We start from the raw sequence: 57,671 nt of genomic DNA, 5'->3' as shown, positions 1-57,671 counted from the left end.
GCTGCGCCTGCGGCCCGACCTTATGAGCGCCGACCTCATCCACTTCAGCATGAGCGGTCACGCCGTGCTCGCCTCGGACATGGTGCGCACGCTGGCCGGACATGTTCTCGTGTCGCGCTGATCGGACACGTGGCGGAGGCGCCGGCGGTCGGGTGCCTCCACCACATCTCGAAAGGCGGACAACCGAGCGCAATGCGCTGCGGGCGCCGATCGAGGCGAACGACGCGACCGCTCCGTTCCAGGATCACGGCGGTATTCGAGGACGACACGCCCCGTCTCCGGCCAGGCCCTTGCGGGCAGCGACCGAACCCGGGTCCGCCGCGACGGCGGAGCAACCCGCGTTCGATGCCTGCGATCTACCCAGGACAGTGTCATGGTGCCGCGCCGGACCGGCCGTCCGATCCGTACCGTTCGACCAGTTCGGCGCCGAGGCCGGCCAATTCGGCGCGGACCTCGGGCGGGTCGAGGACCTCGATCGAGGCGCCCCAGCCCGCCAGCTGCTGGGCCAGCATCCAGGCGGTGGGAGCGGTGACGCGAACCTGGATGCGGCCGTCGGCAACCGGACCGTCCACAACGCAGTTCCGCCCCTGCTGGTCGCGCAGGATCGGCAACAGACGCTCGGAGATGAACACGGTGGCGGCGAGGGTCGCGCGCCGCTGCTCCATCTCCTCGACCACCTGTTCCCAGGCGCCGGCGAGATCGAAATCCGCTGGGCGATGCGCCGGTTCACCGGTGCAAGACGCCTCGGAGATCCGATCGACGCGAAAAGTCCGCCGGCCCCGCTCGGTTCCGGCTATCAGGTACCAGACACCGTCCTTGTCAGCCAGACCCCAGGGATCGACGAGACGCTCGGACCGCTTCCCGGTCCGGTTCGCATAGCGCAGCCGGACCTTTTCCCGCTGCACGACAGCGCGTTGCAGCAGCGACACCAGCGGGGGCAGCTCGCGATCCGTCGCACCCCAGCGCGCGGGATCGATCACCACCGCATCGGCCGCCGCCTCCGCTTCGCCGCGAAAGGTCTGCGGCAGCGCGCGCACCAGCTTGCGCAGCGCCGACTTGGCTTCCGGCACCGCGCCCGCGGAGGGACCCGCCAAGAGGAACAGCGCCCGCGCCTCGCCCGCCGTCAGCCCCGTCAGATCCGTGCGCGCACCGCCCACCAGCGACCAGCCGCCGCCACGCCCCGGCTGCGGATACACCGGCACCCCTGCGGCCGACAGCGCCTCGAGATCCCGGCGCGCGGTGGCGACCGAGGTCTCGAGCTCCGCCGCGACCTGCGCGGCCGTCACCCGTCCTCGGGTCTGCATCATCAGCAGGATCGCCACCAATCGGTCCGCTCGCATACGCACAATTCTGCCGTCAAAAGTGCTCATTCGGTGCGCACTTTTACTCGGATGATGGATCTACGAGTACGGATGAGAACGATTCGAAGGAGACCACCATGCTGCGCGGAATGGCGACGAGCACTTTCTACGCCGACGACCTCGAGGCCGCCAAGGACTGGTACGCGCGGTTCTTCGGCGCCGAGCCCTACTACCAGGTGCCCAACGGCTACTACGAGTTCCGCATCGGCGACTACCAGCACGAATTCGGCATCGTGAACCGCGCCTACGCGCCCGCCGGAGCGCGCAACGCCCCCGGCGGCGCGATCGTGAACTGGCACGTCGACGACGTGCGGGCAACGTTCGACCGGCTGCTGGAACTCGGCGCGACCGTCTACGATCCCATCACCCCGCGCGGCAACGGCGAGGGCTTCGTCACCGCCGCCGTTGTGGACCCGTTCGGCAACGTCCTCGGCCTCATGTCCAACCCGCACTACCTCGAGATACTCGCCGAGACCGGTCCCGCGTAATGCAGCAGTACGGCGGCGTGCTGCCCGTATCCTCTCGACGGACACCACGCCGCGCACTCCGGGCGATTCTCGCTCGAAACGGACCCGATCGGAAGATCAGGGACGGAACCAGCGCTCCAGGACGGTGGCGACGCCGTCCTCGAGGACATGGCCGGTCACTTCGTCCGCGAGATCGCGAACGTCCGTGGGCGCGTTCGCCATCGCGACCGAGTGCGCCGCCCAGCGCAGCATTTCCCGATCGTTGTAGCCGTCGCCGATGGCCAGCGTCGCTTCGTCCGGGACACCGAGGGCGATGCGGAGCTGTTCCAGCGCCCAACCCTTCGACACGCCCTGACGGCAGACGGTGAGCCACGGGCCGAACTCGCCGTGCACCCAACTCGCGCCGGGCACGCGCAAGGAGCGCAGCGCCAGCAACATCTCCTCCAGCGAACCGTCCGGCAGCCAGCCGTTCAGTCGCGGGGTCGGTTCGCTGCTCAACGCGTGATGGTCGACGAGCAGATACTCGCCGAGCGAGAATTCGCCGGGACTCGCTCCGGTGGCCCAGGTGCCGATGCCGACCTTCTCCACGGCGAAGATCATCGCGGGAAACAGCGCGCGCAGCGCGGTGATCGCGGGCGCCGGGTCGAACGCCTGGATCGCCACCGGTTCGCCCCTGGCCACGTCGATCTGCACGGCGCCGTTCGAGCAGAGGGCATGTCCGTCGCGCAGACCGAGTTCGGTGAGCACCGGACGTGTGGTCAGCAGCGTGCGTCCCGTGGTGATCACGACATGCGCACCCGCCGCCACGGCCGCGCGCACCGCCGCGACCACCCGCGCACTGATCGGTGTTCCCGTATCCAGCAGCGTCCCGTCTACGTCCAGCGCGATCAGCTGGGGACCCCCGGATGCCATCAACCCATTGTGCCTCGCGGCCGCCGCACCCGCCGTCGAATCCGGCGCGACCAGACCCGCACCGCCACTGGGCAATTCGCCGTCCCGGGCTGGGCCGCTATCGACCGCGCCCTCCGCCGCCGACACCGCCCGCACCTCCGGCGCCTCCGGCGCCTCCTCTGGACGACCCGCCTGCCGACCCACCGATCGAGCCGGATCGGCCCGGCGAGCCGCCGAACGACGAAGCGCCCGAGGGGTTCCCACCCGAGTGGCCGCCCGCCGACGACGCGCCGCCCGGCCGCCCGCTCGATGAATTACCGGCCGACGCCCCCGAGCCGTGGGCGGACGAAGTGTCAGCCGAGCCGCCGGAGGACGAGCCATGGTTCGACGGATTACCGGCCGACCCGTCCGACGACGAGTTACCGGCAGGCCCGGCCGAAGACGATCCGTGCGTCGTGGAGTGCCCGGACGACCCTCCCCACGACGATCCACCGGTCGACCCGCCCGGCGAGTCGTCGGAGGATTCGTGCGCGGTGGAATCGTTCGTCGAGCCACCGCTCGACGCGCTCCCGCCGGACGAGGTGGATGTTCCGTCGGTCCCCACGGACGAGGAACTCCCGGGGCTCGCTGTCCCGGAAGAGGACGAATTCGATGCGGAGGGTTCGCCGTGCTCGCCCGTTGCCGTACCGCCGCCCGGTGAGTCCGACCCTCCGGTCGACGGACCGCCCGCAGAACTCCCTGGTGCCGTCCCACTGGGGTCCGCAGGCTTCGAGCCGTTCTGCGATAACGGACCGGTGGAGCCCGGCGTGCCCGACCAGGGAGCGGACGCCTGCCCCGGCGCGGGCGGCTGTCCGGGCAGATCAGACCCGGGGGCCTGCCCCGGCAGCGGCAGACCAGGAGCCGGTCCGGGAACGGGCGGCTGCACGATGTCTCCGGGCACGGGACGAACCACCGGAGCGAACGGCAATGGATTCACGAAATAGGCGGGATCGCCATATCCCCGGTAGCGCAGGCCCCCAGGGGCGCAGCAGTTTCGCGGATCCCGGTGCGAGCCGATCCTGGACTCGGCCACCGACGGACCGTAACCGGTGCTGCGCGGAACAGGTGTGATGAATCGGGTATACGCGGAAGTCGGCTGCGATAGCAGCGAGGGCAGCGCCCGGCCCGAGTTCGACGCGGCGGGCACGGCCATCCGGGACCAGGCGTCGGCGAGGTGCTCGCTTCCGACGTCGACCAGCAGACTATCGGTCGGGAAACTGATTTGGGGAAGATGCTCGAGCATCGGCGCCAGCTCGGGAACCATGGATCCGCCGAAGACGGTCACGGCCGACATGGCCACCGCGGAGACCACCGCGGCACTGGAGAACACCGCCACGCGAGGCGCGGCGGCGCGGCGGTCCGACGCACCGAGCGCCATGGTGCGCGCGGCCATCAGCGCGGCGCCCGCGGCGATCGTGTGCCCCGGATCGGCCGAAATCAGCACGGGCCGGCCGAGTTCGGCGAGCGTGCGCGCTACCTCCGCAGGCCGCGACGCCCCTCCCACCAGCAGCACACGCCCGATATCGGAGAGCGTGATGCCCGCTTCCCGCACACAGTCGCGGACCAATTGGAGCGAGTCCTGCACATGCGCGGTACGCAGTCCGTCGATGTCGACGATCGATGTCATCGACAGTCCGGCGCGCGAGACGTCCGGGGCGTACCGCGCGATCATCGACCCCAGCGGCCTGCCGCCGAAATCGTGGGAGCGCGTCGGCTTCCCGATCATCGGATGGTTGTCCCAGTCGGGCCCCACGCGCACGATGCTCACATCGAGGCTGGTGCCGCCGAGGTCGTAGATCAAGACGAAATCGGTATCCAGCGGGCCGTGCTCGTGTTCCAGCCATTCCGCCGCCGCGACGGGCTCGGGCACCAGCAGCACGTCGCTCGCCCCGGATAGGTCCAGCGCCTGGCGCAACAACGCGACCTGCTTGTCGGAATACACCGCCGGGTAGGTGGTCACGACGCCCGCCTCGGACGCGTCCGGCTCGACCGCCCTGAGCTCGTTGACCACCGCGGCCACGAGATTGGCCGGCGACCAGATGCGGCCGCCGACGATCACGGCCTCCGGATCACGGCTCAGATCGGCGAAATCCGTTACCGCCATGCTGAATTGCGGAATCCCGCCGAGGCGCAGTCCACCCGCGCTGTCGAAGGTCACCGCGGTGCGGCGAGACCGCACCGCCGGTCGTGGCCGATCCGCGCTGACCGAAGCCGTCACGGAATTCACTGCACCGATGCTGAAACCCAGACCTGTAGTCATTCGCTATCCCGTCAACGCACCGTGACCACGTCCATCACATGGCGTTCCCCTGTGGCCGCGGTCGTCTTCCAAACAGCCACCACAGGTTAGCTGTTGCGCGTCGGCGTGGATGCGCAATTGATACGGAATGTTCGACCGATAGCAATAATCGTCCGAATTGCCAGGTAGATACGAGTGGACGCCCGCGTCCAGCCCGCTCGACATCACGAATCAGACTGAGCCCACAGCGTTTCCGCTACCACACAGCGACCTCGATATGAGGAGAAAATCCGACCGATCGCCGGTTTGCCCCACCGAAAGCACACCGCTCGACGGACACTCACCGGTAGGTAACCAAATCCTTGCCAAATCCGTGCATCTCGGCACGCCGCCACGGGACGGCATTCCATTGACACATCAACTAGATGTCCAATTACCGCCAGCACCCTCGTTCGCGTCCGGCTTGACTCGACATCGGGTCACACCACGGAGGTGCGATTCCGAGAGTGGAGAGGAAATCGAACGATGGCAACACGGTTCGCGGAGCAGGTCGTCTTGGTCACCGGCGCGACCTCCGGCGTGGGCAAGGCAGTCGCGCTGCGGGTCGCGGGCGAAGGCGCCGCGGTCGTGCTCGGCGCACGCGGCAAGGACGCGGGTGAGCAGCTGGCCGCCGACATCCGCGCGGCCGGTGGGCGCGCACTGTTCGTGCCGACCGATGTCACGGTGGAACAGGACGTGGCCCGGTTGACCGACGCCGCGGTATCCGAATTCGGCCGCCTGGACGCCGCGTTCAACAACGCGGGCGCGGTGCACGCCTTCGGCCCGGTCGCGGAGATCGACGAGGCGGATTGGCGCGCCGATCTCGAGCTCAATCTCACCAGCGTGTTCTACGGCCTGCGGCATCAGGTTCCCGCGCTGGCGGCTTCCGGCGGCGGCGCGATCCTGAACAACGCGTCGAATCTGGGTGTGGTGGGCATGGGCTCGGTGGCACCGTACGTCGCCGCCAAACACGGAGTGGTCGGCTTGACGCGTGCGGTGGCGCTCGAAGCCGCCGATCAGGGAGTGCGGGTGAACGCACTGGTCTCCGGGGCGGTCGACACCCCGGCGTTCCGTAATTCGATGGGCGCGACGCCCGAAGGAGTGGCTGCCATCGCGGCGCTGCACCCGCTCGGCCGCATCGCGACGCCGGAGGAGATCGCCTCGTTCTGCGCCTATTTGCTCAGCGGTGAAGCCAGTTTCGTCACGGGTGCGGCACTCGCCATCGACGGCGGCTTCACCGCACGGTGACCTCTGGACGTGGGACCGCCTCGGGATACCGGCGCGGCCGGGGTATCCCGAGGCGGGGTTCGTCAGGCGCGCGCCAGCAAGCGGCGGACCCGGCCTGGGCGAGCTTCCACCGCTCCCCCGGCCCGCACCGCGGGCTGCCGCAGCCGCACCAGCCGATCGAGTTCCGCCGCGCCGCCGGCGGGTTCGGTCAGGCGGCCCGCGTTGAAGTCGGCGGCCAACTGCCGCACCGTCTCCTGCGCACAGGACTTGTTGGTCCCGATGAAGCCGGTGGGCCCGCGCTTGATCCAGCCGGTCACGTAGGTGCCGGTGACCACGGCGCCGCCCGGGCGCTCCAGCACCCGGCCGTCCTGGTTCGGGATCACCGCGGCCCGCTCGTCGAACGGCAGGCCCGGCACCGCCACGCCGCGGTAGCCGACCGAGGTGAGCACCAGGCCCGCGTCGAGCCGATCGGTCTGCCCGGTCTCGACGGCACTGATGCGGCCGTCCGGATCGGTGACCAGCTCGGTGCGGCCGATTGCGAGACCGGTCACCCGATCGGTGCCGAGGATCTCCGTGGGCGCGGCCAGATAGCGGAACACGATGCGCTTGCGTTGCCCCACCGGCCGGGTGCGCACACTGTGCAGCAGCCGCAGCTTCTGTTCGACATGGAACGGCAGTTCCGCGCCGAGCTCGGGCAGCTCACCCTCGATCACGATGTCCACGTCGCATCCGAGCAAGCCGACGAACTCCGGCACTGTGAAAGCGGATTCGAGCGGACCGCGCCGCCCGAGCACGACCACCTCCTCGACCTTGCTCTCGCGCAACGCCCGCAATGCGTAGGGCGCGATGTCGGTGCCGGTCAGCGTCGCCGGGTCGCTGGTGAGGACGCGCGCGACGTCGAGCGCGACATTGCCGTTGCCGACGATCACGGCACGCCGGCCGGACAGGTCGAAGGCACGGTCGGCGTAGTCGGGATGACCGTTGTACCAGGCGACGAAGTCGGTGGCCGAGACATTGCCCGCCAGGCCCTCACCCGGGATGCCGAGCTTGCGATCCGACGACGCGCCGACGGCGTAGATCACGGCGTGGAAGTGCTCGAGCAGCTCGGCATGCGAAACGTGCGCGCCCACGTCCACGTTCAAGTACGAACGGAACCCCGGCTGGGCCGCGATGACGTCGAACAGCTCGCCGACCTTGCGGGTCTTCTCGTGGTCCGGTGCGACGCCGTGCCTGGCCAGCCCGTAGGGCACCGGCAACCGGTCGAACACCGTCACCGACACCTCGGGCTGGGTCAGCAGTTCGTCGGCGGCGTACATCGCCGAAGGACCCGACCCCACGATCGCCACCCGCAGCGGCGTGCGCTCGGTGTGGATCCGTGCCGCGGGCACCGGTCGCGCCAGCAGGGGGCGCGGTCGCGCCTGCCGGTAGAAATCGGCGTTGATCTCGATGAACGGCTTCTGCTCAGCGGTCAGCTTCTTCGATGACACGATGGCGTCGACCGGGCACGCGGTGGCGCAGGCGCCGCAGTCCACGCACGCCTGCGGGTCGACGTACAGCATCTCCGCCGTCCGGAAGTCCGGTTCGTCGGGCGTGGGATGGATGCAGTTGACCGGGCAGGCGTACACGCAGGACGCGTCGCTGCAACAGGATTGGGTGACGACGTACGGCATGCGACTCAGGCGACCTTGTTCGCGGCGCGCAGCGGTTCCGATCGGTACCGAGTGCTGGGACCGTCGATGCCGAGCGCCTTCCAGACCGCCTTGGCGACCGGGTTCATCAATCCGATGTCCTTGGCCAGGGCGCGCACGTCACAGAAGTAATCGCTGAAGACCTGCTTGGCCTCCGGCGAGCCGTAGAACAGCTCCTTGCGGACCTTCTCCGGGATGTCGAACTCGGCGAAGAACGACCGCGGCGGCGTGACGATCGAGCGGCCGAGAATCCGCATGACGATCGGCATGGCCAGCGAGAGGATGAACTTCTGCGCCGGCTTCGCTTCCGGCACATGGTTCTTCAGGAACTCGTGCGCGAAGGAGATGTGCCGCGCCTCTTCGGCGACGTGAATGGCCATCACGCCGCGCATGATCGGGTGCACCTCTTCGCCCGAGCGCAAGATCTGCTTCTGGATGTGGTCGATCGGCTCCTCACCGGCCAGCACGGCCATGAAGAACAGATTCGGGAACCAGGCCGCCACGGGCGCGCCCAGGTACTTGAACTTGCTGACCAGCGGGCCCATGCCGGGCACATCCAGGCCGATCCGGTTGACCATCTCCTGGAACATCAGGGTGTGGTTGTGCTCCTCGATCATCTCGTGGGAGCAGTACCGGAACTCCGGCGAGCCGTTGGGCAGGCCGAAGTTGTGGATGACCATGCCGCTGATCAGGATCGACTCGAACTGCAGGCCGACCTTGGCGATGTTCGCCTGCCGGTACTTGCCGACCGCGATCTTCTGCTCGGTCGACAACGCCTGATACCAGGGGTGGCGCGCCACCGTGTCGGCGGACACGGGCAGAATCCAGCGCTCCTCGCCGGCGTCGGCGGCGAAGTCGGGGTTGTCCCAGTCGATGTCTTCGAAGGGATCGAAGTGCTTGTTGACCGATCCCTCGGAGAGCAGCAGCAGCTTCGCGGCGTACTCCTGCGCCTTTTCAAGATCGGGATCGACGGCTGGTGTCACGGCTGCGGACATCGTCGTCACTGCCTCTCCTCGATGGAACCGTTTAACTGTATCCCATAGTTACACTAACGGAGAGTTACGTCAACCCAGCAGTTGCTAGGGCCGTCCGGCGATGCGCGCCCTCATCACGCGCACCGCCGGACGGCCCCTGTTCATCGCGGTCCGTGCCGGGGCCTAACTCACCAGCACCCCGTCACCGACCGCCAGGATCGAAGTCCCGAAACCGAATACGGCCGACATACTCGTGACGACGACCACCCGGCCCAGCCTGCGCCTGGTCCGGCGCGACAGCATCAGGGCCCGCGTGGCGGCACGACGACGGACGCGCCTGCGCCTGACCCGGCGCAGCTCGGCCGCCGCCTCGGCCGCGGCCGCCGCCCTCCGTCCGAGGATCGCGGCGCCGTCGGCGGTGGTCCGCCCGGGATCGGCGGCGACGATCACCGGCCTGGCCAATTCCGCCGCCAAGACCTCGGCCACCTCCGCCGGTCGCGCCGCCCCGCCGACCACCAGCACGCGGTCGACGTCGGCCATGGTGACGTCCGCGACCCGCAAGCAGCGGTAGACGAGTTCCAGCGACTCCCGGACATGCTTGACGCGCAGTTCGCCCGCGATCGTGTCGGCGACCGACTCGGCGACCGAAGACGAGTGCGGGCCCGGCCCGGCTTGCTCGGCGATCAACGCCCCGAACGCGCGTCCGCCGAACTCGGTGGAACGCAGCGAGACCCCGACGATCGGATTGCGCGGACATCCCGCACCCACCCGGACCAGCGTGACGTCGAGCCCGGCACCGCCGAGGTCGTAGACGAGGGCGAGACCCGGCATGAGCGGACCACGGTCGGCCTCCAGCCAGGCCGCCGCCGCGACGGGTTCGGCCACCAGCGCCGCCTGCTTCAGTTCCACGCCGTCCAGCGCCGCGCGCAACGCGTCCACCTGCTCGTCGGCATAGCGGGCCGGATAGGCCACCGCGATGCCGAGCCCGCTTCCGCAGCCGGGATGGTCCTGCCGCACCTCGTCGGTCAGGCACTTCGCCACCGTCGCGACGAGGTCCGCCGGGGCGAGCGCGCGGTTGCCCACCCGCGCCCACGTGCTGGAACGTTGCGTGAGATCGGCGAATTCGGTGACCGCGCGGCCGTGCCGTGGAATCATGCCCACCCTGGCCACGCCGGTGCTGTCGAAGGTCAGCGTGGTGCGGCGCGTGATGGTCTGCGCCCGCTGCGTTTTGCGTCGCCCCGGCGGAGCCTTGGCCGAACCTTCCTCCGCGAGAACGGAAACCGTGTTCACCGTACCGATGCTCAACCCGAGACCAACCGCCATCGCAATCCACCCGATCGCCGTGCCGATTTGCTTCGAACGCCGTTTAGGCAACCACTCCGCGATCTTCGTGCCAAGTCCGGACAACCGATTGTCCGCAAGCCGCCTGTGCCTCGCCGCATCCGAATCCACGGGCTACGACGCCCTCACCAGGCCAACCAGCACTACACATGCCGTCCAGTCGGATTTCCTTGCGACACGCGGGGATAGCTCATGCCCGGTGGATGTTTGCCGGAATCCGGGTTCTTACGCGCACGGCGCCGAGCGACCGCGCTCCACATGGGGAGACTCCCCTTGACGGATCCGTGCCGACAATTCGCCGAATGGACGGGGCGCCGGACCCGGCGACAGTCGTCGATATTCGCATCGCATGCCGGGTCCGGCCCGACGCCGGCTACGACCGCCGCCTAGCGCACACCTCGCTTCCCCGTCGGCAACCGTTCCGCAGCGCAGCCGGATAGCAGTGGACACGGCAACGGGAGAGAGTGTAGCAACTTCTCAGCGCCACACTCCCTATGTCGACGAGTATGCGACCGGTTCGCGAAAACCCTTAGTGCGCGGGCAGTTCCGGGATCCGAGTGGCGCGGACGTACACCGTCTCGCCGTCCGACAGTCGCAGCGCCTCGGCGTCACCGCGGGTGACCTGCGCGGCGAACAGGTCGCCGGTCGCTGCGTTGCGCAGTTCCACGCGCACCTCGAAGCCGAGGTGCACCACGCGCTCGACCGTCGCCCTGGTGACGCCCGCGGAATCGGCGGTGCCCTCGTGCTCGGCGAGCGCCATGCCGGGATCCCGGCCGACGCGAATGTCGTGTGGCCGCACCAGATGTCCGTTGAGCCGGGCCACCGCGCCGAGGAACGACATGACGAACTCGTTGGCCGGCCGGTCGTACACGTCCTCCGGAGTGCCGATCTGCTCGATGCGGCCCTTGTTCATCACCGCGATCCGGTCGGCGACGTCGAGCGCCTCCTCCTGGTCGTGGGTGACCAGCACGGTGGTCACGTGGACCTCCTCGTGCAGCCTGCGCAGCCAGGTCCGCAGGTCGGCGCGGACCTTGGCGTCCAGCGCGCCGAACGGCTCGTCCAGCAGCAGCACCTGCGGATCGACGGCGAGCGCGCGGGCCAGCGCCATACGCTGGCGCTGGCCACCCGACAGCTGGGCCGGGTAGCGGTGCTGGAAGCCGTCCAGTCCCACGATGCCGAGCAATTCGTCGACGCGCTTGCTGATCTCGTGCTTCGGGCGCTTGCGGATCTTCAGGCCGAACGCCACGTTGTCGCGCACGGTCATGTGCTTGAACGCCGCGTAGTGCTGGAACACGAAGCCGATGTCGCGCTTCTGCGGCGGCACCCGGGTGACGTCGCGCCCCGCGATGCTGACCACGCCGGTGTCCAGCGACTCCAGCCCGGCGATCGAGCGCAGCAGCGTCGACTTGCCCGAACCCGACGGGCCGAGCAGCGCGGTGAGTTCGCCCGAGGGGATGTCCAGACTGACATCGTCGAGGGCGGCGAACGTGCCGTAGTTCTTGTTCGCGTTGGTCACGGTGATCACTTTGTGCCCCGCTTACGTTCGAGGAGGGTCATCAGCAGAAGGGTGACGAGGGCGATGCCCATCAGCAAGGTGGCGGCGGAGTACGCGCCGAAGGTGTTGTGGTCGTTGATGTACCGGCCGTGCACGAGCAACGTCAGCGTCTGCGACTTGCCAGGCAGCGCGGAGGACACCATGATCACGGCGCCGAACTCGCCGAGCGCGCGGGCCACGGTGAGCACCACGCCGTAGGTCAGGCCCCACCGGATCGCGGGAAGCGTGATCCGCCAGAAGGTCTGCCACTTGGACGCGCCCAGGGTGGCCGCGGCCTGCTCCTGGTCGTCGCCGATCTCGTGCAGCACCGGCTCGACCTCGCGCACCACGAACGGCAGCGTCACGAAGATGGTGGCGATCACCATGCCCGGTAGGTTGAAGATGACCTTGAAGCCCAGGTCTTCCAGACCGCCGAACCAGCCGCCCGCGCCCCAGAGCAGGATCAGCGAGACGCCGACCACCACGGGCGAGACCGCGAACGGCAAGTCCACGATGCCCTGAACCAGGTTGCGGCCCGGGAACTTTCCACGCACCAGCGCGAGCGCCGTCACGATGCCGAAGACCACGTTCACCGGGACGGTGATCGCGACGATCAGGAGGGAGAGCTGGAACGCCGAGATCGCCGCGGGCGTGGTGATCGAGTCGACGAACGCGCCGATCCCCCGCTCGAACGTGCGCCACAGGATGATGATCAGCGGCAGCACCAGCAGTACGAACAAGTAGCCGAGCGCCACCGTCCGCAACGAGATGCGGGTCAGCGGATGCAGTTTCATCGACCCTGCTCCGTCCCAGGGGAATGCCCGCGCCCCGGCGACACGGGGAGCGCTGCGCGATTGTTTTTCATCGGCTCGCCTGCTCCTTGCGCGCGCTGCGTTCGGCGAGCAGCCGCAGAACCAGCAGCGTCGCGAACGAGATGGCCAGCAGCGCGACCGACACGGCCGCCGCGTTCACCGGCCGATCGATCTCGATCTGCTTCTGGATGTACTGGGAGGCCATCTCGGTCTTGCGCGGGATCGCGCCGCCGATCAGCACCACCGAACCGTACTCGCCGATCGCGCGGGCGAAGGCCAGTCCGCCGCCGCTGATGATGGCGGGAGCCAGCGCGGGCAGCACGATCCTGCGGAAGGTGGTCCAGTTGTTCGCGCCCAGCGAGAGCGCCGCCTGTTCCACCTCGCGGTCGGCCTCGATCAGCACCGGCTGCACTGAACGCACCACGAACGGCAGCGTGACGAACGCCAGCGCGACCACCAGGCCCGGCTGGGTGGCGTTCAGGTGGATGTCGATCGGACTCTGCGGACCGTACAGCGAGAGCAGCACGATACTGGCGACGATGGTCGGCAGCGCGAACGGCAGGTCGATCAGCGCGTTGACCACACCCTTGCCGGGAAACCGGTCGCGGACCAGCACCCAGGCGATCAGCGTGCCCATGACCACGTTGACCACCGCCACCACGACCGAGACCAGCACGGTGATGCGCAGCGAGTCCAGCGCGGCGGGCGCGGTGACGGCGTCCCAGAAACCGGACCACCCGTCCTCGAAGCTGGTCACGGTGAGCGCCGCCAGTGGCAGCAGCACGATGATGCTCAGCCACAGCACCGCGGTGGCGATGCCGAGCGGACCCACCGAGCCGGTCACGCGCAGCCACGACCAGTTCCAGCGGCGATCGGGACGCACGGGTTCGGAGACGCCGGGACCAGCTGCCTGCGCGGTCCCGGCGTTACTGCTCGTAGTCACGATCGTCCAGTATCCCGTGTAACGGGGGTCACCCGGTCACTTGGTGGCGTTGTCATAGATCACCGCTACCGAACCCGTGTTCGGGGTGAACAGTTCCTTGTCCACGGTCTTCCAGCCGCCGAGGTCGGCGATCGTCCACAGCTTCTGCGGGGTCGGGAAGTCCTTGGCGTAGTCGGCGGCGACCTTCGGGTCGACCGGGCGGAAACCGGCGGCGGCCCAGGCCTTCTGGCCCGCGGTGGTGAACAGGAAGTCGCGGAAGGCGACGGCCTTCTGCTGGTTCTTGCTGTTCTTCAGCACCGCGACCGGGTTCTCGATCTTGAACGTGACCGGCGGGACGAAGTGCTCGATCTGATCGCCGTTGCGCTCGGAGAAGATCGCCTCGTTCTCGTAACTCAGCAGAACGTCACCGGTGCCCTGCAGGAACGTCTCGGTCGCCTCGCGGCCGGACTTCGGCTGCACCTTCACGTGCTCCTTGGAGACCAGCTTGCTCAGGTAGTCCAGGCCCGCCTGCGGGTTCTTGCCGCCGTCGCTCTTGGCCGCGTACGGCGCGAGCAGGTTCCACTTGGCCGAACCGGAGCTGAACGGGTTCGGGGTGACCACCTCGACGCCCGGCTTCAGCAGGTCGTCCCAGTCCTTGATGCCCTTCGGGTTGCCCTTGCGCACGACGATCGCGACCACCGAGCCGAACGGGATGCCCTTGGTGGCGTCGGCGTTCCAGCTCGCGTCCACCAGGCCCGCGTCGACGAGGCGAGTGATGTCCGGCTCGACCGAGAAGTTCACGACGTCGGCCTCGGCGCCGTCCTTCACCTTGCGGGACTGGTCGCCGGAGGCGCCGTAGGACTGCTGGATCTGGACGTTCTTGCCCTGCTCGGTCTTGTTGAACTCGGGGATCACCTTGTCGAAACCGGGCTTCGGCACGGCGTAGGCGTAGAGGTTCAGGGTGCCGCCGCTGCCGTCGGAAGCGCCCGCCCCGACCGTGTCGCTGGCTCCGCCGCCGCACGCGGTCAGCGCGACCGCCGCTAGGGCGGCTAGGGCAACGGCGCTGTAGCGTCGGCGCGGCGAAAGCCAGGATTTGCGAGCCATCGGGGTGGACCTTTCGTGCGGACCGCCAGTTCTCCGGTAACACATCGGTGGCGGCGACAAACTTATCGATTCAGCAGACCCGCCGATCGAGCGATACGGCAGCGGCGCGACTACCGGCCCACAACGGGCCGTCGGGAAGCGAAAGCACATCTGCAAGAAGCGCGCCAGTCTGCTGACAAACGAGACGCGGATGTGCCCGGTCGCGATCAGCGACAGTAGACGTCCGCGACCGCGAGGTCACCGACAGCAATCAACGCCAATTCATGGCGGACCTGCGGGACTGCGCTCGAAGACACGGGCAGACTGTAGCAGAGCGCAAGGCGGAGTTCGAATCGAAGAGCCCAGGAAGAGGGGGGTTTCACCTTATGACCACCAGTCCGGATCGCGTCCGCACGACATTCCCCGGCATCAGCACCCGCACGTGGGAGCACCCGGCCGACCGCACCGCCCTGGTTACCCTGCGGTCACTGCCGGGGTTCGACGTGGTGCTGCGCACATTGTCGGGTTTGCTGCAAGAACGCCAGCACCGGCTGCTGTATCTGGCCACCGCGGTACGGGTGGACGAGCGGCAATTCCGCACCCTGCACCACCTGCGCGAGGACTGTGTGCGAATCCTGGACGCCCCCACGACGCCCGAGCTGTTCGTGTTGCAGAGCCCACAGGTGAATGCCTTCACCATCGGCATGGACCGGCCGTTCACCGTGCTGACCACCGGGTTGCTCGAACTGATGGACACCGAGGAGCTGCGTTTCGTGGTGGGCCACGAACTCGGGCACGCGCTGTCCGGCCACGCGGTGTACCGCACGATGCTCATACACCTACTGCGGGTCTCGGCGAGCGTCGGCTGGTTGCCGGTCGGTGGGTGGGCTCTGCGCGGCATCGTCGCGGCCCTGATGGAGTGGAGCCGCAAGTCCGAGCTGTCCGGCGACCGGGCCGGGCTGCTGTGCGGCCAGGATGTCGACGCTTCGGTACGCGTGCACATGAAGACGGCCGGGGGCGCCTTGGTGAAGGAGATGAACCACGGGGCGTTCCTGTCCCAGGCCGACGACTACGAGCGGTCCGGCGATCTGCGCGACGGCGTGCTGAAGCTGCTCAACCTGGAGTTACAGAGCCACCCGTTCTCCGTGCTGCGCGCGGCCGAACTGCGCCGCTGGATCCAGAGCGGCGACTACGACCGCGTGCTCTCGGGCGACTATCCGCGCCGTGACCAGGATCGCGCCACCCAAATCACCGACGAGATGAAGGCCGCCGCCCGCACCTACCGCACGAACTTCGACCAGTCCGACGATCCGCTCATCCGTACCGTGCGCACGCTGGGCCGGGATGTCGGCGCGGCGGCGAGCACGGTCGCCCACGAGGTAGGCGACACCGTCGCGAAGCTCGGCAAGCGGTTCGGCGACTGGCGCGGCGGCGGGAACTGACCGTCAGCGGGTGATCAACCAGGCGACGACGATCAGCACGAGCAGCGCGATGAGGGCGAGCTGAACCCGCGAACGAGGCATCAGCGCGCCCCGCTCTGCACGGGAGTGCGATCGGCGGCGGCCTGCCCGGGTTCGAGCACCGCCGCCGCAGCGGCCGGGGCGGGGCGGGGCGGTGCGGGATGGGCGCCGTAGCGGCGATCCAGCACGCGCAGCACAGCGCGCAGCACGCGATCGAGCCCGTAGGCGATGGCGAAGCTGATCGGGACCATGCCCACGAGCACCACGAGGAACTGCGGGATGAACGGCAGTCCCGCCACCCACAGCTCGAAGCCGTCCCACCAACCTGCGATGCGATGCACGGCTCCAGCCTAGTCGGTACGCCGGCCGGTTCCACGAGGCCGTCGGCCACATCGGCGGACGGAGGAATCGCGCAGTGGACGACGGGCGTACATCGGCCCGAAGATGGGGTATGGCGTCCTCCGATGACCTCACCCTCAACGACTCCGACGGCCTGCCGACGAACTTGGCCGAAACCCACCGCCACGGCGCCTACCCGCCGATCGATGACTACGCCTTCCTGTCCGACTGCGAGACGAGTTGCCTGGTCGCCAGCAACGGCGCGGTGGAATGGATGTGTGTTCCGCGGCCGGATTCGCCGAGCATCTTCGGGGCGCTCCTCGACCGCAGCGCGGGGCACTTCCGGGTCGGGCCGTACGGGGTCAACGTGCCCGCCGCCCGCCGCTACCTGCCCGGCGGGATGATCCTGGAGACCACCTGGCAGACCGGCACCGGCTGGCTGATCGTGCGCGACGCACTGGTGCTCGGCCCCTGGCACAACAACGATCAGCGCAGCAAGACCCACCGGCGCACCCCGATGGACTGGGATGCCGAGCATCTGCTGCTGCGCACGGTGAAATGCGTGAACGGCACCGTGGAGCTGGAGGTGAGCTGCGAGCCCGCGTTCGACTACCACCGGGCGAGCGCACGGTGGGAGTACACCGGCAAGGTGTACGAGGAGGCGACCGCGGTGCGCGGCGACGAGCCCAGCGCCGGGCCGAGCCTGGTGCTCACCACCGATCTGCGTCTCGGACTCGAGGGGCGCGAGGCGCGCGCCCGCACCAGGATGAAAGAGGGCGACGAGGTCTTCGTCGCGCTCACCTGGTCGGAACTGCCCGCGCCGCGCACCTTCGGCGAGGCCGCCGAGAAGATGTGGCAGACCACCGAATGCTGGCGCCAGTGGATCACGCTCGGCAAGTTCCCCGATCACCCGTGGCGCAACTACTTGCAGCGCAGCGCGCTCACCCTCAAAGGCCTCACCTACGCTCCGACCGGCGCCCTGATGGCCGCCGCCACCACCTCGCTGCCGGAAACCCCTGGCGGAGAACGCAATTGGGATTACCGCTACAGCTGGGTGCGGGATGCCAGCTTCGCGCTGTGGGGCCTGTACACGCTGGGCCTGGACCGGGAGGCCGACGACTTCTTCGCCTTTCTCAACGACGCGACGACCGGCGAGGACGGCGAGCCCGTCCCGCTGCAGGTGCTCTACGGCATCGGGGGCGAGCGGCAGCTCGACGAGATCATCCTCGATCACTTGGGCGGCTACGACCAGTCCCGTCCGGTGCGCATCGGCAACAATGCCTACAGCCAGGATCAGCACGACATCTGGGGCACCATGCTCGACGCGGTCTACCTGCACGTGAAGTCGCGCCAGCAGGTGCCGGAGACGCTGTGGCCGCTACTGGTCCGCCAAGTGCACGCCGCCATCGAGCACTGGAAGGAGCCCGACCGGGGCATCTGGGAGGTGCGCGGCGAGCCGCAGCACTTCACCTCGTCCAAGGTGATGTGCTGGGTGGCGCTGGACCGCGGCGCGAAACTCGCCGAACTGCACGGTCAGTACGAGCACGCCGAAGAGTGGTACGCGATCGCGGAGGAGATCAAGGCCGACGTCCTGGCCAACGGCGTCACCTCAGAAGGCGTGTTCACCCAGGTCTACGGCGGCGACACGCTGGACGCCTCGCTGCTGCTGGTGGTGCTCACCCGCTTCCTGCCGCCCGAGGACGACCGCGTGCGCGCGACCGTGCTGGCCATCGCCGACCGGCTCACCGAGAACGGCTTGGTGCTGCGGTACCGGACCGAGACGACCGACGACGGCCTGAGCGGCACGGAAGGAGCGTTCACCATCTGCTCGTTCTGGCTGGTCTCCGCGCTGGTCGAGATCGGGGAGATCCAGCGGGCGCGGCACCTGTGCGAACGACTGCTCGGCTTCGCCAGCCCCCTGCGGTTGTACGCCGAGGAGATCGATCCGCGCAGTGGCCGCCACCTCGGTAACTTCCCCCAGGCGTTCACCCACCTCGCGCTGATCAACGCCGTGACCCACGTCATCCGCGCCGAGAGCTCCCGGCACGCGGGCCGCTTCCAGCCCGCGAACACCCCGCAGGGCCATCCGGTCTGACCCACGCCGGGAACGGTCTACGCGGGAACCAGTCCGTCGGCCTCCTCGCGCAGCGCGTGCAGTTTGCCGAGCCGCGCCTCGAGGTCGGCGATCCGCTCCGGCCTGCGGTCGCCGTACTTCCCGTAGTTCTCCTCGGCCGAGCGCAGCGCGTCGTCCGCGGCGCGCGAAACCTCGGTCGCGATGTCGGTGAAGTGGTCGCGCAGCACTCGCTGCACGGCGCGCAAGCGGTTACGCGACTCCTTGCCGACCTGGAAGATCACGTCGTCCATCAGGCGGGCCACCGCTACCTTGGCCTCGGCCCGGCGGCGCACCTTGCGGCTCTTGCGGTCGTCCCATAGCGCGTTCACGCCCAGCAGCACGCCCGCACCCGCCGAGTACCAGTTCACCAGCGACATGCCCAGGAGGCTGGTGGCCAGACCGACCATCAGGATGCCGCCGTAGGAACCGCGCAGACCGGTCAGGAATTGCTGGGTGACCCCGGCTTTCGCGCTCTCGAGGGGCTCCAGCGGCTGCACCGCCTCGAGCACCTCACCGGGGTTGGACAAGCGCAGGTCCGGCAGCGGTGGGGTCCGGTTGTCGGCCGGGAACTTGGCGGCCACCTGCTCGGACAGCTCCATCGAGCGGTAGTGCGCCACGGCGAAGTTCTCCTCGACCGCCTCGCAGATGCGCGCGTCCAGATCGGCGGCGAAATCCTTCCAGCGGCGCGCCGGATCGGTCTGGGCGATCTCGGCCTCGGCGTCGCGGATCAGGCTGCGCAGCCGGTGGCGCAGATCGTGCTCGATGTCGGCCATCAGCTCGGTCGCGCCGTCGACGAGCGTGACCTGCCAATTCGCGGTGCGCTGGCGCAGCTGATCGGCCTCGTCGCGCGCGCGGGCGAGCTGGTCGGTGATCTCGGCGCGGCGTCGCGGGTCGCGCAGCGCCTCGGCTTCGGTGCGCAGGGTCAGCGCGAGGTGATCGCAGACCAGGCGGATGTCCCCGACCGCGGCTTCCAGCGCCACCGCGTCCGCGCGGGCGACCACGTAGTCGCGCAGATGATCGATCAGCTGCGGCACGCCGGATTCGATGTCGCGCTGGTAGTCACCGGTCAACCCGGCCTGCCGGTGCAGTTCCGCGGAGACCGGGGCCACCGCGAAGCCGAGTCCCGCCGAGTCCAGCAGTTCCCGGTTGCGCTGCTGGGTGCGCGACCAGTGCGGGAACACGTCGATCTTGTTCAGCACGCAGATCACGGTCGGGCAGATCTGCTGGATGCGCTGCAACTCGGCGATCTGCTCCGCGGTCAGCTCGGTGCCGGCGTCGCCGACGTAGAGCACGGCGTCGGCCGCGGCGATCATCGACCAGGTGGTGCGGTTGTCGCCCAGCGCGCCCGGCGCGTCCATCACCACGACACCGTCGGCGAGCAGCGGACTTGGCTGGGTGAACTCGGCACGGACGACGCCCTGGGTGGCCAGCGCTGGACCGGGATCGAGCGGGTCGACCGACTGACGTTCGGTGCGGCCGTGCTCGGTCTGCCGCACCAGCGTCGCGGTCGGCTCCGGCCCGTACTCGACGATCACCGGGACGCTCAGATCGCTGTTCGTCGCGCTGACCGAGGCACCGACCAAGCTGTTGACCAGCGTGCTCATGCCGTTCTTCGGACGACCGACGACCACGAGCCGTACCCGGGGATCGCTCACCCTGGCACGAACCATGCTCAGTCGGCTGCCGAGGTCGTCGCGTCCCGCGGATCGGGCCGTCTCCCGCAGCTCGTCGAGTATCCGAATGAGCGGGGCCATCGCGTCCGGATGTTTCACGGTCGCAGCCTTCAGCCCGGCAGCGGCAGACAACCCTCCTCCTTACTCTCGATGACTTTCGTTCAGGTGCCCCCTGCGACCACTCCGCAGTCGTCGGAACCCGCTACGCCCCTGCTAGATCAGGGAGATGTCCGACACATCGGACACGTAATGGTGCGTTTCCACTATGCCCGACTCCGGCAGCAGCGCACCCGAGAGGCTGCCACCCGAGGACAGCGCCAGTGCGGAGTGGTCGTAGGTGTAGTCGGCGACCGCGTAGACGGTGTCGGCCGGGTGGTCGAGCGCCAGCGGCGCCGAGATGCCGTGCGGCTTCGGGTCGATCACCTGCGGCTTGATCGGCGCCTGGGTGGGTACCGGGGCGGTGTAGGTCGGCGCGGACGGGGCGTGCGGCTCGACGGTGGGCGCCTGTGCGGGGGCGCTGTAGGTGGGCTGGTCCGGCGCCTCGTACGTCGGCTGCGAAGGCCTGCTCACCGTCGGTACGTCGCCGGTGGGCAGTTCGTGGGTCGGCACGTCGTTGGTCGGGTAGGTGCTGTTGGAGGTGCCACCGGTGCTCGGGCGACCTGTGACGCCACCCGGCGAGGTCGCGTCGTCACCCGGGGTGGTCGGCGCATGCGTCGGCGCCGGGGTCTGGGTGACCGTCGCGCCAGGGACCTTGGTGGTCGGCACGTCCGGAGCGGTGGTGACGCCCCCGTGCGGCACCGTGGTGGCGCCCGGGAGCTTCGTGACGTCGTGATCCGGCGTCTTCGGCGCGGACGGGACGGTCACGTCGCCGGGAACGCTCGGCGTCGGCGTGGTCTTGACGATCGTCGTCGGCGCGGTGACGGTCGACGCGGGCGACTGGGTCGGGTGGGACGGATGCGGGTCGGTCCCGGGGGCCGGCTTCACCACGGGCGCAGGCCGTACCGCGTCGAACAGCGCGGGGACGGCCGCCGCGGGAGCGGTCAGCACGGACGGGCCCTCCGGAGCGGCGAACACATTCGCGATCGGGGTCGAGGCGGCGTCGGGCTGGATCGTGGTCTGCAGCGGGGTGGCCGCGACCACCGGTGCCGCGGCGACCGCCGCGGGTGCGGGCGCGGGCGCCGTGGCGGCGGGGGCCACCGGCGCGACCGCACTCACGGGGGCGACGGACGCCGAGGCCGCCAGCGGCTGCGCGACGCTCGATGCCGTCGGTGCACCGGCCGCCGACGCGGACTGCGCGACGCCGGAGGCCGCCGACGACTGCGTGGCGGACGCGCCCGATGACGTGAGCCCACCGAGCAGTCCGGAAGGGCCTTGGCTCAGCGCGTTCGGCTGGGCGGCCGCGCTGGCGGTGCCGTCCGGCAGATGGATGCCGTCGGCCAGATAGTCGGTGAATTCGTCGAGCTGATCGCCGACGTGCCCAACGGCGGCGTCGACCTTCATCTCGGAGGTGAAGTAGATCCCGTTCGGGCCGACCCCGAAGTCGACCGACCACTGGGTGCCGACGAACATCCCGAGATCGCCGCCCTGACCGACGCCGTCGAACGGATCGCCCGCCGCGTGCGCCGCACCGGCGCCGCTGTTGCCGGGCAGGTCGAAGACGGTGGAGCCGGGCGCGGTGAAGCCGTTCGCGCCGGGCAGGCCGAAGCCGTGCCCGGCTTGGCCGAGTCCGTGGCCGGGCAGGCCGAACCCGTGCCCGCCGGGCGCGTCGAGATCGTTCGCGGCGTCGGGCCGGACGCCGGGCAGCGAGAAACCGTTGGACACGTGACCGTCGGTCCCCGGGATGGACAGTCCGCTCCCGGCATCCCCGTCCATGCCGGGGATCCCGCCGAGTCCGGGGACGCCGCCGCCGGAGTGTCCGGGCAGCTGCGTCCCGTGGCCGCCCGACTCGCCGGGCAGCGTCGGCAGCTGCATCCCCTGCTGCGCGCCGGACTCGCCGGCCAGCGTCGGCAGTGGCATGCCGGCGTCGGTGCCGCTGTACTCGCCGGGGAGCGTGGGCAGCGACCCGGCGGGGCCCGCGCCGGTGCCGGGGAGGGCGAACCCGGGCGCGGGATTGCCCGGTCCTGGCACCAAGTTTCCGTGCGCCACCGGGACATTCGAGCCATGCGAGAACGGCGCGGGCTCGACGACCGGGTCAGGGAACGTGATCACCGGGCTCGGCTGGTCGGGATCGGGATCGGTGCTGTGCGCCCAGCCGGTGTGCCAGCTGTCGAGACGGGATTCGCCGGGCTGTGCGGGGACGCCGCCGCCGTTGGCGGCCACCAGCGCGCCGCCGGTGACATAGGCGCCCGCCCGCGCGACCCGTGCGACGCCGGTGGCCACACGGTAGGCGGTGTCGCCCGCGCGGTCGGCCTCTTCGGTGTCGCCGTCGAAGGGCAGATCACGCGTCATAAAAGCTCCACTCTCGGTTGTTCAGCATCCTCACCACGCCGGTCCGACCGAGAGTGAAGATCACCCAACAGTATTTCGGGAATACTCCCCTGTCACATTCTCCAGGACTGGAGAGAATGCGACTGTGGCGGGCAACACAACCCTGCCATCCGATTTGCCGGATCGGAAGCCCCATTTCCGACGGCCTCCCCGACCGCACACAGTCTCGAATAGACACCGTCACCAGGCCTGATCGAAACGTGGCGAGTGCGCGGCGGCAAGAACTAAAGGAACTCTGAGAGTTGCCGACGGAGTGCCGAGGATTTGCTCTCCATCGAGGAATTCGACGAATCAGCCGTTCGGCGGCATGGATGCCGAGTTGGCCGGGACGCGAACGTATCTACCGGACGACTATCGGCCCATATCGACTTCCACTCGGCCGCATCGCGACGATCCACGTCTGCACACCGTCCGACACGTCCGTTACAAGTTTGCGCCGTGGCCAATGCCTCACTTTCCGGTCCCGCGCATCGCGCACCGCGGGCGCAGCCGACACCACGATCTCAGACTGTGGGATTAGATTGACCTCATGGCCGGACATCGAATCTTGGTCGTGGACGACGAGGTTCGCGTCCTCGCGTCGCTGCGGCGGGGACTGGAGCTCTCCGATTTCGAGGTCGTCACCGCGACCGACGGCGCCGAGGCCCTGAGCATGGTCCGCGCCACTACGCCCGACGCGATGGTGCTCGACGTCAACATGCCCGAACTCGACGGTGTCGGCGTGGTCACCGCGCTGCGGGCGATGGGCGACGATATCCCGATCTGTGTGCTCAGCGCGCGCACCGCGGTCAGCGACCGGATCGCCTGCCTGGAACGCGGAGCCGACGACTACCTCACCAAGCCGTTCGATCTCGGCGAGCTGGTCGCGCGGTTGAACGCGCTGCTGCGACGCAGGCGTAAACCGCTGGACCGCCCCGACCAGGCGCGCACGGTCGGGCAGGTGCGGATCGACCCCGCCGGACGCCGCGTGCTGGCCGGGGGCAGGCCGGTGGAGTTGACGAAACGTGAATTCGAGGTGCTCGCCCTGCTCGCCGAGCACATCGGGATCGTGCTCGACCGCGAGCAGATCCTGTCCGCAGTGTGGGGTTACGACTTCCCCACCGACACCAATGTCGTCGACGTCTTCGTCTCCTACCTGCGGCGCAAGCTGGAGGCGGACGGCGTGCCCCGGGTACTCCACACCGTGCGCGGCGTCGGCTTCGTCCTCCGGGAGGAACCATGAGCGGATCGCCGTCGCTGCGCACCCGGGTAGCGGTCGTGTCGGGGGTGGTCGCGGCACTGGTCGCGCTCACCTTGACGATCACTTTCGCCACCCTGCTCGGCGCCACCGGTGAACGTCAGCTGGACGAGACCGTCTCGTCGATGGCGGTGCGGGTCGCCGCGCCGCGTGAAGCCGCGCCCGCGCAACCTGTTCCGCCGTCCGCGGCCACGCTGTCTCCCGAGCAGGGGTCCGCCGACGCGCGCGGACCCGTGGCGCCCGCCGACGCGGCGATCGCCCGGGTCGACGGGCTGCCCGGCGTGCTGGTCGCGCTCGATCCCGACCGCGACGTCGTGGAGGCGGCTATACATCGCAGCCAGCGCATCGGGCTCGGCATCGGCGCGGCGGGCGCGTTGCTGGCCGCCCTGCTCGGCTGGTTCCTGGCCGGGTTCGCCGCACGCCCGTTGCGTCGTCTCGCCGACGCCACCCACCGCATCGACACGTTGGAGAAACTGCCGCCGCTGTCCGGCCGCGGCGCGCGGGAAGCCGAGGAACTCTCCGACGCGATCACCCGCATGCTCGCCCGGCTGGAAGCCGCCCACCGCGCCACCCAACGGGCGCTGACCGGCGCACGCGACTTCGCCGCGGTCTGCGCGCACGAGTTGCGCACGCCGCTCACCGCGTTGCGCACCGACCTGCAAGTACTTGCCACCAAAGAGATTCCGGAACAGCAGCGCGGCGTGATCCTGTCCGAGATCCTCTTCGCCGAGCGGCAGATCGAGAACACGCTGACCGATCTGGAACGCCTCGCGGTCGGCGAACTCACCGAACCGGACGTCTTCGAGCCGTTCGACCTCTGCGACACCCTCGACCGCGCGGTGCACGACGCGCGGCGCGGGCATCCCGGGGTGCGGGTCGAACTCGCCGAATGCCCACCGATCACGGTGACCGGTCTACCGGGCGGCGTCATGCTCATCGTCACGAATGCCGTCGCCAATGCCGTGCAACACGGCAAGGCCGGAACCGTCACCGTCAGCGCACGATCCGGCCCGGAGGACATCGTGGAGATCTATGTGGACGACGACGGTCGCGGCATCCCCGAGGCGTTGCGCGGCGACGCCTTCGACCGCTTCGTCAAGGGCCCCGGTTCCCCCGGCTCGGGCCTCGGCCTGGCCCTGGTCCGTCAGCAAGCCGAATTGCATTCCGGCACCGCCGAACTCGACGAGAGCCCGATGGGCGGCGCCCGCCTGCGCGTACGGCTGCGCGCGGCGGGCTAGCCGCCTACTTCTTGTCCTTCGGCTTGTCCGAAGCGGCGTCCGAGGACAGCGCGGCCACGAAGGCTTCCTGCGGGACGTCGACGCGGCCGATCGTCTTCATCCGCTTCTTGCCTTCCTTCTGCTTCTCCAGCAGCTTGCGCTTGCGGCTGATGTCACCGCCGTAGCACTTGGCCAGCACGTCCTTGCGGATGGCGCGGATGTTCTCGCGGGCGATGATCTTCGACCCGATCGCGGCCTGGATGGGCACCTCGAACTGCTGGCGGGGGATCAGCTCGCGCAGCTTGGTGGTCATCTTGTGGCCGTAGGCCTGGGCGGCGTCGCGGTGCACGATCGCGCTGAACGCGTCCACCGCCTCGCCCTGCAACAGGATGTCCACCTTCACCAGCTGCGATTCCTGCTCGCCCGCCTCCTCGTAGTCGAGGCTCGCGTAACCGCGGGTGCGTGACTTCAGCGAATCGAAGAAGTCGAAGATGATCTCCGCCATCGGCATGGTGTAGCGCAGCTCGACGCGGGTCTCGGACAGGTAGTCCATGCCGCCGAGCTCGCCGCGGCGGGACTGGCACAGCTCCATGATCGAGCCGATGAACTCGCTCGGCGCGATGATGGTGCACTTCACCACCGGCTCGTAGACATTGCGAACCTTGCCTTCGGGCCAGTACGAGGGATTGGTGACGACGTGCTCGACGCCGTCCTCCATCTCCACCCGGTACACCACGTTCGGGGCCGTCGAGATGAGGTCGAGGTCGAACTCGCGCTGCAGGCGTTCGCGCGTGATCTCCATGTGCAGCAGGCCGAGGAAGCCGCAGCGGAAGCCGAACCCGAGCGCGACCGAGGTCTCCGGCGTGTAGGTCAGGGCGGCGTCGTTGAGCTGCAACTTCTCCAACGCGTCGCGCAGGTCCGGGTAGTCGGAGCCGTCCACCGGATACAGGCCGGAGTACACCATCGGGCGCGGCTCGCGATAGCCGGTGAGCGGTTCGGTCGCGCCGCCGCGCGCGCCGGTCACCGTGTCGCCGACCTTGGATTGGCGCACGTCCTTCACGCCGGTGATCAGGTAGCCGACCTCGCCGACGCCGAGCCCCTGGGTCGGTTTCGGCTCGGGCGAGACGATGCCGATCTCCAGCAGCTCGTGGGTCGCGCCGGTGGACATCATCTTGATCTTCTCGCGCGGAGTCAGCTTGCCGTCCACCACACGGACGTAGGTGACCACGCCGCGGTAGGTGTCGTAGACCGAGTCGAAGATCATCGCGCGGGCGGGCGCGTCCGCCTCGCCGACCGGCGGCGGCACCTGGGCGATCACCTGGTCGAGCAGATCGGCCACGCCCTCGCCCGTCTTGCCGGAGACGCGCAGCACGTCCGACGGATCGCAGCCGACGATGTGCGCCAGCTCGGCGGCGTAGCGCTCCGGGTCCGCGGCGGGCAGGTCGATCTTGTTCAGCACCGGGATGATCGTCAGATCCTTCTCCAGCGCCAGGTACAGGTTGGCCAGCGTCTGCGCCTCGATGCCCTGCGCGGCGTCGACCAGCAGGATCGCGCCCTCGCATGCCTCCAGGGCGCGCGACACCTCGTAGGTGAAGTCGACGTGGCCGGGTGTGTCGATGAGGTGCAGCACGAAATCGGTGCCCGCGTGCTCCCCCGTCCTGGGGGTCCAGGGCAGCCGCACGTTCTGGGCCTTGATGGTGATGCCGCGCTCGCGCTCAATATCCATCCGGTCCAGATACTGCGCACGCATCTGCCGCTCTTCGACCACACCGGTCAGTTGCAGCATCCGGTCGGCCAGCGTCGACTTGCCGTGGTCGATGTGCGCGATGATGCAGAAGTTCCGGATCCGGGCGGGATCGGTGAACGTCGTGTCGGCGAAGCTGGCGGGCACTCCACTCCTCATGGGTATCGGCAAACTGCCGTCTATCGTCCCATGGTGCTCTGCCAGTTTTTGCAGCGCCTTCGGCGCTGCGTGTTCGCGGCCCCCTCATGGCTCGCGCCCGAGCGGGCGAGACTCGCGACTACGTCGCATGCGCTTCGCCCACTCGGACACGAGCCGGGCCGCGAACGGTGCTCGTAAGACTCGCACCCTGGCGGGTCGAGAGTGTGATCGAGCTGCGGATCCTTCCTTTACCCGGGGCGAATGGACGGACGCGGCTGAGCCTGTGACGGCTGGGGATGAGCCAGTGGATCCGTCGCAGACGCTTCGGGCAGTCAGACATGAAGTGCGCCGCGACGGTCGCGGTGCGATGCTGCGCCCTGCGCGACCGCTCATGGTCAGCGATTACTGTGCCTGCGCATTGCGCGAAGAATGCGCTGAGGCCACGCTTCGAAGATGTCACCGCCCGCACCGTCGCCACCGTCGGGCGCGCCGCGCCGTCCTCCGCTGCGTTCATCGCGCTCGGTCTCGGCGTACCTTGCCGACGGGCAGGGAGCCGGACATGTCCGGTCGGTCCCGGATCGGCGGGCACATCCGCGTCCATAGCTCGCTCGCAGACGAATGGCCCCCGCGACACAACGCATCCCACGCGGGTGATATGCGGCGGGTGCGCCGTTATCCTCCTGAGATGGCCCGAAGTTGGAACACCCTCGGCAAGCAGATCGGTCTCATCGCTAAGCAACAGGGGCCCAAGATGGTCAAGCAGCAGGGTCCCCGGCTGGTCGACCGGCTGGTGGGGTCGCTGGCCCAGCGGCGCACGGCCGTGGGCGTCACGGTGCGGCCCGCCGCGTCGACGCCGGTCCCGACCGCCGAGCGGGCGCGGCAGATCGTCTACTCGCCGCAACTGGACGGCCGTGCCGATCCCGGAGAGATCGTCTGGACCTGGGTGCCGTTCGAAGAAGACCCGAGCAACGGCAAGGACCGGCCGGTGCTGGTGGTGGGCCGGGACCGTCGCACGCTGCTGGGGCTGATGCTGTCGTCGAACCCGGAACGCGCCTACGACCGCAACTGGATCGGCATCGGCAGCGGGTCCTGGGACCACGACAACCGCCCCAGCTGGGTGCGGCTCGATCGGGTGCTCGACGTGCCCGAGGCGGGCATCCGCCGCGAAGGCGCGATCCTGCCCCGCAAGACCTTCGATCTGGTCGCCCACCGGCTCTGCGCCGAATACGCCTGGCACTGAGGCAGGCCATGGCACGCGTGCTCGGACCGACCAAGATCGCCATGCTGATCACCGACGTCGGTTTCCTGCTCTACTGGGCGATCGCGTTCGCCCAGGTGATTCCGCCCGAATGGGCATACAAGGATTACACCGACCCGATCCTCAGCGACTGGAACTACTCGTTCGTCGTACTCGACCTCGCCGCGAGCGCCACCGGCTTGGCGAGCCTGTGCCGCTCGCCCGGTTGGCGCACCCTGATGACCGTCTCGCTGACCCTGACCAGTGTGGCGGGGCTGCAAGCCATCGCGTTCTGGACACTGCGCGGCGATTTCAGTCCGCTGTGGTGGGTGCCCAACCTCTTCCTGCTGCTCTTCCCGATCCCGGCGCTGGTCACCTTGGTGTGCACCGCACCGCAGGAGCGCACCGCGAGCTGACCGCCCAGCCACAGTGATCGACCCCGGCCGAGTGACCGGGGCCGAACGCCTTCGTCAGGAGATCATTTCGCGGGAACGGCCGAACAGCAGGCCGTACAGCAGCGCGCCGAGTGCGCCGCCGATCAGCGGGAACACGATGAACGCCCAGACCTGCCCCATCGCGCCGTCCTGGTAGGGCGCCACGGCGAGGCTGCGTGCCGGGTTCACCGAGGCGTAGTCCACCGGAATCGCCACCAGGTTGATCACCGCCAGCGTGGCGCCGATGGACAGGCCGGCCAGCGGCACGTCGGAGAGCTGATCGGTGGAGGACAGCACGACGAAGACCAGCAGCGCCGTGAGCATCACCTCGACGATGATCGTGGCGGCGATGCCGAACCCGTTCTGCACCACCACCTCGCCCAGCGGCCCCCGAATCGCCGATGGACTGTGCTTGCCCCACCCGTTCGCGGCGAGGCCGTCGACCGACCGGTCGTACGACGGCAGGTTCTTGGCCAGCGCGAACAACACGAGACCGGCGAGGAGCCCGCCGATCAGCTGCGAGATCACGTACCCCGCCGCGGACACGCCGCTGATCCGGCCGAGCAGCAGATGCCCCACGGTCACCGCCGGGTTCACGTGGCAGCCCGAAATCGGCCCGATCGAATAGACGAGAAACATCAGCGACAGGCCGAAAGCGAGCGCGATGCCCAGCGGACCGACCTTCTCCCCCGCCAGCACCGCGGTGCCGACACCGCCGATCACCAGGACGAAGGTGCCGAGCGCCTCCGCGCCCCATTTCTTGCTCTCGGGAACCGGTTTGTTCTCGACAGCCTCTTCGACTACTTCCTGGGCCGTTGGAGACATCTGTCCACCTTCCGCGTTCCAGACATGTACTCGGACGAGTCGTGGTACCGCTTCGGCAACGCCAGCCGCTCGAAAGCAACGGTTGCTAGGAGGACGCTACGCGAGTCGTGTGATCTCTACAACGACTTCGGGGCCGGTCGAACCGCCGCCCGACAAGAGGCCCTTCAGCGGCGGCGTATCGCGTAGCGACGGCCCACCCCGACGGACACGTGCTGCTCGGCGCCTGCGTGCGCCGGCCGGGCCGTGAGCCCGACCACGCGCCGGTCCATGCCTCGACGCGGGCGTACTCTCGCCCGGAGACCGTCGTGCCGATCCCCGCAGCCGGATTCGCGGGTGGAACTCGCCGGTCGCCAGGGAAGCCAGCGCGGTGCCGTGTCCGGTATCGACCGGGGCGGGTCCGGTGTCGGATTTCGCGTGCCGAACGGTGACTGGTAACCTCGACCTTCGGCGCTGCGTTACCCGTTCCATTCGGGTATGTCGCGCGCTCGACGAACTTTCCCAGGACAGACCTACCAGACAGGAACACGAGGAACCGGCGTGGCCAACATCAAGTCCCAGCTGAAGCGGATCCGCACCAACGAGGAAGCGCGCAAGCGCAACCAGTCGGTCAAGTCCGCGCTGCGCACCGCCATCCGCAGCTTCCGCGAGGCGGCTGCCGCCGGTGACAAGGAAGCCGCCGCCGCGCGCCTTCAGTTCGCCAGCCGGAAGCTGGACAAGGCCGCCTCGAAGGGCGTCATCCACGCCAACCAGGCCGCCAACAAGAAGTCGGCCCTGTCGCTGGCTTACAACAAGCTCTGATTCACCCGGTACCGCGCGCCGGTACCGCACTCGTGGTGTGACGCAGCCGTCGTGGCCTCGATGACCACGGCGGCTTTTGTCGTGCCCGGACAGCAATCTGGCTCCCACGCCGTTTCAGCTGCTGTTTCGAGATTCGGCCCGCGCTGTGTCGGAGGTTCCAGCTACCATTCCGCGCATGGTAACCGTGTATGCCAATCAGACGGTCGTTCGCGCCGAGGACCTGCCGGACGTGATCCGCGCGGCCGAGGTGCTCGGATTCGGACTGAAGATCGAGAATGTGCTGGTTCCCGACGACGACGGCGGTTACTCGTTGGAGTGGATCGTCACGCGGGACGAGGACGTGCCCGCCTACGAGGAGTGGGAAGGCCGCTACGAAGACGCGGACGACGACGGCGAGCTGATTCTGACCTCCACGGAATAGCCCCGGTCACCGCGTATCCAGGTCGGCGGTGAGCCGGTCGAGCGCCGTCTGGGAGTCCGCGTCGGCGGCGCGGTAGATGACGATCCGCTGGTCGGGATCCTGCACGGGTATGAGCACCTCGTAGCTGACGACCAGCGGACCCACCACCGGATGCCGCAGCGGCTTGTTCCCCCGTCCCTGCACGCGGACGTCGTGGCGGGCCCATGCCTGCTCGAACTCCGCGCTGTGGGCGGTGAACTCGGCGATCAGGTCGGCCAGCGCCCGGTCCTCCGGATGCGCGGCCCATGCCGCGCGCAGATCCGCGATGCCCTCCCGGATGATGCGCTCCCGCTCGACATAGAAATCTCGCATGCCCGGGTCGAGCAGGCACAACCACATGGAGTTGCGCTGCCGCTCCGGCAGCGCGCCGAAGTCCGTGATCAACGCCGCCATCTCCCGATTCCAGGCCAGGATGTCGTAGCGGTGGTTGACCAGCATCGCGGGCAGCGGGGACAGATCGCGCACCAGCATGGCCAGTGCGGGCGCGGGCACCGTGCTCGGCTTGCCGCTGTCCGGCTGCCGCTGTCGCGCCAGATCGAACAGGTAGGCGCGCTCGTCGTCGTTCAAGCACAGGGCCCGCGCCAGCGCGTTCAGCACGTCCACCGACGGCCGCAGCCCCCGCCCCTGCTCCAGCCGCACGATGTAGTCGGTGCTCACGCCTGCCAGTTCGGCCACCTCTTCCCGGCGCAGCCCCGGCGTCCGGCGCGCCTGCTTGCGCTGCGGCAAGCCGAGATCCTCCGGCGTCAGCCGCTCCCGGCGAGCCCGCAAGAAGGCGGCCATCTCCTGCACTCGATCCGCGCCGCTGCCGGACCCCGCGCGCGTGCGCGAACTCCCGCCGCTGGACCCGAGGTCGCGGCGCTGGGTCGAATCAGCGCCGCTCCCGGGTCCGGCGTGATTACGCGGGCTGCCGCTGCCAGGCCTGGGATCGCGGCGCTGGGCCGACTCCGCGCCGCTCCCGGGTCCGGCGTGATTACGCGGGCTGCCGCCACCGGAGGTGAGGTCGCGGCGCTGTGTGGGGTGCACGGTGCTCATCACCGTCGATCCTACGGCTGCCTAGGACTGGCTTTCCCAGGATGAAGCTTCCCTTACTGGTCCTCGCGCGGCGCTGAAGACTGGCTTCCGGCAACGAGACATCGCGAAAATACAAGGAGCTGGACATGTCCGGAGCTCGCACCCTCGACACCTACCGGCTGCTCGGCCGCTCGGGCCTTCGGGTGTCACCCCTGTCCCTGGGAACCATGACCTTCGGCGCCGATTGGGGCTGGGGCGCGGACCGGGACGAAGCCCGCAAGATCTTCGACACCTATGTCGAGCGCGGCGGCAACTTCATCGATACGGCCAACCAGTACACCAACGGCACCTCCGAGCAACTGCTCGGCGAATTCACCGCGGACAACCGCGAAAGCTTGGTGCTGGCCACCAAATACACTATGCTGCGCCGTCCGGGTGACCCGAATTCCGGTGGCAACCACCGCAAGAGCATGGTCGGCTCGGTGGAGGCCAGCCTGCGCAGGCTGAACACCGACTACATCGACCTGCTCTACTTGCACGCCTGGGATTTCCTGACCCCCGTCGAGGAGATCCTGCGCGGTATGGACGATCTCGTGCGCTCGGGCAAAGTGCTCTACGTCGGCATCTCCGACGCGCCCGCCTGGCAGATCGCCCGGATGCAGACCATCGCGGACCTGCGCGGCTGGTCGCCGCTGATCGCGCTGCAGATCGAATACAGCCTGATCGAGCGGACCGTCGAGCGCGACCTCATCCCGATGGCGCGCGAACTGGGCCTCGGTGTGATTCCGTGGTCACCGCTGGCCAGCGGTGTGCTCACCGGCAAGTACAGCCGCGCCGACCTCGACCACCAGGCGGACGGTTCGCCCGAAGGCAGCCGCAAGAACGTGGCCGCCGCCAACGGCTCGCTCACCGAACGCGGCCTCGCCATCGCCGACGTCGTGAAGCAGGTCGCGGACGAGATAGGCAAGACACCCTCGCAGGTCGCGCTGGCCTGGACGCTGCGCGAGCCCGGAGTCACCTCGCCGATCATCGGCGCGCGCACGGCGGCGCAACTGGAGGACAACCTCGGCGCCCTCGACGTGGAGTTCGACGCCACCCAGCTCGACAGGCTGGAACAGGCCAGTGCGGTGGATCTCGGATTCCCGCACGAATTCCTCAACCGGCCCATGACCCAGAGCGTCACCTTCGGCGACCTGAAGATCGAAGGGCGCGTCTGAGCGTCGATCCGATGCGGCGGTGCGAAGCGAGACCCGCACCGCCGCATCGGGTCACACCTGATCGGCGGCGCGGCCGGTCTCCGGCGAGCTGCCGTCCGCCGTGCATGGGTACCTGCCGAGTTGGGTGGTGACCAGCCCCGCATGGCGTTGCCCCAGCGGGAACCAGGACCGAGGCTGAACCCTCTGAAGCGTGTGCTCCGGCGAACGCGTTGGAACGGGTCGACCGGACCCGGATCAGCTCGCGCCGTGCAGATCGAGGATTCGGGTAAGGGCGTGTTCCAGCGCGTATCCCGCGTCGGCGGCGCCGCCTTTCACGTCGGCGTTGAGGGTCGCGACCACCTGGAGGGCGGAGCCGATGGTCGCGGGGGTCCAGTTGCGGGCCTGGGCTTGCGCTTTCTTCACCTTCCACGGCGGCATGCCGAGCTGCTGGGCCAGCTTGAACGGGTCACCGCGGCCGGCCGAACCGACGCGCGCGATGGTGTGCACCGAGTCGGCGAGCGCGTCGGCGAGCAGGACATGCGGAACGCCGCGGTCGTTCGCCCAGCGCAGCGCCTCCATCGCACCGGGGCGATCCCCGGCCACCGCGAGTTCGGCCACGTCGAACCCGGAGACCTCGGCCTTGCCCGAGTAGTAGCGGCGCACGGCCGCGACATCGATCTTCCCTCCGGTGTCCGCGGCCAGCTGCCCGCACGCCGCGGCCAGCTCACGCAGGTCCGAGCCCACCGCTTCCAGCACCACTTGGACGACCTCGCCGGACACCCGCACTCCGGCGTTGCGGAACTCACCGCGCACGAACTCGACGCGCTCGGCGGCCTTGGTCAATTTGGCACAGTCGTGGGTGACGGCACCGGCTTTCTGCAGCGCGGGCGCGAGCGCCTTGGCCCGTCCGCCACCGGAGTGCACAACGACCAGCAACACACCCTCGGGCGGGCTCTGCGATGCCTCGGTGATCACCGCGACCGCGTCCTTACCCGCCTCGGCCGCCGCCTCGAGGATGATCACCCGGTCCTCGGCGAACAACGAGGGGCTCAGCAGTTCGGCCAGCTCCGCGGTACTCGCGTCCCCCGCGCGCAGGCGATCGACCGGCACCGCGTCCGGGTCCGGAGCCAACGCCCTCACCTGCGCGGTGAGCGCGCCCAGCGCCCGCTCGATCAGCAGTTCCTCTTCCCCGAGCACCAAATGCACGGGCGCAGGCCGCTCGCTCACGACGGCGCCTCCTCGTCGCCGGAGGGCATCGTGCTCGATGGCTCTGCCGCCTTGCTCCATTCGCCGCGCTCGTCCACAGCCCGATCCTACGGTCCATGACCGACACCTCACCCCGGCCAGGGGCAGTCGCGGCACGCGTGATCCGCCGGTCATCGCGAACTCGTCATACGCAAGTGGCCGCCTCCGGCCGAGACCACGATGTCGCCGTCCAGGTCCGTGCGTACCACCGTCGCGCCGAGGGCCGACAAGTCCGCGAGGACGGTGGGGGCGGGATGCCCGAAGGCGTTGTCCGCGCCGACGCTCACCAGCACCAGACGCGGACGCACCGCGTCGAGGAATTCCTTTGTGGTGGTGCGTGATCCGTGGTGCGGAAGTTTGAGGATCTCCGCCTGGATGGGAATTCCGGCGTGCATCAGAGCCCGCTGCGCGGTGGCCTCGATGTCCCCGGTGAGCAGAATCCTGCCCGCGGGCGTGCGAGCGGTGACGACCACCGAACGGTCGTTGGCGCCGTCGGTTTCCGCGCCCCGGACCGGTCGCGGACCGTTCCTTGCCGGTGCGAGCACCTCCAGTTCGATCGACCCGAAACTCAGAACATGTCCGGCCGACAATTCCAGCAGCGGCACTCCCGCGCTCCTGGCGATGGCCGCGACCTGCGTGAGACCGGAGGCAGCGGCATGCGCGTCACCCGATGGACGCGCATGGCTCCGCACCCCGTATCCGACTGGCCGACAATCGATTTGCGCGTGTCCCAGCACGGGAGCGGCGCGATCGTGGCTGCCCGGCAACCGGCTTCGCGCATCTCGTCGGCCGAACGAAACGATTCGGTCGTTCCGGGCATGACCTTTCGCGAACCCGCTGAGCCGGTACACCTCCGCGGCCGGTGCGGTGGCGGGCACGGAAGCGCATCCGAGCCCCGCTTCGGGCGTCGACCGATCGTGTGCGGGTGGCGCGAGCACGTCGAGCTCGTGGACGCCGACGGCGATCGCGTCGACCGCGCGGCCGTGCAGCGCGCCGGCGAGCCCGTCGATGTGATCCGCGTGCGGATGGGTGAGGATCAGCAGCGGGATGCGCGCGACGCGCAAACGATCCAGGCAGGTCCGGATCGGGCGCGGATCCGGCCCGACATCGATGACCACGGCGGCGCCGGGACCGACCGACAACGCGAGGCCGTCACCTTGGCCGACGTCGCACGCCGCGAGGACCCAGCCGGTCGGCGGCCAGCCGGGGTGCCAGAGCCGCACCGGGACCAGGACCACCGCGACGCCGACCACGACCGCGGCGGCGATCCGCCGCACCGGGCGAACACGCAATGCCGCGATCACGCCCACCACGACGGCACTCGCGATCAGACCTCCCGCCAGGCCACCCGGGACCGCGACGGACGCGCCGGGCAGCGCGGCCGCGTGGCGGGCCACCCACAACAGCCACCACAGCGGCGGTGCCGCGCAGCGCAGCGCCAAGTCGGCCGGCGGCGACCACAGGCTCGACAGCGCGGCACCGGCTGCCCCCGCGACGGTGATCGGCGCGACGACCGGCGCGACCAGCACGTTCGCGAGGACGGCGACCAGGCTGAGCTGTCCGGTGAGCGCGATCATGATCGGCGTCGTGACCACGAACGCCCCGGCGGACACGGCCACTGTCTCGGCGGGCACCCGCCACCATCCCCTGGCGCGCAACCAGTCGGCCCAGCTCGGCGCCAACAGGATCAGGCCACCCGTCGCGACGACCGACAACGCGAACCCCGCGTCGACGGCGAGCCCTGGCCAAAGGGCTAGCAACGCGATGATCGCGGCGCACAACGCGGGCAGCGCCTGTTTACGACGGCCGGTGAGCACGGCGAGCAGGGTGATCGCGCCCATCGCACCGGCGCGCAGCACGCTCGGGTCCGGCCTAGTGACGACGATGAACATCAGCAGCGCCACGGCGGCGACGGCCGTAGCACCGCGCGGGCCGAGCGTCAGCAGGCGTACGACGAGCAACACCACCGAGAGCAAGATGGTGAAATTCGCGCCGCTGACCACTGTCAGGTGTTGCAGCCCAGCGATCTTGAAATCCTCGCGCACCTGTTCGGGCAACGCCGAGGTATCGCCGACCACCAGCGCTGGCAGCAGCCCTGCGGCGTCGGCCGGCAGGGCTCGCGTCGCCGAGGCCGCGAAGTCGGCGCGCACCGTATCGGCGGCGCGCTGCCACCACGGCAGCGGTCCGGCGGCAGTGGGCGCGCCCTGCGCGTGCAGCGTGACGACGGTGAGGTCGGATCGGCGCGGCATCTCCACCCTGGCCCGGAACTCGACCGGCCCGCCCGGCGACAAGTCACCCCACTCCGCACCGGAAGCCAGGACGACCACCGCGCCACCGGCACGTACCGTCACCCCGCCGCGTCGGTACTCGCGCAGATCCGCCCGTACCACCCATTGACGGTCCGCGCCGGAGACCTTGGCGCGCAGCGGTTTCGGATCGTCTGTCGGAATGACCACCACGCGCACCGACTGCCCGGACGAAGCCCGCAGCGGATGGGTCGCCACGCGATGTTCCCGCCATGCCGCCGCGGCCGCGAACCCCGCGCCGAGCACCACGGCGGCGAGCGCAACCACCGCCACCGCTCGTCGGCGTTCGCCGCGGTGCGCGGTCACCCACAACAGCAACACCCACAACCCGATGGCCGAGACCGTCAACGCGATCGCCAGCGCGATCCCGGCCCGCCACCCTGCCGCCACCGCCACGATGGTCGCACCCCAGCAGCACAAAGCGGCGGGCAGCAGGCGAGCGTCGAGTGCCTGAACGACGCCGGGCTCCTCCGACGCGACGCCCTCCCCCGAACCTCGCACGGCTCCGGCGGGCGGGCGGGCCATGGACGATTCCGTATCGGCACCCAGCTTCCGGCGAACCAGTTCGAGCAACCCGGCGGCGTTCATACCCGCACCAGATCACGCAGCCGCGCCAAGCGGGCGGGGCCGATGCCCTCGACTTCACCGAGTTGCTCGATCGTGCTGAAACGACCATTGGTGGTACGCCAGTTGATGATCGCGCGTGCGGTGACCGGCCCCACACCGGGGAGAGCATCGAGTTCGGCTTCGGAGGCAGTGTTGAGGTCGATCCGGCCCGCCGGGCTCGACGGACGGCTCGGCGCGGCGGCGGACCCGGTGGATGGGCGCCCGCCTGCGCCGATCGTGCCGCTGCCCTGCTGCGACGCGCCCGAACTCGGCGCGGCCGGACCGACCTGCACTTGATCGCCATCCGACAGCCGCTGCGCCAGATTCAGGCCGGTGGTGTCCGCGCCTTCACTCGGGCCGCCCGCCGCGGCGAGCGCGTCGGCGACACGCGAACCGTCGGGGAGACGAACCAAACCGCTGCGGTGGACCAGGCCGACCACGCTGACGACCAATTCCGTCGTCGGCGGGCCGGGATCGACTGCTCGCGGTGGCGCTCCGGCCGCGCTCGTGGTGGCAGCACTGGATGTCGCCAAGGCGACGCTCTGTCCGATCGGCAACGGCGGCACCGTGTGAGCGATCGGGCGTTCGCGGAACACGACCACCCCGGCGACGACCATCGCGGCAAGGCCGACAAGCGCGAGCGTACGGACCTCGTAACGCCCCGGATCGAGCCGCAGACCCCGGAACCGTTCGGGCACGAGGCGGTGCAGCCGATTCGCGCCGGGCACCGGCTCCTCCAGCCAGCCGGGCGACCGAACTCGGCCGACATCGTCTTCGGACTCCCGGTCGGGCGCGGGATGGCCGGGCAGCCGCACGAGATCCCATTTCCCCGCGGCAGCAGGACGGCTCGCGGGCCGGGCCCCACCGGTTTGCGCGGCACCATCGGAGTGGTTTCTCACGGGTGCCGACCGGCGGTCGCCTTCGTCATCCTCGGATTCGGCGGGGCGGGCATCCACCACCTTCCCGGCATCGGGTGCGGGTCGCGTCTCCCCAGCTGAGGGACCGGGGCGGACGGCAGGCGGCGTCCGGCCCGTCTGCCACCCGAGACCCACTGGACGCGCGGCATTTTCATCCGCAGTCGATGGGCGTGCGACCGTGCTCGACCGCCGCCGGTATGGGACGGCCGCCGCGGCCATGGCGGTGCGGCTCGGACGATCCGGCTGCCCCGTTTCCCCCACGGGCACGCTACGCGCAGACCGCGTCGTCTCCCATCCAGACGGTCCGTGCTCCGCATCGGGCCCGGCCTTCCCGGTGCCGACACCGGCCGTCATGCTCGCGCCGACCCGGGCGGTCAGCTCACCCAATCGCCGCCGTACCCGCTCGCGTTCGTCCTGTCGTGACATGGCCGCGACGGTAGTGCGGGCAGACGCCGAAAAGACCGGTCCGACCAGCGGATTCGACGAACATGTTGACAACCGCGGCCCTGTGCACAACTCACCGGGGAACAGTGGCGGCTATGCCGGATCCCGCCGTGGCTCTGGTCCGCCTCAGCCCAGATCCTTGGCGAAGCAGTTCGACAGGGGAAGCACTTCGTACGGCGAGAAGATCGGAACTCGGTGGTAACCGCTGCGTTCGTAGAAGCGGACGGCCTCCGGTTGCAGGTGACCGGTTTGCAGGATCAGTCGGGGGCGTCCAGCGGCGCGGGCGGCATCCTCGGCGGCGGTGAGCAATAGCGCCGCCGCGCCCGAGCCGCGATGCGCGGGGCGGACGAACATCCGCTTGACCTCGAGTTCCTCCCCGTTCCACCGCAGCGCGGCGTGACCCACCGGACCATCGGAGTACGCCACGAAAGTGCTGTGCACAGTGGCGGAATCCACCGCGTTCGGGTTCGTGGGCAGTTGCCTGGCCAGATGCGCGTAGCGCGGCCCGACCTCGGCCGCCATCTCCGCGCGCAACGTCACCGCGTCCGGATGGTCCCAGTCCACGGCGGTCACGGTGAGCGGAGGACGGACCGGCGGCTTCGCGGAACTCATGCTCCGACGCTAGCCGTACGCCGGGCGACCCGCTCGCATTCGGATCACCGAGATCGTTGTCCGCCCGAAGACCCGCACACGCTCAGCGACACCCGCCGGGGACGACGAGCACGCCGAGCGCCCCCAACCCGAGATGCACCGCCAGCGCGGGCCCGAACTCGGCGACGATGAGTTCTTCCAGGCCGGGAACGAGTTCCCGCAACTGGCCCGCGATGGTCTGTGCGGCGTCCTCGGCGCCCAGATGCTGCACGGCCACCGCGGCGCCGTCCTCGCCCGCCGCGTCGACTGCCGCGGCGACGAGTTTCGCGTACGCCTTGGAGCGCGTCCGGACCTTCTCCCGCAGCTCCAGCCGTCCCTCGACGATCTGCAGCAGCGGCTTGGTGACCAGCTCGCTGGCGAAGAACGTCGCCGCCGACGACAGTCTGCCGCCGCGCCGCAATTGCTCGGTGCGATTGACCAGGATGAACGTGCGGGCCCGCGCGGCGGCCGCCACCGCCGCGTCGTACACCACGTCCAGCGGCGCTCCCGACTCGGCACGCCGGGCGGCGGCCAGCACGGGCAGCCCGGTGGCCAACCCGGCTCCGAGCGAGTCGACCAGCCGGACGCGGTCGGCGGCGTCCATGTCGCGCACGGCCTGCCGACCGGCCTCCCATGTGCCCGACAGCCGCCGGGAAAGGTGCACCGCGACAACGCCGTCACCGCCGCTGCGCTCCAAGGCCCGCTCGTACACCTCCCGCAGCTCGCCGGGCGAGGCGGCCGAAGTGGTCACGGTGTCGGAGGCATAGTCGATCTCGACCGGGTCGACGCCTTCCCGCATCGCCCGGTCACCGACCAGGACGTGCAGCGGGACGACGGCGATATCCAGCTCGTCGACATGTTCGGCAGGGAGGCTGGCGGACGAATCGGTGACGACCACGACTGCCACGGACTACCGAACCTCCTGCAGGGTCTTGACCATCGCGTTGGCCACCGCCGTGTGACCGTCCCAGCCCCAGTGGATGCCGTCCGGATTCGCCTCGCCGGAGAAAATGTTGTCGCGCACCGCTTCCCCCAGGTCGACCAGCGGCACCGAAGTCCGGTTCGACCAAGAGCGCAGCGCCTCCACCGCCCGTGGCCGCCCGGAGTGCACGCGGCCGTAGGCCTCGCAGTTGTGCACCGAGGGCAGCACCGCGACGACCGGCAGGTCAGGGCGCAACTGCGCCAGCGCCGTGCGGCACTGTTCCAGATAGTCGACACTCACCTTCGGCGGAAGCGCCACGGGCCTGCCGAGTTTCGACAGCTTGGGCTGCAGCCAGTTGTAAGTGGCGCGGACGACGCGGCGCAGCGCGGGCGGGCGCACATAGCGGATCAGTTCGCGCAGCGCGGTGGGCAATGGCGAGGGTAGCGTGTCCATGCCGCCGACGGCGAAGACCACCGCACCGGCGCGCGGCACCGCCGCCCACACCCGAGGATCGCCGATCAGGGCCCAATAGGCGTCGCGGCAGGTCCAGCCGATCCGGGCGACCAATTCGACGTCCCAATCCAGTTCGGCCGCAACGAGGTTCGGCCAGATACGCGGATGGTCTGCAGGCAGTCCGCCCTTGGGCCCGAAGTAGGACAGGGAGTCGGCGATCACCAGCAGCACCGGGCGCCCGGCTTCGCGCGTTTCGGCGGGTTCGTCGGCGCCCGCGGATTCCGGAGCGACAGCGGCGAACTCGGGCGCGGCGAGTTCAGGTTCTCCTGGCACAGCGGATCCGGGCGTCGCGGACCCGATCACGGCGTCTGTCGGCGCGGGCGATGCGGAAATCGCGTCGGCCGCGGACTCCTCTCTTGCCGGAGCAACAGGTTCGCCGAGCGCCGCAGCGGACCCATTACCCGCCGAGACAACCGGTTCGTCGAGCACCGCTGCGAACCCAGCCGCCACCGTGGCAGCCGATTCGGCGATTGTGTCGGCCGCGGCCCCGTCCGTCACCGCGACCGATTTGCCGAGTGCTCCGGCGAATCCATCCGCCCGTGTGCCAACCGATTCCGCGATCGCAGAGGCTGCGGAACCGTCCGCCGCCGGGGCAACCGGTTCGCCGAACGTTGCAGTGGACCCGTCCCCCGTCGAGGAGACCGATTCGCCGAGCGTTTCCGCCGACTCGGCAATCCGTTCCGGAGCGTCGTTCGCGGCACCGACGGGCGAGGCGCCGCCGCCGCCGACGTGTACCTGCGGCTCGGCGCTGGTGACGATGTCACCGGATCCGTCGTCCTCCGAGTCGGATTCCTCTCCGGACTCGGACCCGCCGCCGGAATCGCCTGCCGCGCCGGAAGCTTCGTCGGATGTAGCCGCGGATTCGCGGGAAGCCGGTGGCGGACCGCCGAACAACGCGTCGGGCAACTGCCGTTCGGCCTTCGCCGAGACCTTACGGAACAGTTCGTCCGGGACCGATCTGATCGGCTCTTCAGAGGACATCCGGTGCTACCTTCGCCGCTGCGTTCCACACATCCAGACGCCAGCCGGGCTGTTCGATGCTCGGGCCGTGACTGCTGAGCTGCACCCAGCTGGTATTGGCCAGTCCTCCGAGGATCGGCCAGTTCTGCGGCGGCAGGTCGAGCAGCGCAGCCGTGAGGGCGGCGATCAGCCCGCCGTGCGCCACCAGGATGATAGTCCGGCCCGGCCAGTCCTGCCGCTCGACCAGCAACTCCTGCACCACCGGCAGCGACCGCGCCCCGACCTCGAGTTTGCTCTCGCCGTTGGGCGGGGTGTAGCGCGCGTCCAGCCGCCACGCCATGCGCGCGCCCGGATAGTCGGCGTCGACCTCCAGGTGGGTCAATCCCTCCCAGTCGCCGAGATCGGTCTCCCGCAACCTGACGTCGGGCACGACGGTGAGCCCGGTGTGTTCGGCCAGAGCCGTCGCGGTGTCGAAGGCACGGCGCAGATCCGAAGCGTGGATAGCGATGGCGTTGCGCGAAACCAGTTCGCGTGCCGCCTCTTTGGCCTGTCTGCGACCGAGTTCGGTGAGATCGGTGTCGATCTGGCCTTGCATGCGGTCGGTGGCGTTCCATTCGGTCTGCCCGTGGCGCAACAGGATGAGGGTGCGCACGCCGGCATGTCTGCTCACGATCGCGCCTCGTCCTCCGTCGCCGCGGCGCGCGAATCCGGCGCGGCCCCGGTGAGACCGGCGACCGGCACCACGGGGCAGTCCTTCCACAGGCGTTCCAGCGCATAGAAATTGCGCTCGTCGTTGTGCTGGATGTGCACGACGACGTCGACGTAGTCCAGCAGCGCCCAGCGGCCTTCGCGGGTGCCCTCGCGCCGGACCGGCTTGTGCCCGGCCGCGCGGAGCTTCTCCTCCACGTTGTCGACGATGGCGTTGACCTGACGCTCGTTGGGCGCGGACGCGATCACGAAGCAGTCGGTGATAACCAGCTGCTCCGACACATCGAGCACCACCACGTCGGACGCCAGCTTCTCGTCGGCGGCCAGCGCGGCGACCTGCGCGATCTCCACCGACTCGGTCGACGCGGTCATGCCTGCACCCCCCGGGCGCTCGGCGGGACGGCACTCGCGGCCGTGGGGATCGTTCGCTCGCTCATGCCCGCACCTTCGCTGCGCTCGCTCACGCTCAGCTACCTTCCGCTGCTCCGGGCACATACAGGTGCCGCTTCGATATGTACTGCACCACGCCGTCGGGGACGAGGTACCACACCGGCCGATTCTCGGCGGCGCGGCGACGGCATTCGCTCGACGAGATCGCCAGCGCGGGGACCTCGACCATGGTCACCGCATCCGGCGGGAGATCCCGCAGATGCTCCTCGAGATGATCGATGTTCAGCTCGTACCCCGGACGGCTCACCCCGACGAACTTCGCCAGTTCGAACAGTTCTGCCCAATCCTGCCATGTGAGGATGCTGGCCAGCGCGTCCGCACCGGTGATGAAGTACAGCTCGGCGCCGGGATGGGCCGATCGCATCTCCCGCAGGGTGTCGACGGTATAGGTGACCTTGCCGCGCTCGATGTCCGCACGGCTCACCGAGAACCGTGGGTTGGACGCGGTCGCGATGACGGTCATCAGGTACCGATCCTCGGCCGGGCTGACCTGCTTGTGCGATTTCTGCCAGGGCTGCCCGGTCGGGACGAAGATCACTTCGTCCAGGTCGAACCGGTGCGCGACCTCGCTGGCGGCGACCAGATGCCCGTGGTGGATGGGGTCGAACGTGCCGCCCATCACCCCGAGCTTGCGGCCGCGCCGACCTGTCTCGTGCATGACTGCCGAGCTTAACGGGTCGCCCACGGCCCGCACGGGGCCGGTAAGCGGGGGCGGGCGGCGAACTGGGGACACCCGCCCGCACTATGCCCCGCCACACGGGCCCGGCGGCGCCTCAGGCGGTGGCGTCTCCCATCTCGCGCATCCGGGCCAGCTGCTCGCGGGTGCGCGCGAGTTCATCCGCCGCCTCGGCCGACCGGCCCGCCAGCGGGGCCAGCTCGGCGATCAGCGTCCGCATCGAGGTGAGCCCGGATTCGGGATCGGCTTCGCCGCACACGCGCAGCCAGGCCGCCGCCCGCAGGCAACGCGCCCGCTCCGCCACCGCGCCCAGCCCGGCCCACAGCTGTGCGGCGCGCTGGTAGGCGGCCACCGCCTCGTCGTCCTGCCCGCAGTACTCGAGCGCGGTGGCGGCCGACCACGCCAGCTCGGCGTGCAGCTTCGTCCGCTCCGGGTCGCGTTCGACGAGTCGTGCCGCCTCCAGGAACTGCCGCGCGGCCTCGCGGTGGCGGTTCAGTGCGTTCAGCGATCGGCCGAACTGCGCGCGCACCACCGCCAGTTCGCCGGACGGATACGGAATCGCGCCGCTGAGCAGCGCGTGTTCGAACAGGGCGACGGCCTCGCCGTGGCGCTCCGCGCGATGGAACGCGCGTGCGGCGACCACGGTGTGATGCAGTACATCCGGTTCGGACAGCCCTTCCCAGCGTGCCGCGGCTCGCACCGCGGCATCGGCCAGATCGAGTTCGCGGTCCGGCTGGCTCGCGATGGCGATGACCAACTGCGCGCCCAGCCGGGCGGCCTCCTCCCCGGCCAGCACCTGCGTACCGAGCGCCAGCGCTTCCCGCAGGTGGGCTTCCGCCTCCTCGGGCGTATCGGCGAGCCGGGCGGCACCGAGTTCGGCCAGCCTGCGGACCTCCGTCGCTCGGTCGCCGGAGAAGTCGTCGGCCGCCCGCACGCTGTCCGGCGCGCTCGCGGCGCGCGGCAGTGTGCTGCGCAAACCGAGCGGCAACCGGTCCAGTAGCGGTTCGGCCGCGAGCCGGGCGGCGGTGCGCAGGCTGACCGAGCTGTTGCCGTTGCGGGCGTCGTAGCGAGCACACAACGCGCCGATCTCGACCTCCAACCGGGCGCGCACCGATTCCACCGTCCCCTCCGCCAGCGGAAGATCACCCAGCCGCAGCGCCACCAGCCTGCGCAGCAGCACGCACACGCCGGTGGCGAAGGCCAGGCGCGCGCCCGCGTCGGCTCCGGAATCGGCCAGCCAGTTCGCGTGCTCGGTGAGAATTTCCAGCCCGCGTGCCTCGTTGCCGGTCAGCGCGCAGAATTCCATATGCGACGCCACCGACGGACGCAGGTCCTCGGTGTGCCGGACCAGCGGATACCCGGTCAGGTGCGCGCCGCGTGCCGCCGCGACGCGGCCGGTGCGCACCAGCGGGAGCAGTGCCTGCGCCAGAACGCGGTGCGGCTCCTCGGCGCAGGTCCGTTCGCCGTCGAGCACGGGCTTCCAGTGCGCGAGTCCGCCCTCGTCGTCACCGAGAGACACGCTCGTCACGCCCCATTCGCCGCGCTCGCAGGCATCGCAGTCGGACATGCTGTCGCGCGGTGCGGCCATCGCCTGCTCCAGCCACGCGGCGGCGGCCGCGGTGTCACCGATCTCGCGGGCGAGTTCGGAGCGCAGGGCCAGCACCGGGCGCGGACTGTAGCCGCGCTGCCGGTAGCGGCTGTCCAGTTCGTCGAACCAGCGATCGATCGTGGACAGCGGCAGCGCGGGGTTGCCGACCATGCCCCAGGTCACCCATTTCAGATACCAGTGCACCGAGTGCGTCATCGAGCCCAGCTCGGCGGGGTGGTCGTCGTAGATCCGCAGCAACCTGCCGTAGGCGACGGGCACCAGATCGCGTTCGCCCGCGTAGGTGTACGACTGCGCGAGCTCCAGCAGCACCCTGCCTTCCAGCGCGCGATCCGATCCGGTTCGCGCGGCCGCGGCCAGGGTCTCCAGTCGCTCGGTGCGCGTCCGGCCGTGCGGTAGCGCGTAGACCTGCGCCAGCGCCGCGCCGATCTCGGCGGCGTCCATGCTCACTCCGTCTCTTCACCGCGGTCGGCGGCACGTTGGGTGGCCCAGCCGAGGAATTCGCCGAAGGCGCGATTGAGCAGCGCCGTGTCGGCCGCGGTCAGCGGACGGTGGGTCATCAACAGGGCCTGCCCGTAGAGCGATTCCACCGCCGTCTTTCGGAAGCCGGGATCGTCGATGCGCGACAGCCTGCGCACGATCGGGCTGTGGTGGTTGAGCACCAGCCGAGCGCGCGGTGTCGCGACCGCCAGGGCGCCGAGGATCTCGGTCCACAGGTCGTCGGCGTCCCCGGCCGTCTGCGCTCTGGCGCGTTCGTTGCGTGCGGCGCGGCCGTCGAGATAGAGCGCGGGCACCGTGACCGGATGGAAGGCGCGCACGATGACGTCGCACGACAGCGGGTCGAGCACGGATCGCGCCAGTTCGAGCACCGGGGCCAGCGCCAGTTCGTCGCCTGGGTCGACCGGGTCGAGCGCCGCGGCGATCGCGTCTACGTCCAGGTCGACCACTTCGACGCCGGGCAGCAACCGCGGCAACCGCGCGATCAACTCCCGGTCGTAGGCGTAGCCGCCGTTGACGACGCCGATGCCCTGCGCGGCGGCGGTGGCCGCCACCTGACGGAACTCCTCGACCGTCGCCGTCACCCGGACGGTGCGGTGGTGGCGGGCGAACTCGGTGAGCGGCACGCGCCCGTCGGTGGTCTCGAAGTGCAGATGGGGCAGCATGATGCGCAGCAGTTCGACGGAATGGCTCGCCATCGCCTTCACGCCGAGTGCGTGCACGGACAGGAACGCGGCCAGCCGCTGCGGCTGTTCGGCGGCGATCTCGGTGAGCCAGTCCCGGATCCGGTCTCCGAGCACCTCGCGCACGACGGCGAGCCGCTCGTCCTCGTAGAGGCCCTCCCGCGACGCGGTGGGGCGCAGCGTGTCGGTGTCGAGCACGCAGCGCACGAAGAACGCCCAATCCGGCAGCACGCCGCGCACCGCGTCGCCCAGGAGCATGCCCTTCAGGTACACCCGATGCGCACTGCTGTCGGACGGGTTGCCCGGCTGGGACAGGACATAGGCCACACCGCTGACGCCTGCCGCACCGGCATCGAGCTCGATGGCGTCGAGCGGGACGAAGCCCAGCGTCCGGTGACCGTAGTCGAGCAGGGCGGCCCTGCGTCGCTGCGCCGACGGATACGCGCGGCGCCAGACCGGAACGCCTTCGGTGACCGTCGTCACAGCATCGTCCGACTCCACCGTCACCTCGTAGGGCAGCAGCGACCCGAATTCGCGTGCCAGGTCGGTCACCCGCTGCGGCCGGAACCACTCCCCGGCTCCCCCGCGCGGGGTGAGCCACACCGTCGTGCCCGGTTGCGCGTACTCGCCTCGATCGAGTGAGCGCACCGAGTAGGTGCCGTCGGCGCGGGCCAGCCACTCGACCGGCGAGGCGGTCGGGTCGGCGGCCGATCGGGTGACGACCCGGATCGTCTCGGCGACCGTGAAACAGGCCAGCAACCCGATTCCGAACTGTCCGAGGAACTCCCGTCGCGCGCCTTCGATGTCGTCGCGTTTGGACGAGCGGCCGATGGTGGCGAGGAACCGGTGCACGTCGGCGTCGGTCAGGCCGACACCGGGATCGCTGATCCGCAGCCCGGACTCGTCCACGGAGAGCCGAATTCCGGTGGGAGCCAGCGGATCGAGCCGAACACGTGCGGTGACCGCGTCGACGGCGTTCTGCAACAGCTCGCGCAGATAGACCCGCGGACTCGAATAGAGGTGATGAGAGAGCAGATCGACTATCCCGCGCAAATCGACCTGAAACGAATAGTTGTTGTGCACCGCCGCCGGATCGTCCGGCGTTCTGTTCCCCATGGCCGCCGATCTTGTCGGCGCAAGCCAAAGATCCCCTTAACGAACCCTTTCAGGCGGTCGGGCGCTTGCTCTTCGGCAGTTTGCGCACGACGGCCTCGTAGGAGAGATCGACCAGCTCGTAGAGTTCGTTATCCGAGACCGCGCCGCCGAACTGGATGACGTTCCAGCCGTACCGCCCGATGTAGGCCGACGCCGCCACGTCCCCCGGGTACACCCGGACCAGTTCGTCGGCCTCCTCGCGGGTCCGCCCGCATTTGAGGCCGACCGATGTCGCGCCGAGGAAGGCGAAGATCTTGTCGCCGACCTTGGCGACGACGTCGCCCTCCCACGGTTCGTCCTGCCAGGCGCCCGGCTTGGCCAGGCAGTAGCTCAGCAGCGCGGCATCGTCCATGCCGTCTCCTACACCGGTAGCAGCCGCGAAACCACCGCGGTGAGTTGTTTGGCCGAACGACATTCGTGCATCTCGATCACGTCGCGGTACTTGTCCGCCGCGGAATCGCCGGAACCCCACTGGTTGCGCGGTTCGGGATTGAGCCAGTGCGCGTGCTTGGCCACCTCGACCAGCGACCGCAGGGTGTTCAGCTCCGGGTCACGGTAGTTCGTGCGGGCGTCGCCGAGGATCAGCAGCGAGCTGCGGCTGGTGACGGCGTCCGGGAAGTCCCTGGCGAATCCGGCCAGCGCGTTGCCGTAGTCGGAGTGCCCGTCCAGGCCGACGACGTTCGCCTCACCGAAGATCCGGGTCATCGACCGGTCCAGCTGGGTGTGCGGATCGAAGAACCGGGTCACCTCGTCGATCTGGTCGACGAACGCGAAGATGCGCACCCGGGAGAACTGTTCGCGCAGCGCGCTCACCAGCAGCAGCGTGAAGTTGCTGAAGCCGGCCACCGAGCCCGACACATCGCACAGCAGAACCAGTTCGGGGCGGCCCGGTCGCGGCTTGCGGTTGACCAGGTCGATGGGCACGCCGCCCGTGGACATGGACGCGCGCAGAGTGCGGCGAAGGTCGATGGCTCCGCGGTGGGCGTGCCTGCGACGCGCGGCCAGACGCGAAGCCAGGATGCGGGCCAACCGCTGGGTACTGCGCTTGAGTTCGGAGAGTTCGGCCTCGGAGGCGCGCAGGAAGTCGACCTCCTCGGCTTGCCGGGCGACTCCGTAGCTCGCCACGCGTTCGCGTCCGATCCGTTCGGCGACGCGCCGCCTGGTCTCGGCCTCGACGGTCGCGCGGAAGCCCGCGATGCGCTGCCGGGCTGCGCGGCGGGCGATCTCGGAGTCGAACTCGCTCGTGTTCGGCCCGAGGGCCATGCCCGCGAGGATCTTCGCCAGCAACGTCTGTGGCTGCACCTCTTTCAGCGCCTGGTACGACGAGAAAGACGGACCGCGGGCGGACTGGTACTGGCCGAGTTGCTCGACCAACTGCGCGGCCAGCGCCTCCAGTTGCTGGGTCGCCGACTCCTGCGCCAGCAACTCCGCGAGCAGTTCGCGCAGCGCCGGGATGTCCACGTCTCCCGAGGGCGTGTGCGGGATCTCCAGCTCGTCCTGGCTCGCGGCGCGTTGCCCGACGGCGACGGGGAACCACAGGTCGAACAGCCCGTCGAAGGTCGCGCGGTGGGTGGTGCGCCGCAACAACGCGCACGCCAGCCCCTCCCGCAGGACCTCACGGTCCATCAGGTCGAGCACGGTCACCACGCGGCCCGCGTCCACCGTCTCCGACGGTCCGACCGGTATCCCGCGCGCCCGTAGCGCCTCCACGAAGCCGACCAGATGTCCCGGAATACCGTGTGGCGCGCTCAGTGCCGCGACATCGGCGGGGACCGGCCCGGTCGCCATGGCTCAGGCCAGCTTCAGTTCGGCCAGCGCGCGCTGGTGGTCGCTCTGGTGTTTGAGGACCACACCGAGCGTCGCTCGGACGGTGGTGTCGTCCAGGTCCCGCAGGCCGAGCGCCAGCAGCGTGCGACCCCAGTCGATCGATTCCGCGACCGAGGGCAGCTTCTTCAACTGCATGCCGCGCAGCACGTGCACGATCCGCACCAGCTGCGCGGCGACGGCCGCCGACAGTTCGGGCACCCGGCTGGCCAGGATGCGCCGCTCCAGCTCCTCGTCCGGGAAATCCAGATGCAGGTACAGGCAGCGACGCTTGAGCGCCTCGGACAGCTCGCGGGTGGCGTTCGAGGTGAGCACCACGAACGGTTTGCGGCTGGCGGTGATCGTGCCCAGTTCCGGTACCGTCACCGCGAAGTCGCTGAGCACCTCGAGCAGCAGGCCCTCGATCTCGACGTCGGCCTTGTCGGTCTCGTCGATCAGCAGCACCGTGGGATCGGTGCGCCGGATCGCGGTCAGCAGCGGGCGCGAGAGCAGGAACTCCTCGGTGAAGACGTCGGCCTTCGTCTCTTCCCAGTCGTTCTCGCTGGAGGCCTGGATGCGCAGGATCTGCTTGGCGTGGTTCCACTCGTACAGCGCGCGGGCCTCGTCGACGCCCTCGTAGCACTGCAATCGCACCAGCTCGGCGCCCGAGGTCTGCGCGACCGCGCGCGCCAGCTCGGTCTTGCCGACACCCGCCGGTCCTTCGATCAGCAACGGCTTGCCCAACCGATCGGCGAGAAACACCGAGGTGGCGGTGGCCTTGTCCGCCAGGTAGCCCGTGCTGGCCAACCGTTCGATCACGTCGTCCACCGACGTGAAGATCGGCTCCTGTACTGCGCTCTCCGACACCACCCGGCACCTTCCTTCCGAACCGTCCCCCACGCTACGGCAGCGCGTCGCCGATGCCGACTCGGCATCGGCCGTAGCCGCCGCGCACGCGGGTCAGACGGGCCGGATCTGTCCTTCGCCCCAGACGATCCACTTCGTGGAGGTCAGCTCCGGCAGCGCCATCGGGCCGCGAGCGTGCAACTTCTGGGTGGAGATGCCGATCTCGGCGCCGAAGCCGAACTGCTCGCCGTCGGTGAACGCGGTGGAGGCGTTCACCATCACGGCGGCGGCGTCGACCCGGCTGGTGAACTCGCGGGCCGCGGCGAGGTCGCCGGTGACGATGGCCTCGGTGTGGCCGGTGCCCCAGGTGTTGATGTGCTCCACCGCCGCGTCCAGGCCGTCGACCACTTTGAGCGCGATGTCCAGGGTGAGGTATTCCTCGCCCCAGTCGGCCTCGGTGGCCGGAACCTGGCCGGGCAGGTCGCCGTGGATGGTGACGCCGGAACGCTCCAGCGCTTCGGTGAGCCGGGGCAGCGCCGTGTCCGCGATCCCGGCGTCGATCAGCACGGTCTCGGCGGCGTTGCACACGCTGGGACGGCGGGTCTTGGCGTTGATCAGGATCCGCTCGGCCATGTCCAGGTCGGCAGCGGCGTGCACGTAGACGTGGCAGTTGCCGGTACCGGTCTCGATGGTCGGCACCTGCGCGTCACGCACGACGGCGTTGATCAACCCGGCGCCGCCGCGCGGAATGACCACGTCGACCAGGCCGCGGGCCTGGATCAGATGCGTGACGCTGGAACGGTCCTCACTCGGCAGCAACTGCACGGCGTCGGCCGGGATGTCTTGCGCGGCAAGCGATTCGCGCAGCACCGCGACGAGCGCGGCGTTGGAGCGGGCCGCCGAGGAGGAGCCGCGCAGCAGGGCGGCGTTACCGGACTTGAGCGCGAGCCCGAACGCGTCGACGGTGACGTTCGGCCTGGCCTCGTACACCATGCCGACCACGCCGAGCGGCACTCGCACCTGCCGGATCTCCAAGCCGTTCGGCAGCGTCGAGCCGCGCACCACCACACCCACCGGATCGGGCAGTCCCGCCACCTGACGCAACCCGGAGGCGATGCCGTCGATGCGGGGCTCGGTCAGCCGCAGCCGGTCCAGCAGTGACTCCTCGGTGCCCGCGGCCCGCGCCGCGGCGATGTCCTCGGCATTGGCGGCCAGCACCCGATCGGCGGCGGCCAGCAGCGCGTCGGCGGCGGCGTGCAGGGCGTCGTTCTTCCGCGCCGTCGTCAGCGGGGCGAGGGCTCGCGACGCGACCCTGGCCTTGCGCGCGGCCTCGTGCACCACCTCGCGAACATCAGGCTGGGTGGTCGTTCCTACCGTCATGGGTACAGCCTACGCACCGGGTACACCGCCGATCCCACCCGCTGCGACGCGGGCGCGGTCACGTGCGCGACCCGGGCCGGGCGACTACCGTCCGGCGATATGACGGTCGAATCGGACGCTCCCGCGATCGTGGTGCTCGGCAGCGTCAACATGGACCTGATCACTACGACCGCACGCAGACCGGCTCCCGGTGAGACGGTCCTCGGCAACGGCTTCGCCATGGTGCCCGGCGGGAAAGGCGCGAATCAGGCGATCGCTGCGCGGCGGGCGGGCGGCGAGGTCAGCTTCCTCGGGGCGGTCGGCGACGACGTCTTCGCCGGTGAACTGCGCGCGGCGCTCACGGACGCCGCGGTGTTCACCGACCGGCTGCGCACGGTCGCCGGGCCGAGCGGCATCGCCACGATCGTGGTGGACGACGACGGCGAGAACAGCATCATCGTCGTCGGAGGCGCCAACACGCGGATGACCGAGCTGACCGAGGACGACCTGGCGGCGATCGCGGCCGCCGATATCTTGTTGTGCCAGCTGGAGATTCCGGTCGAAACGATCGCCGCCGCGGCCCGCCACGCCCGCGCGCACGACACCACCGTGCTGGTGAACCCCTCGCCCGCCCGTCCGCTGCCCGCCGATCTTTGGACGAATATCGATGTCGCCGTGGTGAATTCCGGCGAGGCCGAGCAACTGGGCGCGGACCTGGACACCGTCGCGCACGTGGTCGTCACCCGCGGGGCGGCGGGCGCGGACTATCGCGGACCGGACGGCGCCCGCCTGTCCCGGCCCAGCCCGCGGGTCGAAGTCGTCGACACCACCGGCGCGGGCGACGCCTTCACCGGTGCGCTGGCCGCAGCCTGGCATCGGGGGCCGGAATGGGCGCTGACCTGGGCTTGCGCAGCCGGGGCGCTGGCTACGACCCGGTTGGGCGCGAGCAGTTCGATCCCGGCCCGCGAGGAGATCACCGCAGCCCTCGCCGCGGAGTGACGACTCGCGCCGCGGCGGCTCCCGCTGCGCCCGAGCCGATATCGTGATGGGCATGGCCACCACGCCGGATCGCATCCCCGCCGAGGGCGACACCGCGCCGATCGAGCGGCTGGACGCGGCCATGGTCGCGCTGAGCTTCGTGGACAACGCGGGCATCACGCGCGTGAAAACCGTCCCCAGCCAGCGGCTGGACCGAGCGTCCCGGTACGGCGTCGGAGTGTCGCCGTGCTTCGAGACCTTCGCCTTCGACGACCTGATGGCGATCGGGCGCTATCTCGGCGGGCCCGACGGCGACCTGCGACTCGTCCCCGATCTGAGCATGCTCACCGAACTGGCCTGCCAGCCCGGCTGGGCGTGGGCGCCCACGGACAAATACACCCAGGACGGCACCCGCTTCGCCGCTTGCCAGCGCCACTTCGCGGCACGCCAGACGGCTGCGGCGCAGGCCGCCGGACTGCGGTTGTCCATGGCGTTCGAGACCGAATGGGCGGTGGGCCGCGCCGACGACACCGACGACTTCACACCCGCGATCCACGGCCCCGCCTACGGACTGGTGCGGCTCGGGCAGGTGGCCGACTACGCCGCCGACCTGGTCGCCGCACTCGAGCGCCAAGGCGTCACCGTCGCCCAGTTCCATCCCGAATACGCCCTCGCGCAACTGGAGTTGTCGGTCGAACCGTCCGAGCCGGTCACCGCCGCCGACGAGGCCGTGCTGGTCCGGCACACGATCCGGCAGGTGAGCGCGCGGCACGGCAGGCGGGCGCTGCTCGCCCCGTGCATCGAACCGGGCGGCGCCGGTTCCGGAGCGCACCTGCACCTGTCGGTGACCGACGAGGACGGACCGCTGTTCGCGGACGGCGACGGCCCGCACGGCATGCGGCGGACCGGCGAGGCGTTCCTGGCGGGAGTGCTGCGCGAACTGCCCGCGCTGGTCGCGGTCGGCGCGGGCAATCCGGCGAGCTTCCTGCGGTCGGAGCCGTCGCGCTGGGCGGGAGTCTGGCAGTGCTGGGGCCACGAGACCAGAGAGGCCGCGCTACGGTTCGTCACCGGGGTGCGCGGCACCGAGGCGTCGGCGGCCAACGCCGAGATCAAATGTTTCGACGCGACCGGCAATCCGTACCTGATCGTCGGGTCGGTGATCGCCGCCGGGCTCGCCGGTGTCGCCGAACAGTTGCGCCTTCCGGTCGAAATAACCGGTGATCCAGCGACTTTCGACGCCGAGGCACGCATGGTATCGAATGTGCGCCGCCTGCCGACCACCCCGTCCGAAGCCGCCGATCACCTCGCCGCGTCCACGGTGCTCGCCGACGCCATGGGCGTCGAACTACACGACTCGCTGCTCACCGTGCGCCGCGCGGAGGCCGAGCGGTACGCCGCCGCGAGCGCCGAAGAGCTGGTCGCCCTGACCCGCTGGCGGTTCTGACATGCTCACCGACGGTGTCCGGCTCACCGACCACCACTGCCACGGGGTGTACACCGAGAACCTGGATCGGCCCGGCTTCGAGCGCTTGCTCGGGGAAGGCGCGCGCGGCAGTTTCGATTCCGCGATCGGGCTCGCCGTGCGCCGCTGGTGTGCCCCCGCGCTCGATCTGCCCGCCCACGTCGGCCCGGACGTCTACCTGCGTCATCGCGCCCGGCTCGGCGCGCGCGAGGTGTCCGCCCGGCTGCTGCGCGCCACCGGGGTGACCCGATGGTTTCTGGACACCGGAATCGGTGGTGGAACAGCGGGTTTCATCGAGCTGGCCGGCGGGGAGGTGCGCGAGGTGGTGCGGCTGGAGCAAGTGGCCGAGCAAGTCGTCGCGCAGGTCGGCGCGGTGTCCGGGGTGTACGAGCGGATCGAGGAGGAGCTGCGCGCTCGGGCGGTCGGCGCCGTCGGGTTGAAGACGATCGTGGCCTACCGGTGCGGTCTGGACTTCCCGCTGCGGGATCACCCGCCGACCAGTTTCGCGCCCGAGCACCGGCTCACCGATCCGGACGTCCTCGGCTGGCTGGTCGGCCTCGGCGCGCGCATCGGCGCCGAACTAGGTCTTCCGCTGCAATTCCACACCGGATTCGGTGACCCGGACCTGCGCCTGCGGCACGGCGACCCGCTGCTGCTCACCGACTTCCTGCGCCGGACCGCGGGCACCGGGCTGTCGGTGATGTTGCTGCACTGCTGGCCCTTCCACCGCCATGCCGCTTACCTCGCGCACGTCTTCGAGCACGTCCATCTGGATCTGGGCCTGACCATCCCTTATGTGGGACAGCGGGCCGGGGCCGTGCTGGCCGAGACGCTGGAGCTGGCTCCGTTCCGAGCGCTGTGTTACTCCTCCGACGGCTACGGGCTCCCAGAGCTGCACTACCTGGGCGCCCTGCTCTGGCGGCGCGGTCTCGGCAAGCTCGTCGACGAGTGGCTCGCCGACGACGCGATCACCACCGCCGACGCCGAAGCCCTGGTCAGCGCCATCGCCCACGGGAACGCCGAGCGCGTCTATCGCGCACGGTTCGAGCAGGCGGCCGGCTGACCGCCACCATTCCGGGCGGTCGAATATTCGGGTGCGCCGGGTGTCCTCGGTACCTACCGTTGATGGCATAACCAACGGAAGGATCGACACCATGTTTCCCGTCGAGCTGCGCGGCACCAAGGCGCAGACGCTGATGTGGGCCGACGAGCACGAGGTCGAGCAGGCCGCGCTCCAGCAGCTGCGCAACATCGCCGCGCTGAAATGGGTCCACGGCGTCCGCGTGATGCCGGACGTGCACCTCGGCAAGGGGGCCACGGTCGGCTCGGTGATCGCGATGAAGGACGCGGTGGCCCCCGCCGCGGTCGGCGTGGACATCGGGTGCGGCATGGAGAGCGTGCGCACCGATCTCACCGCGGCGGATCTGCCCGACAACCTGCGTTCGCTGCGGTCGCGCATCGAGGCGGCGGTGCCGGTCGGCTTCCAGGCGCATCACGACGCCGTCGACGTCACCCGGCTCGGCGGCCAGGTCGCGGGCCTCGGCGCGAGCACTGCGGCGCTGCGCGCGGGCTGGGACCGGTTCTGGGGTTCGTTCGGCGCGCTGGACAGCCGGGTTCAGGCACGAGAGTCGAAGGCGCACAAGCAGATGGGCACGCTCGGCGGCGGCAACCACTTCATCGAGGTCTGCCTGGACCAGGACGACCGGGTGTGGATCCTGTTGCACTCGGGCAGCCGCAACATCGGCAAGGAACTCGCCGAGCGGCACATCTCGATCGCGCGCACGCTGCCGCACAACGTCGATCTGCCCGACCGCGACCTGGCGGTCTTCGTCTCCGGCACGCCGGAGATGCGGGCGTACCGGCGCGACCTCACCTGGGCGCAGGAGTACGCGGCGCGCAACCGCGCGGTGATGCTCGCCCTGGTCTGCCGTGCGGTCGCCGCCGAATTCGCCGATCGCGGAGTGCGTTTCGAGCAGCCGATAAGCTGCTTCGCCGGGGAGACCTCGGTGATGACGGAACAAGGTTGCCGCCCTATCTCGGAGCTCGCGGGTGGCATGCATACCTTGCTCACGGAGGGCGGCGAGTGGGTGAAGGCGCCCATCATGTCCTTCGGTCATCAACCACTCTGGGAGCTGGTCGTTGGGCGCTACGGACAAGAGCGCACCATTCGCGCGACAGCTGAGCATCGCTGGCTTCTTCGACCGAAGGTCGCACATAACCGCACCGAGGCAATCACTTCGGGACTCCGCGTCGGAGATCGCCTGGCCTACGTCTTCCCGAAGCGCCCGGATGACCTCCAACCGTCTCGGGAAGGCATCGCCCGCGGCTTCGTGTTCGGCGATGGCAGCATCGCTGGTGACGCGCTGGCTAATGCCATCTTCTATGGGTCGAAAGACATGGCACTACTGCCCTACTACGACAACCTCGAGCGCGTACGAACCTACTATTACCTGTACTCGGACGACCCATCGCGGAAGACCTACGTGAAGTTGAACGAGGTCGCGCAACTTCGAAAGCAGGGCTACAACGTAAAAGCGTACAAGCGGTTAGGCGGACTTCCGCGCGAGTGGAAGCGCGAGTATCCGCCACTCGACGGATCACGTTCCGATCTGTACGGCTGGCTCGCGGGCTACTTCGCGGCATACGGAGAGGTCGGTAAGACCGGCCGCCCGGCCATCTGGTCCGCGAATCGCGAGCATCTCGAATTCTTCAAGACTGCCTGCGATGTACTCGGCATCTGGACCCTCCCGATACGGAGGAAGACTCGCGAAGGGTTCGGCCGGTGCGAGTCCGACGTGTTCGTAATGGGCATCTCGCGCAGTGACGTCACGCCTGAGTTCTTTATCCATGCGAAGCACCGCTCGCGGTGGGCTGCTAATAGGAGCGCTGTCGAGCGACGCGGATGGACAGTTCGCTCGGTGAGGCCCACTACGGAGGTAGCAGAGGTCTTCTGCGCTGTTGTGGAAGAGACACACTCCTTCGCTCTCGAGGGAAACATCCTTACCGGAAACTGTCACCACAATTATGTGGCGGAGGAGATCATCGACGGCGTGCCCATGCTGGTCACCCGCAAGGGGGCCGTGCGCGCGGGGGAAGGCGATCTCGCGCTGATCCCCGGCTCGATGGGCACCCGCTCGTATGTCGTACGCGGCAAGGGGAACCCGGCTTCTTTCCAGTCCGCCTCGCACGGCGCGGGACGGCGGATGAGCCGCAACGCGGCCAAGAGGCAGTTCACCGTGGCCGACCTCATCGCCCAGACCGAGGGCGTCGAGTCGCGCAAGGACGCGGGCGTGGTGGACGAGATCCCGGCCGCGTACAAGGACATCGATGAGGTCATCGAGGCACAACGGGACCTGGTCGACGTGGTCGCGACGCTGCACCAGGTGCTCTGCGTCAAGGGCTGAACGTCGGCGGCGCGCCGGGCGGACCGACTCGCCCGGCGTGCGGCCGCGAGCAGCGCCGCCGCAAGGTGGCGGCGAGCCCGGCTCCGATGAGCAACAGGCCGAGTACCAGCCCCCATCCGTTCAGCACCCAGTTGTAGAGGGCCAGGCGCCATTCCTCCGACAGCCCCGGCGTCTGCTCGATCAGACGCCAGAGGTCGTGAGGGAAGAACAACTGCACCGCGCCCGGCAGCAGACCCCACACCAGGCCCGCTATCACAGTGCCGACGGGTGAGTACGAAGCCAGCAGCGCCACCAGGAACAGCAGCAACGCACCACCGATCATCTGGGCGTTCGAGCTCCAGCGGTCGCCCTCGTCCCCGAGGATCACCCACTGCCGGGTGCCGAGCCCGCCATGAGCGGCCAGGCCGATCCCGATCGGCGTCACCGACAGGCCGACGAGCGTGCCCGTCACAGTGCGCGAGACATTGTTGCTGGTCCGGAACTCGGCGCCCGGCGGAGCCCACCCCGCGGGCGG

Annotated in this window: 49 protein-coding genes and 2 pseudogenes (2 of these 51 cut by a window edge); 17 read left to right on the top strand and 34 right to left on the bottom strand. The window is 69.6% G+C overall.

Annotated features, from left to right (window positions below):
* Nucleotides 1–121: the 3' portion of an SGNH/GDSL hydrolase family protein gene (locus tag ABZW96_RS07750; protein ID WP_355072406.1), read on the top strand. Its footprint begins 563 nt before the window's first position; the window shows 121 of its 684 coding nt (coding positions 564–684); its start codon lies beyond the left edge, outside the window; its stop codon occupies nt 119–121.
* Nucleotides 122–371: 250 nt separating this feature from the next.
* On the opposite strand, the gene ABZW96_RS07745 is transcribed toward ABZW96_RS07750, so the two are convergent.
* The gene (locus ABZW96_RS07745) at nt 372–1,340 is read right to left on the bottom strand and encodes a WYL domain-containing protein (RefSeq protein ID WP_355072404.1); all 969 of its coding nucleotides are present in this window, start codon (nt 1,338–1,340) and stop codon (nt 372–374) included.
* 98 nt (nt 1,341–1,438) lie between these two features.
* Here ABZW96_RS07745 and ABZW96_RS07740 point away from each other — a divergent pair, with 98 nt between their 5' ends.
* Nucleotides 1,439–1,849 carry a VOC family protein gene (locus ABZW96_RS07740; protein WP_355072402.1) on the top strand — a complete coding sequence of 137 codons (411 nt, stop codon included), beginning with the start codon at nt 1,439–1,441 and terminating at the stop codon, nt 1,847–1,849.
* A gap of 96 nt (nt 1,850–1,945) precedes the next feature.
* On the opposite strand, the gene ABZW96_RS07735 is transcribed toward ABZW96_RS07740, so the two are convergent.
* Both ABZW96_RS07735 and ABZW96_RS07730 read right to left on the bottom strand, forming a co-directional pair.
* Entirely contained in the window at nt 1,946–2,740 is a 795-nt protein-coding gene (locus ABZW96_RS07735) for an HAD family hydrolase (protein WP_355072400.1), read from the bottom strand.
* Nucleotides 2,741–2,837: 97 nt separating this feature from the next.
* A complete protein-coding gene (locus ABZW96_RS07730; RefSeq protein WP_355072398.1) occupies nt 2,838–4,985 on the bottom strand; it encodes an Hsp70 family protein in 2,148 nt (715 codons plus the stop codon).
* Nucleotides 4,986–5,522: 537 nt separating this feature from the next.
* On the opposite strand from ABZW96_RS07730, the gene ABZW96_RS07725 reads away from it, so the two are divergent.
* Complete coding sequence (locus ABZW96_RS07725) at nt 5,523–6,284, top strand: glucose 1-dehydrogenase (RefSeq protein WP_355072396.1); 762 nt, start codon at nt 5,523–5,525, stop codon at nt 6,282–6,284.
* 62 nt (nt 6,285–6,346) lie between these two features.
* Here ABZW96_RS07725 and ABZW96_RS07720 read toward each other — a convergent pair whose 3' ends face one another.
* From ABZW96_RS07720 to ABZW96_RS07685, 8 genes are all read right to left on the bottom strand, one after another.
* On the bottom strand, nt 6,347–7,933 hold the full coding sequence (locus tag ABZW96_RS07720; protein ID WP_355072394.1) for an FAD-dependent oxidoreductase: 1,587 nt from the start codon (nt 7,931–7,933) through the stop codon (nt 6,347–6,349).
* 5 nt (nt 7,934–7,938) lie between these two features.
* Entirely contained in the window at nt 7,939–8,946 is a 1,008-nt protein-coding gene (locus tag ABZW96_RS07715) for a diiron oxygenase (protein ID WP_355072963.1), read from the bottom strand.
* Nucleotides 8,947–9,108: 162 nt separating this feature from the next.
* A complete protein-coding gene (locus ABZW96_RS07710; protein WP_355072392.1) occupies nt 9,109–10,215 on the bottom strand; it encodes an Hsp70 family protein in 1,107 nt (368 codons plus the stop codon).
* A 580-nt stretch (nt 10,216–10,795) separates the two neighbouring features.
* Nucleotides 10,796–11,791 carry a sulfate ABC transporter ATP-binding protein gene (locus ABZW96_RS07705; protein WP_355072390.1) on the bottom strand — a complete coding sequence of 332 codons (996 nt, stop codon included), beginning with the start codon at nt 11,789–11,791 and terminating at the stop codon, nt 10,796–10,798.
* Nucleotides 11,788–12,594 carry a sulfate ABC transporter permease subunit CysW gene (gene cysW, locus ABZW96_RS07700; protein WP_355072388.1) on the bottom strand — a complete coding sequence of 269 codons (807 nt, stop codon included), beginning with the start codon at nt 12,592–12,594 and terminating at the stop codon, nt 11,788–11,790. The genes ABZW96_RS07705 and cysW overlap by 4 nt, the downstream gene beginning before the upstream one ends.
* Nucleotides 12,595–12,661: 67 nt before the next feature.
* Entirely contained in the window at nt 12,662–13,462 is an 801-nt protein-coding gene (gene cysT, locus ABZW96_RS07695; protein WP_355072961.1) for a sulfate ABC transporter permease subunit CysT, read from the bottom strand.
* Nucleotides 13,463–13,591: 129 nt separating this feature from the next.
* Entirely contained in the window at nt 13,592–14,638 is a 1,047-nt protein-coding gene (locus ABZW96_RS07690; RefSeq protein WP_355072386.1) for a sulfate ABC transporter substrate-binding protein, read from the bottom strand.
* A gap of 206 nt (nt 14,639–14,844) precedes the next feature.
* A complete protein-coding gene (locus ABZW96_RS07685) occupies nt 14,845–14,934 on the bottom strand; it encodes an Ms4533A family Cys-rich leader peptide (RefSeq protein ID WP_321210233.1) in 90 nt (29 codons plus the stop codon).
* 69 nt (nt 14,935–15,003) lie between these two features.
* Here ABZW96_RS07685 and ABZW96_RS07680 point away from each other — a divergent pair, with 69 nt between their 5' ends.
* Nucleotides 15,004–16,059: a M48 family metallopeptidase gene (locus ABZW96_RS07680; protein WP_355072384.1), complete on the top strand. Its 1,056-nt coding sequence runs from the start codon at nt 15,004–15,006 to the stop codon at nt 16,057–16,059.
* 80 nt (nt 16,060–16,139) lie between these two features.
* On the opposite strand, the gene ABZW96_RS07675 is transcribed toward ABZW96_RS07680, so the two are convergent.
* The gene (locus tag ABZW96_RS07675; protein WP_355072382.1) at nt 16,140–16,418 is read right to left on the bottom strand and encodes a hypothetical protein; all 279 of its coding nucleotides are present in this window, start codon (nt 16,416–16,418) and stop codon (nt 16,140–16,142) included.
* Nucleotides 16,419–16,528: 110 nt separating this feature from the next.
* On the opposite strand from ABZW96_RS07675, the gene ABZW96_RS07670 reads away from it, so the two are divergent.
* Nucleotides 16,529–18,511, top strand: a complete 1,983-nt coding sequence (locus ABZW96_RS07670) for a glycoside hydrolase family 15 protein (RefSeq protein ID WP_355072380.1) — start codon at nt 16,529–16,531, stop codon at nt 18,509–18,511.
* Nucleotides 18,512–18,528: 17 nt separating this feature from the next.
* Here the strand turns inward: ABZW96_RS07670 and ABZW96_RS07665 are convergent, their stop codons facing one another.
* Complete coding sequence (locus ABZW96_RS07665) at nt 18,529–20,334, bottom strand: dynamin family protein (protein WP_355072378.1); 1,806 nt, start codon at nt 20,332–20,334, stop codon at nt 18,529–18,531.
* A gap of 81 nt (nt 20,335–20,415) precedes the next feature.
* Complete coding sequence (locus tag ABZW96_RS07660; RefSeq protein ID WP_355072377.1) at nt 20,416–22,650, bottom strand: hypothetical protein; 2,235 nt, start codon at nt 22,648–22,650, stop codon at nt 20,416–20,418.
* Nucleotides 22,651–23,218: 568 nt separating this feature from the next.
* Between ABZW96_RS07660 and ABZW96_RS07655 the strand changes: the two genes are divergently transcribed.
* Both ABZW96_RS07655 and ABZW96_RS07650 read left to right on the top strand, forming a co-directional pair.
* Nucleotides 23,219–23,911: a response regulator transcription factor gene (locus ABZW96_RS07655; protein WP_355072375.1), complete on the top strand. Its 693-nt coding sequence runs from the start codon at nt 23,219–23,221 to the stop codon at nt 23,909–23,911.
* Nucleotides 23,908–25,164 (top strand): HAMP domain-containing sensor histidine kinase, encoded by a 1,257-nt coding sequence (locus ABZW96_RS07650; protein WP_355072374.1) that lies wholly within the window; start codon nt 23,908–23,910, stop codon nt 25,162–25,164. Before ABZW96_RS07655 ends, ABZW96_RS07650 begins: the two co-directional genes overlap by 4 nt.
* Before the next feature lie 4 nt (nt 25,165–25,168).
* On the opposite strand, the gene lepA is transcribed toward ABZW96_RS07650, so the two are convergent.
* The gene (lepA, locus tag ABZW96_RS07645; RefSeq protein ID WP_355072372.1) at nt 25,169–27,046 is read right to left on the bottom strand and encodes a translation elongation factor 4; all 1,878 of its coding nucleotides are present in this window, start codon (nt 27,044–27,046) and stop codon (nt 25,169–25,171) included.
* A gap of 664 nt (nt 27,047–27,710) precedes the next feature.
* Between lepA and ABZW96_RS07640 the strand changes: the two genes are divergently transcribed.
* Together ABZW96_RS07640 and ABZW96_RS07635 are read left to right on the top strand one after the other, a co-directional pair.
* Complete coding sequence (locus ABZW96_RS07640; protein ID WP_355072370.1) at nt 27,711–28,265, top strand: type II toxin-antitoxin system PemK/MazF family toxin; 555 nt, start codon at nt 27,711–27,713, stop codon at nt 28,263–28,265.
* An 8-nt stretch (nt 28,266–28,273) separates the two neighbouring features.
* Entirely contained in the window at nt 28,274–28,678 is a 405-nt protein-coding gene (locus ABZW96_RS07635; RefSeq protein ID WP_355072368.1) for a DUF5360 family protein, read from the top strand.
* Between the two features lie 54 nt (nt 28,679–28,732).
* On the opposite strand, the gene ABZW96_RS07630 is transcribed toward ABZW96_RS07635, so the two are convergent.
* Together ABZW96_RS07630 and ABZW96_RS07625 are read right to left on the bottom strand one after the other, a co-directional pair.
* The gene (locus ABZW96_RS07630; RefSeq protein ID WP_355072367.1) at nt 28,733–29,521 is read right to left on the bottom strand and encodes an aquaporin; all 789 of its coding nucleotides are present in this window, start codon (nt 29,519–29,521) and stop codon (nt 28,733–28,735) included.
* Nucleotides 29,522–29,617: 96 nt separating this feature from the next.
* A pseudogene (locus ABZW96_RS07625) lies at nt 29,618–29,825 on the bottom strand (transglutaminase family protein); the annotation flags it as partial.
* Between the two features lie 233 nt (nt 29,826–30,058).
* On the opposite strand from ABZW96_RS07625, the gene rpsT reads away from it, so the two are divergent.
* Together rpsT and ABZW96_RS07615 are read left to right on the top strand one after the other, a co-directional pair.
* Nucleotides 30,059–30,319 (top strand): 30S ribosomal protein S20, encoded by a 261-nt coding sequence (gene rpsT, locus ABZW96_RS07620; protein WP_355072365.1) that lies wholly within the window; start codon nt 30,059–30,061, stop codon nt 30,317–30,319.
* A gap of 175 nt (nt 30,320–30,494) precedes the next feature.
* Entirely contained in the window at nt 30,495–30,740 is a 246-nt protein-coding gene (locus tag ABZW96_RS07615) for a hypothetical protein (RefSeq protein ID WP_355072363.1), read from the top strand.
* A 6-nt stretch (nt 30,741–30,746) separates the two neighbouring features.
* Here the strand turns inward: ABZW96_RS07615 and ABZW96_RS07610 are convergent, their stop codons facing one another.
* On the bottom strand, nt 30,747–31,811 hold the full coding sequence (locus ABZW96_RS07610; RefSeq protein WP_355072361.1) for a helix-turn-helix domain-containing protein: 1,065 nt from the start codon (nt 31,809–31,811) through the stop codon (nt 30,747–30,749).
* A gap of 125 nt (nt 31,812–31,936) precedes the next feature.
* Between ABZW96_RS07610 and ABZW96_RS07605 the strand changes: the two genes are divergently transcribed.
* Entirely contained in the window at nt 31,937–33,007 is a 1,071-nt protein-coding gene (locus ABZW96_RS07605; protein ID WP_355072360.1) for an aldo/keto reductase, read from the top strand.
* 234 nt (nt 33,008–33,241) lie between these two features.
* On the opposite strand, the gene holA is transcribed toward ABZW96_RS07605, so the two are convergent.
* The 15 genes from holA to ABZW96_RS07530 all read right to left on the bottom strand — a co-directional run bounded on the left by holA (nt 33,242) and on the right by ABZW96_RS07530 (nt 51,334).
* The gene (holA, locus tag ABZW96_RS07600; protein ID WP_355072358.1) at nt 33,242–34,213 is read right to left on the bottom strand and encodes a DNA polymerase III subunit delta; all 972 of its coding nucleotides are present in this window, start codon (nt 34,211–34,213) and stop codon (nt 33,242–33,244) included.
* A gap of 149 nt (nt 34,214–34,362) precedes the next feature.
* Nucleotides 34,363–37,125 (bottom strand): ComEC/Rec2 family competence protein, encoded by a 2,763-nt coding sequence (locus tag ABZW96_RS07595; protein ID WP_355072356.1) that lies wholly within the window; start codon nt 37,123–37,125, stop codon nt 34,363–34,365.
* The gene (locus ABZW96_RS07590) at nt 37,122–38,042 is read right to left on the bottom strand and encodes a helix-hairpin-helix domain-containing protein (RefSeq protein WP_355072354.1); all 921 of its coding nucleotides are present in this window, start codon (nt 38,040–38,042) and stop codon (nt 37,122–37,124) included. Before ABZW96_RS07590 ends, ABZW96_RS07595 begins: the two co-directional genes overlap by 4 nt.
* A gap of 588 nt (nt 38,043–38,630) precedes the next feature.
* Nucleotides 38,631–39,116, bottom strand: a complete 486-nt coding sequence (locus ABZW96_RS07585; RefSeq protein ID WP_355072352.1) for a GNAT family N-acetyltransferase — start codon at nt 39,114–39,116, stop codon at nt 38,631–38,633.
* Between the two features lie 82 nt (nt 39,117–39,198).
* Nucleotides 39,199–40,041, bottom strand: a complete 843-nt coding sequence (locus tag ABZW96_RS07580; RefSeq protein ID WP_355072350.1) for a DegV family protein — start codon at nt 40,039–40,041, stop codon at nt 39,199–39,201.
* A 3-nt stretch (nt 40,042–40,044) separates the two neighbouring features.
* Nucleotides 40,045–40,740, bottom strand: a complete 696-nt coding sequence (octT, locus tag ABZW96_RS07575) for a diglucosylglycerate octanoyltransferase (protein WP_355072959.1) — start codon at nt 40,738–40,740, stop codon at nt 40,045–40,047.
* Nucleotides 40,741–41,539: 799 nt separating this feature from the next.
* Nucleotides 41,540–42,202 (bottom strand): histidine phosphatase family protein, encoded by a 663-nt coding sequence (locus ABZW96_RS07570; protein WP_355072958.1) that lies wholly within the window; start codon nt 42,200–42,202, stop codon nt 41,540–41,542.
* On the bottom strand, nt 42,196–42,609 hold the full coding sequence (rsfS, locus tag ABZW96_RS07565) for a ribosome silencing factor (RefSeq protein ID WP_355072349.1): 414 nt from the start codon (nt 42,607–42,609) through the stop codon (nt 42,196–42,198). Before rsfS ends, ABZW96_RS07570 begins: the two co-directional genes overlap by 7 nt.
* A gap of 94 nt (nt 42,610–42,703) precedes the next feature.
* Nucleotides 42,704–43,345, bottom strand: coding sequence for a nicotinate-nucleotide adenylyltransferase (nadD, locus tag ABZW96_RS07560; protein ID WP_355072347.1), 642 nt, complete (start codon nt 43,343–43,345; stop codon nt 42,704–42,706).
* 115 nt (nt 43,346–43,460) lie between these two features.
* Nucleotides 43,461–45,413, bottom strand: coding sequence for a hypothetical protein (locus tag ABZW96_RS07555; RefSeq protein ID WP_355072346.1), 1,953 nt, complete (start codon nt 45,411–45,413; stop codon nt 43,461–43,463).
* 2 nt (nt 45,414–45,415) lie between these two features.
* The gene (locus tag ABZW96_RS07550; RefSeq protein WP_355072344.1) at nt 45,416–47,266 is read right to left on the bottom strand and encodes an HSP90 family protein; all 1,851 of its coding nucleotides are present in this window, start codon (nt 47,264–47,266) and stop codon (nt 45,416–45,418) included.
* A 49-nt stretch (nt 47,267–47,315) separates the two neighbouring features.
* Nucleotides 47,316–47,657, bottom strand: a complete 342-nt coding sequence (locus tag ABZW96_RS07545) for an MmcQ/YjbR family DNA-binding protein (RefSeq protein WP_355072343.1) — start codon at nt 47,655–47,657, stop codon at nt 47,316–47,318.
* A gap of 8 nt (nt 47,658–47,665) precedes the next feature.
* Entirely contained in the window at nt 47,666–49,093 is a 1,428-nt protein-coding gene (locus ABZW96_RS07540; RefSeq protein ID WP_355072341.1) for a VWA domain-containing protein, read from the bottom strand.
* 3 nt (nt 49,094–49,096) lie between these two features.
* The gene (locus ABZW96_RS07535; RefSeq protein WP_355072339.1) at nt 49,097–49,978 is read right to left on the bottom strand and encodes a MoxR family ATPase; all 882 of its coding nucleotides are present in this window, start codon (nt 49,976–49,978) and stop codon (nt 49,097–49,099) included.
* Nucleotides 49,979–50,068: 90 nt separating this feature from the next.
* Complete coding sequence (locus ABZW96_RS07530; protein WP_355072337.1) at nt 50,069–51,334, bottom strand: glutamate-5-semialdehyde dehydrogenase; 1,266 nt, start codon at nt 51,332–51,334, stop codon at nt 50,069–50,071.
* 99 nt (nt 51,335–51,433) lie between these two features.
* On the opposite strand from ABZW96_RS07530, the gene ABZW96_RS07525 reads away from it, so the two are divergent.
* The 5 genes and pseudogenes from ABZW96_RS07525 (at nt 51,434) to ABZW96_RS07505 (ending at nt 57,157) form a co-directional block, all read left to right on the top strand.
* The gene (locus ABZW96_RS07525; protein ID WP_355072335.1) at nt 51,434–52,312 is read left to right on the top strand and encodes a ribokinase; all 879 of its coding nucleotides are present in this window, start codon (nt 51,434–51,436) and stop codon (nt 52,310–52,312) included.
* Nucleotides 52,313–52,364: 52 nt separating this feature from the next.
* Nucleotides 52,365–53,735 (top strand): glutamine synthetase family protein, encoded by a 1,371-nt coding sequence (locus ABZW96_RS07520; RefSeq protein WP_355072333.1) that lies wholly within the window; start codon nt 52,365–52,367, stop codon nt 53,733–53,735.
* A gap of 1 nt (nt 53,736) precedes the next feature.
* The gene (locus ABZW96_RS07515) at nt 53,737–54,816 is read left to right on the top strand and encodes an amidohydrolase family protein (protein WP_355072331.1); all 1,080 of its coding nucleotides are present in this window, start codon (nt 53,737–53,739) and stop codon (nt 54,814–54,816) included.
* A gap of 91 nt (nt 54,817–54,907) precedes the next feature.
* Nucleotides 54,908–55,741, top strand: a pseudogene (locus tag ABZW96_RS07510) (RtcB family protein); the annotation flags it as partial.
* A gap of 21 nt (nt 55,742–55,762) precedes the next feature.
* Complete coding sequence (locus ABZW96_RS07505) at nt 55,763–57,157, top strand: RtcB family protein (RefSeq protein ID WP_355072956.1); 1,395 nt, start codon at nt 55,763–55,765, stop codon at nt 57,155–57,157.
* Here ABZW96_RS07505 and ABZW96_RS07500 read toward each other — a convergent pair.
* Nucleotides 57,147–57,671 carry the 3' portion of a hypothetical protein gene (locus ABZW96_RS07500; RefSeq protein WP_355072329.1) on the bottom strand. It continues 18 nt past the right edge of the window, so only the last 525 of its 543 coding nucleotides appear in the window; its start codon lies off the right edge, out of view — the gene reads right to left on this strand; its stop codon occupies nt 57,147–57,149. The two genes, ABZW96_RS07505 and ABZW96_RS07500, sit on opposite strands and share 11 nt — an antisense overlap.

Source organism: Nocardia sp. NPDC004168 (assembly GCF_040610355.1).
Lineage (GTDB): Bacteria > Actinomycetota > Actinomycetes > Mycobacteriales > Mycobacteriaceae > Nocardia > Nocardia sichangensis.
Note: the sequence above shows the minus strand (reverse complement) of the source record. Positions and strands in the feature narration are given on the sequence as shown.

What these genes read in the sequence shown, in the direction of transcription:
- ABZW96_RS07745 (WP_355072404.1), bottom strand. Translation starts at nt 1,340, where the DNA reads ATGCGAGCGGACCGATTGGTGGCGATCCTGCTGATGATGCAGACCCGA.
- ABZW96_RS07740 (WP_355072402.1), top strand. Translation starts at nt 1,439, where the DNA reads ATGCTGCGCGGAATGGCGACGAGCACTTTCTACGCCGACGACCTCGAG.
- ABZW96_RS07735 (WP_355072400.1), bottom strand. Translation starts at nt 2,740, where the DNA reads ATGGCATCCGGGGGTCCCCAGCTGATCGCGCTGGACGTAGACGGGACG.
- ABZW96_RS07725 (WP_355072396.1), top strand. Translation starts at nt 5,523, where the DNA reads ATGGCAACACGGTTCGCGGAGCAGGTCGTCTTGGTCACCGGCGCGACC.
- ABZW96_RS07720 (WP_355072394.1), bottom strand. Translation starts at nt 7,933, where the DNA reads ATGCCGTACGTCGTCACCCAATCCTGTTGCAGCGACGCGTCCTGCGTG.
- ABZW96_RS07715 (WP_355072963.1), bottom strand. Translation starts at nt 8,946, where the DNA reads ATGTCCGCAGCCGTGACACCAGCCGTCGATCCCGATCTTGAAAAGGCG.
- cysW (WP_355072388.1), bottom strand. Translation starts at nt 12,594, where the DNA reads ATGAAACTGCATCCGCTGACCCGCATCTCGTTGCGGACGGTGGCGCTC.
- ABZW96_RS07690 (WP_355072386.1), bottom strand. Translation starts at nt 14,638, where the DNA reads ATGGCTCGCAAATCCTGGCTTTCGCCGCGCCGACGCTACAGCGCCGTT.
- ABZW96_RS07680 (WP_355072384.1), top strand. Translation starts at nt 15,004, where the DNA reads ATGACCACCAGTCCGGATCGCGTCCGCACGACATTCCCCGGCATCAGC.
- ABZW96_RS07670 (WP_355072380.1), top strand. Translation starts at nt 16,529, where the DNA reads ATGGCGTCCTCCGATGACCTCACCCTCAACGACTCCGACGGCCTGCCG.
- ABZW96_RS07660 (WP_355072377.1), bottom strand. Translation starts at nt 22,650, where the DNA reads ATGACGCGTGATCTGCCCTTCGACGGCGACACCGAAGAGGCCGACCGC.
- ABZW96_RS07655 (WP_355072375.1), top strand. Translation starts at nt 23,219, where the DNA reads ATGGCCGGACATCGAATCTTGGTCGTGGACGACGAGGTTCGCGTCCTC.
- ABZW96_RS07650 (WP_355072374.1), top strand. Translation starts at nt 23,908, where the DNA reads ATGAGCGGATCGCCGTCGCTGCGCACCCGGGTAGCGGTCGTGTCGGGG.
- lepA (WP_355072372.1), bottom strand. Translation starts at nt 27,046, where the DNA reads ATGAGGAGTGGAGTGCCCGCCAGCTTCGCCGACACGACGTTCACCGAT.
- ABZW96_RS07640 (WP_355072370.1), top strand. Translation starts at nt 27,711, where the DNA reads ATGGCCCGAAGTTGGAACACCCTCGGCAAGCAGATCGGTCTCATCGCT.
- ABZW96_RS07635 (WP_355072368.1), top strand. Translation starts at nt 28,274, where the DNA reads ATGGCACGCGTGCTCGGACCGACCAAGATCGCCATGCTGATCACCGAC.
- ABZW96_RS07630 (WP_355072367.1), bottom strand. Translation starts at nt 29,521, where the DNA reads ATGTCTCCAACGGCCCAGGAAGTAGTCGAAGAGGCTGTCGAGAACAAA.
- ABZW96_RS07615 (WP_355072363.1), top strand. Translation starts at nt 30,495, where the DNA reads ATGGTAACCGTGTATGCCAATCAGACGGTCGTTCGCGCCGAGGACCTG.
- ABZW96_RS07610 (WP_355072361.1), bottom strand. Translation starts at nt 31,811, where the DNA reads ATGAGCACCGTGCACCCCACACAGCGCCGCGACCTCACCTCCGGTGGC.
- ABZW96_RS07605 (WP_355072360.1), top strand. Translation starts at nt 31,937, where the DNA reads ATGTCCGGAGCTCGCACCCTCGACACCTACCGGCTGCTCGGCCGCTCG.
- ABZW96_RS07595 (WP_355072356.1), bottom strand. Translation starts at nt 37,125, where the DNA reads ATGAACGCCGCCGGGTTGCTCGAACTGGTTCGCCGGAAGCTGGGTGCC.
- ABZW96_RS07585 (WP_355072352.1), bottom strand. Translation starts at nt 39,116, where the DNA reads ATGAGTTCCGCGAAGCCGCCGGTCCGTCCTCCGCTCACCGTGACCGCC.
- rsfS (WP_355072349.1), bottom strand. Translation starts at nt 42,609, where the DNA reads ATGACCGCGTCGACCGAGTCGGTGGAGATCGCGCAGGTCGCCGCGCTG.
- nadD (WP_355072347.1), bottom strand. Translation starts at nt 43,345, where the DNA reads ATGCACGAGACAGGTCGGCGCGGCCGCAAGCTCGGGGTGATGGGCGGC.
- ABZW96_RS07555 (WP_355072346.1), bottom strand. Translation starts at nt 45,413, where the DNA reads ATGGACGCCGCCGAGATCGGCGCGGCGCTGGCGCAGGTCTACGCGCTA.
- ABZW96_RS07550 (WP_355072344.1), bottom strand. Translation starts at nt 47,266, where the DNA reads ATGGGGAACAGAACGCCGGACGATCCGGCGGCGGTGCACAACAACTAT.
- ABZW96_RS07545 (WP_355072343.1), bottom strand. Translation starts at nt 47,657, where the DNA reads ATGGACGATGCCGCGCTGCTGAGCTACTGCCTGGCCAAGCCGGGCGCC.
- ABZW96_RS07540 (WP_355072341.1), bottom strand. Translation starts at nt 49,093, where the DNA reads ATGGCGACCGGGCCGGTCCCCGCCGATGTCGCGGCACTGAGCGCGCCA.
- ABZW96_RS07530 (WP_355072337.1), bottom strand. Translation starts at nt 51,334, where the DNA reads ATGACGGTAGGAACGACCACCCAGCCTGATGTTCGCGAGGTGGTGCAC.
- ABZW96_RS07525 (WP_355072335.1), top strand. Translation starts at nt 51,434, where the DNA reads ATGACGGTCGAATCGGACGCTCCCGCGATCGTGGTGCTCGGCAGCGTC.
- ABZW96_RS07520 (WP_355072333.1), top strand. Translation starts at nt 52,365, where the DNA reads ATGGCCACCACGCCGGATCGCATCCCCGCCGAGGGCGACACCGCGCCG.
- ABZW96_RS07515 (WP_355072331.1), top strand. Translation starts at nt 53,737, where the DNA reads ATGCTCACCGACGGTGTCCGGCTCACCGACCACCACTGCCACGGGGTG.
- ABZW96_RS07505 (WP_355072956.1), top strand. Translation starts at nt 55,763, where the DNA reads ATGACGGAACAAGGTTGCCGCCCTATCTCGGAGCTCGCGGGTGGCATG.